This is a genomic window from Micromonospora sp. LOL_025 (genome assembly GCF_048060285.1).
Classification (GTDB): Bacteria; Actinomycetota; Actinomycetes; order Mycobacteriales; family Micromonosporaceae; genus Micromonospora.
The window spans coordinates 1-56,021 of record NZ_JBHMIR010000004.1 but is presented as its reverse complement, the minus strand read 5'-3'; the positions used below and the strand labels follow the sequence as shown (position 1 = coordinate 56,021).

The 56,021-nt window shown below is 72.7% G+C and carries 52 protein-coding genes, 3 tRNA genes and 1 pseudogene (1 of these 56 running past the window's edge); 27 read left to right on the top strand and 29 right to left on the bottom strand.

The genetic code is table 11. The annotated features are described in order from the left end of the window. A protein-coding gene (locus tag ACFHW0_RS07035; RefSeq protein WP_416606703.1) for a sugar transferase crosses the window boundary here: on the bottom strand, positions 1 to 459 show its 5' end (the start). Its footprint begins 1,113 nt before the window's first position; the window shows 459 of its 1,572 coding nt (coding positions 1-459); its start codon is at positions 457 to 459; its stop codon lies off the left edge, out of view. Positions 460 to 723: 264 nt separating this feature from the next. Beyond that, complete coding sequence (locus tag ACFHW0_RS07030; protein WP_416606258.1) at positions 724 to 1,584, bottom strand: Fpg/Nei family DNA glycosylase; 861 nt, start codon at positions 1,582 to 1,584, stop codon at positions 724 to 726. Positions 1,585 to 1,664: 80 nt separating this feature from the next. Between ACFHW0_RS07030 and ACFHW0_RS07025 the strand changes: the two genes are divergently transcribed. Further along, positions 1,665 to 2,933 carry a glycosyltransferase family 4 protein gene (locus ACFHW0_RS07025; RefSeq protein WP_416606256.1) on the top strand — a complete coding sequence of 423 codons (1,269 nt, stop codon included), beginning with the start codon at positions 1,665 to 1,667 and terminating at the stop codon, positions 2,931 to 2,933. 56 nt (positions 2,934 to 2,989) lie between these two features. On the opposite strand, the gene ACFHW0_RS07020 is transcribed toward ACFHW0_RS07025, so the two are convergent. The 5 genes from ACFHW0_RS07020 to ACFHW0_RS07000 form a co-directional block, all read right to left on the bottom strand. After that, a complete protein-coding gene (locus ACFHW0_RS07020) occupies positions 2,990 to 3,712 on the bottom strand; it encodes a CDP-alcohol phosphatidyltransferase family protein (RefSeq protein WP_416606254.1) in 723 nt (240 codons plus the stop codon). Then, complete coding sequence (locus ACFHW0_RS07015) at positions 3,687 to 4,754, bottom strand: iron-containing alcohol dehydrogenase family protein (RefSeq protein WP_416606252.1); 1,068 nt, start codon at positions 4,752 to 4,754, stop codon at positions 3,687 to 3,689. The genes ACFHW0_RS07020 and ACFHW0_RS07015 overlap by 26 nt, the downstream gene beginning before the upstream one ends. Continuing rightward, entirely contained in the window at positions 4,742 to 5,473 is a 732-nt protein-coding gene (locus tag ACFHW0_RS07010) for a sugar phosphate nucleotidyltransferase (RefSeq protein ID WP_416606250.1), read from the bottom strand. Before ACFHW0_RS07010 ends, ACFHW0_RS07015 begins: the two co-directional genes overlap by 13 nt. Before the next feature lie 79 nt (positions 5,474 to 5,552). Next, on the bottom strand, positions 5,553 to 6,323 hold the full coding sequence (locus ACFHW0_RS07005; RefSeq protein WP_416606248.1) for a hypothetical protein: 771 nt from the start codon (positions 6,321 to 6,323) through the stop codon (positions 5,553 to 5,555). Beyond that, positions 6,320 to 6,769: an NUDIX domain-containing protein gene (locus ACFHW0_RS07000; RefSeq protein ID WP_366641598.1), complete on the bottom strand. Its 450-nt coding sequence runs from the start codon at positions 6,767 to 6,769 to the stop codon at positions 6,320 to 6,322. The genes ACFHW0_RS07005 and ACFHW0_RS07000 overlap by 4 nt, the downstream gene beginning before the upstream one ends. A 115-nt stretch (positions 6,770 to 6,884) precedes the next feature. On the opposite strand from ACFHW0_RS07000, the gene ACFHW0_RS06995 reads away from it, so the two are divergent. From ACFHW0_RS06995 to corA, 4 genes are all read left to right on the top strand, one after another. Next, on the top strand, positions 6,885 to 7,277 hold the full coding sequence (locus ACFHW0_RS06995; protein WP_416606246.1) for a cyclic nucleotide-binding/CBS domain-containing protein: 393 nt from the start codon (positions 6,885 to 6,887) through the stop codon (positions 7,275 to 7,277). Between the two features lie 92 nt (positions 7,278 to 7,369). Then, positions 7,370 to 7,828 carry an ester cyclase gene (locus ACFHW0_RS06990; protein ID WP_132240536.1) on the top strand — a complete coding sequence of 153 codons (459 nt, stop codon included), beginning with the start codon at positions 7,370 to 7,372 and terminating at the stop codon, positions 7,826 to 7,828. A gap of 106 nt (positions 7,829 to 7,934) precedes the next feature. Further along, positions 7,935 to 9,029, top strand: coding sequence for a PLP-dependent aminotransferase family protein (locus ACFHW0_RS06985; RefSeq protein ID WP_416606243.1), 1,095 nt, complete (start codon positions 7,935 to 7,937; stop codon positions 9,027 to 9,029). 356 nt (positions 9,030 to 9,385) lie between these two features. Next, positions 9,386 to 10,525, top strand: coding sequence for a magnesium/cobalt transporter CorA (gene corA / locus ACFHW0_RS06980; protein WP_416606701.1), 1,140 nt, complete (start codon positions 9,386 to 9,388; stop codon positions 10,523 to 10,525). Between the two features lie 131 nt (positions 10,526 to 10,656). Here the strand turns inward: corA and ACFHW0_RS06975 are convergent, their stop codons facing one another. Further along, positions 10,657 to 11,472 carry a hypothetical protein gene (locus tag ACFHW0_RS06975; protein ID WP_416606241.1) on the bottom strand — a complete coding sequence of 272 codons (816 nt, stop codon included), beginning with the start codon at positions 11,470 to 11,472 and terminating at the stop codon, positions 10,657 to 10,659. An 84-nt stretch (positions 11,473 to 11,556) separates the two neighbouring features. Here ACFHW0_RS06975 and ACFHW0_RS06970 point away from each other — a divergent pair, with 84 nt between their 5' ends. Both ACFHW0_RS06970 and ACFHW0_RS06965 read left to right on the top strand, forming a co-directional pair. Next, on the top strand, positions 11,557 to 12,087 hold the full coding sequence (locus tag ACFHW0_RS06970) for a peptidylprolyl isomerase (RefSeq protein WP_416606239.1): 531 nt from the start codon (positions 11,557 to 11,559) through the stop codon (positions 12,085 to 12,087). A gap of 94 nt (positions 12,088 to 12,181) precedes the next feature. Beyond that, positions 12,182 to 13,096, top strand: coding sequence for a rhomboid family intramembrane serine protease (locus ACFHW0_RS06965; RefSeq protein ID WP_416606238.1), 915 nt, complete (start codon positions 12,182 to 12,184; stop codon positions 13,094 to 13,096). A 75-nt stretch (positions 13,097 to 13,171) separates the two neighbouring features. Here the strand turns inward: ACFHW0_RS06965 and ACFHW0_RS06960 are convergent, their stop codons facing one another. Further along, entirely contained in the window at positions 13,172 to 13,600 is a 429-nt protein-coding gene (locus ACFHW0_RS06960) for a PH domain-containing protein (protein ID WP_416606237.1), read from the bottom strand. 88 nt (positions 13,601 to 13,688) lie between these two features. Here ACFHW0_RS06960 and ACFHW0_RS06955 point away from each other — a divergent pair, with 88 nt between their 5' ends. The 6 genes from ACFHW0_RS06955 (at position 13,689) to ACFHW0_RS06930 (ending at position 19,379) form a co-directional block, all read left to right on the top strand. After that, positions 13,689 to 14,861, top strand: a complete 1,173-nt coding sequence (locus ACFHW0_RS06955; protein ID WP_416606235.1) for a thiolase family protein — start codon at positions 13,689 to 13,691, stop codon at positions 14,859 to 14,861. A 52-nt stretch (positions 14,862 to 14,913) separates the two neighbouring features. Further along, complete coding sequence (locus tag ACFHW0_RS06950; protein WP_416606233.1) at positions 14,914 to 15,915, top strand: phosphotransferase; 1,002 nt, start codon at positions 14,914 to 14,916, stop codon at positions 15,913 to 15,915. Positions 15,916 to 16,054: 139 nt separating this feature from the next. Beyond that, entirely contained in the window at positions 16,055 to 16,567 is a 513-nt protein-coding gene (locus ACFHW0_RS06945) for a hypothetical protein (RefSeq protein ID WP_416606231.1), read from the top strand. A 68-nt stretch (positions 16,568 to 16,635) separates the two neighbouring features. Beyond that, on the top strand, positions 16,636 to 17,328 hold the full coding sequence (locus ACFHW0_RS06940) for a response regulator (RefSeq protein ID WP_416606229.1): 693 nt from the start codon (positions 16,636 to 16,638) through the stop codon (positions 17,326 to 17,328). After that, complete coding sequence (locus tag ACFHW0_RS06935) at positions 17,321 to 18,733, top strand: sensor histidine kinase (protein WP_416606227.1); 1,413 nt, start codon at positions 17,321 to 17,323, stop codon at positions 18,731 to 18,733. The genes ACFHW0_RS06940 and ACFHW0_RS06935 overlap by 8 nt, the downstream gene beginning before the upstream one ends. Before the next feature lie 55 nt (positions 18,734 to 18,788). Next, positions 18,789 to 19,379, top strand: a complete 591-nt coding sequence (locus ACFHW0_RS06930; protein ID WP_416606225.1) for a hypothetical protein — start codon at positions 18,789 to 18,791, stop codon at positions 19,377 to 19,379. A 102-nt stretch (positions 19,380 to 19,481) separates the two neighbouring features. Here ACFHW0_RS06930 and ACFHW0_RS06925 read toward each other — a convergent pair whose 3' ends face one another. Next, positions 19,482 to 21,080 (bottom strand): ricin-type beta-trefoil lectin domain protein, encoded by a 1,599-nt coding sequence (locus ACFHW0_RS06925; RefSeq protein WP_416606223.1) that lies wholly within the window; start codon positions 21,078 to 21,080, stop codon positions 19,482 to 19,484. A gap of 154 nt (positions 21,081 to 21,234) precedes the next feature. Next, a complete protein-coding gene (locus ACFHW0_RS06920; protein ID WP_416606221.1) occupies positions 21,235 to 23,457 on the bottom strand; it encodes a hypothetical protein in 2,223 nt (740 codons plus the stop codon). A gap of 121 nt (positions 23,458 to 23,578) precedes the next feature. Between ACFHW0_RS06920 and ACFHW0_RS06915 the strand changes: the two genes are divergently transcribed. After that, positions 23,579 to 24,286, top strand: coding sequence for a glycosyltransferase family 2 protein (locus ACFHW0_RS06915; RefSeq protein ID WP_416606699.1), 708 nt, complete (start codon positions 23,579 to 23,581; stop codon positions 24,284 to 24,286). Between the two features lie 64 nt (positions 24,287 to 24,350). Here the strand turns inward: ACFHW0_RS06915 and ACFHW0_RS06910 are convergent, their stop codons facing one another. Continuing rightward, positions 24,351 to 25,253 (bottom strand): transketolase family protein, encoded by a 903-nt coding sequence (locus ACFHW0_RS06910; protein ID WP_416606219.1) that lies wholly within the window; start codon positions 25,251 to 25,253, stop codon positions 24,351 to 24,353. Between the two features lie 2 nt (positions 25,254 to 25,255). Further along, on the bottom strand, positions 25,256 to 26,023 hold the full coding sequence (locus tag ACFHW0_RS06905) for a transketolase (RefSeq protein ID WP_416606217.1): 768 nt from the start codon (positions 26,021 to 26,023) through the stop codon (positions 25,256 to 25,258). Positions 26,024 to 26,069: 46 nt separating this feature from the next. Here ACFHW0_RS06905 and soxR point away from each other — a divergent pair, with 46 nt between their 5' ends. Then, the gene (gene soxR, locus ACFHW0_RS06900) at positions 26,070 to 26,534 is read left to right on the top strand and encodes a redox-sensitive transcriptional activator SoxR (protein ID WP_416606215.1); all 465 of its coding nucleotides are present in this window, start codon (positions 26,070 to 26,072) and stop codon (positions 26,532 to 26,534) included. Between the two features lie 50 nt (positions 26,535 to 26,584). Here the strand turns inward: soxR and ACFHW0_RS06895 are convergent, their stop codons facing one another. Together ACFHW0_RS06895 and ACFHW0_RS06890 are read right to left on the bottom strand one after the other, a co-directional pair. Next, positions 26,585 to 27,562, bottom strand: coding sequence for an NAD(P)H-quinone oxidoreductase (locus tag ACFHW0_RS06895; RefSeq protein WP_416606213.1), 978 nt, complete (start codon positions 27,560 to 27,562; stop codon positions 26,585 to 26,587). Positions 27,563 to 27,571: 9 nt separating this feature from the next. Then, a complete protein-coding gene (locus tag ACFHW0_RS06890) occupies positions 27,572 to 28,123 on the bottom strand; it encodes an AAA family ATPase (RefSeq protein ID WP_416606211.1) in 552 nt (183 codons plus the stop codon). An 85-nt stretch (positions 28,124 to 28,208) separates the two neighbouring features. On the opposite strand from ACFHW0_RS06890, the gene ACFHW0_RS06885 reads away from it, so the two are divergent. Next, positions 28,209 to 28,295, top strand: a tRNA-Ser gene (locus ACFHW0_RS06885). 108 nt (positions 28,296 to 28,403) lie between these two features. Here ACFHW0_RS06885 and ACFHW0_RS06880 read toward each other — a convergent pair. The 3 genes from ACFHW0_RS06880 to ACFHW0_RS06870 all read right to left on the bottom strand — a co-directional run bounded on the left by ACFHW0_RS06880 (position 28,404) and on the right by ACFHW0_RS06870 (position 30,658). Continuing rightward, positions 28,404 to 29,114, bottom strand: coding sequence for a hypothetical protein (locus ACFHW0_RS06880; protein WP_416606209.1), 711 nt, complete (start codon positions 29,112 to 29,114; stop codon positions 28,404 to 28,406). A 159-nt stretch (positions 29,115 to 29,273) separates the two neighbouring features. After that, complete coding sequence (locus tag ACFHW0_RS06875; protein ID WP_416606207.1) at positions 29,274 to 29,795, bottom strand: hypothetical protein; 522 nt, start codon at positions 29,793 to 29,795, stop codon at positions 29,274 to 29,276. A 59-nt stretch (positions 29,796 to 29,854) separates the two neighbouring features. Further along, complete coding sequence (locus ACFHW0_RS06870) at positions 29,855 to 30,658, bottom strand: cyclase family protein (protein ID WP_416606205.1); 804 nt, start codon at positions 30,656 to 30,658, stop codon at positions 29,855 to 29,857. A 250-nt stretch (positions 30,659 to 30,908) separates the two neighbouring features. On the opposite strand from ACFHW0_RS06870, the gene ACFHW0_RS06865 reads away from it, so the two are divergent. Then, a complete protein-coding gene (locus ACFHW0_RS06865) occupies positions 30,909 to 32,354 on the top strand; it encodes a hypothetical protein (protein WP_416606204.1) in 1,446 nt (481 codons plus the stop codon). Positions 32,355 to 32,371: 17 nt separating this feature from the next. Then, positions 32,372 to 33,199, top strand: coding sequence for a PhzF family phenazine biosynthesis protein (locus ACFHW0_RS06860; protein ID WP_416606202.1), 828 nt, complete (start codon positions 32,372 to 32,374; stop codon positions 33,197 to 33,199). Here the strand turns inward: ACFHW0_RS06860 and ACFHW0_RS06855 are convergent. The 7 genes from ACFHW0_RS06855 to ACFHW0_RS06825 all read right to left on the bottom strand — a co-directional run bounded on the left by ACFHW0_RS06855 (position 33,189) and on the right by ACFHW0_RS06825 (position 41,811). Next, positions 33,189 to 34,424 (bottom strand): MFS transporter, encoded by a 1,236-nt coding sequence (locus ACFHW0_RS06855; protein WP_416606200.1) that lies wholly within the window; start codon positions 34,422 to 34,424, stop codon positions 33,189 to 33,191. The two genes, ACFHW0_RS06860 and ACFHW0_RS06855, sit on opposite strands and share 11 nt — an antisense overlap. Positions 34,425 to 34,516: 92 nt before the next feature. Continuing rightward, positions 34,517 to 35,878, bottom strand: coding sequence for a hypothetical protein (locus tag ACFHW0_RS06850; RefSeq protein ID WP_416606198.1), 1,362 nt, complete (start codon positions 35,876 to 35,878; stop codon positions 34,517 to 34,519). 75 nt (positions 35,879 to 35,953) lie between these two features. Continuing rightward, positions 35,954 to 37,219, bottom strand: a complete 1,266-nt coding sequence (locus ACFHW0_RS06845) for a hypothetical protein (protein ID WP_416606196.1) — start codon at positions 37,217 to 37,219, stop codon at positions 35,954 to 35,956. 8 nt (positions 37,220 to 37,227) lie between these two features. Beyond that, positions 37,228 to 38,073: an aspartyl/asparaginyl beta-hydroxylase domain-containing protein gene (locus ACFHW0_RS06840; protein WP_416606194.1), complete on the bottom strand. Its 846-nt coding sequence runs from the start codon at positions 38,071 to 38,073 to the stop codon at positions 37,228 to 37,230. A gap of 67 nt (positions 38,074 to 38,140) precedes the next feature. Next, complete coding sequence (locus ACFHW0_RS06835) at positions 38,141 to 39,268, bottom strand: DUF6421 family protein (protein ID WP_416606192.1); 1,128 nt, start codon at positions 39,266 to 39,268, stop codon at positions 38,141 to 38,143. 98 nt (positions 39,269 to 39,366) lie between these two features. Further along, positions 39,367 to 40,167 (bottom strand): DUF6202 family protein, encoded by an 801-nt coding sequence (locus ACFHW0_RS06830; RefSeq protein WP_416606190.1) that lies wholly within the window; start codon positions 40,165 to 40,167, stop codon positions 39,367 to 39,369. 213 nt (positions 40,168 to 40,380) lie between these two features. Next, a complete protein-coding gene (locus ACFHW0_RS06825) occupies positions 40,381 to 41,811 on the bottom strand; it encodes an FAD-dependent oxidoreductase (RefSeq protein WP_416606188.1) in 1,431 nt (476 codons plus the stop codon). A 340-nt stretch (positions 41,812 to 42,151) separates the two neighbouring features. On the opposite strand from ACFHW0_RS06825, the gene ACFHW0_RS06820 reads away from it, so the two are divergent. From ACFHW0_RS06820 to ACFHW0_RS06810, 3 genes are all read left to right on the top strand, one after another. Beyond that, entirely contained in the window at positions 42,152 to 43,549 is a 1,398-nt protein-coding gene (locus tag ACFHW0_RS06820; protein ID WP_416606186.1) for an FAD-binding oxidoreductase, read from the top strand. Positions 43,550 to 43,591: 42 nt separating this feature from the next. After that, positions 43,592 to 44,830, top strand: a complete 1,239-nt coding sequence (locus ACFHW0_RS06815) for an ATP-grasp domain-containing protein (protein ID WP_416606184.1) — start codon at positions 43,592 to 43,594, stop codon at positions 44,828 to 44,830. 155 nt (positions 44,831 to 44,985) lie between these two features. Then, positions 44,986 to 45,519, top strand: a complete 534-nt coding sequence (locus ACFHW0_RS06810; protein ID WP_416606183.1) for a YbhB/YbcL family Raf kinase inhibitor-like protein — start codon at positions 44,986 to 44,988, stop codon at positions 45,517 to 45,519. Between the two features lie 18 nt (positions 45,520 to 45,537). Here the strand turns inward: ACFHW0_RS06810 and ACFHW0_RS06805 are convergent, their stop codons facing one another. After that, positions 45,538 to 46,248, bottom strand: a complete 711-nt coding sequence (locus ACFHW0_RS06805; RefSeq protein ID WP_416606182.1) for a class I SAM-dependent methyltransferase — start codon at positions 46,246 to 46,248, stop codon at positions 45,538 to 45,540. A 212-nt stretch (positions 46,249 to 46,460) separates the two neighbouring features. Here ACFHW0_RS06805 and ACFHW0_RS06800 point away from each other — a divergent pair, with 212 nt between their 5' ends. Next, positions 46,461 to 48,281 carry a hypothetical protein gene (locus ACFHW0_RS06800; protein ID WP_416606180.1) on the top strand — a complete coding sequence of 607 codons (1,821 nt, stop codon included), beginning with the start codon at positions 46,461 to 46,463 and terminating at the stop codon, positions 48,279 to 48,281. Between the two features lie 25 nt (positions 48,282 to 48,306). On the opposite strand, the gene ACFHW0_RS06795 is transcribed toward ACFHW0_RS06800, so the two are convergent. Beyond that, complete coding sequence (locus ACFHW0_RS06795; protein WP_416606697.1) at positions 48,307 to 49,089, bottom strand: IucA/IucC family C-terminal-domain containing protein; 783 nt, start codon at positions 49,087 to 49,089, stop codon at positions 48,307 to 48,309. Positions 49,090 to 49,386: 297 nt separating this feature from the next. Here ACFHW0_RS06795 and ACFHW0_RS06790 point away from each other — a divergent pair, with 297 nt between their 5' ends. Further along, positions 49,387 to 50,904 (top strand): peptide deformylase, encoded by a 1,518-nt coding sequence (locus ACFHW0_RS06790; RefSeq protein ID WP_416606696.1) that lies wholly within the window; start codon positions 49,387 to 49,389, stop codon positions 50,902 to 50,904. Between the two features lie 167 nt (positions 50,905 to 51,071). Here ACFHW0_RS06790 and ACFHW0_RS06785 read toward each other — a convergent pair whose 3' ends face one another. After that, the gene (locus ACFHW0_RS06785) at positions 51,072 to 52,190 is read right to left on the bottom strand and encodes a globin domain-containing protein (RefSeq protein WP_416606179.1); all 1,119 of its coding nucleotides are present in this window, start codon (positions 52,188 to 52,190) and stop codon (positions 51,072 to 51,074) included. Between the two features lie 145 nt (positions 52,191 to 52,335). Between ACFHW0_RS06785 and ACFHW0_RS06780 the strand changes: the two genes are divergently transcribed. Then, positions 52,336 to 53,106, top strand: coding sequence for a CPBP family intramembrane glutamic endopeptidase (locus ACFHW0_RS06780; RefSeq protein ID WP_416606177.1), 771 nt, complete (start codon positions 52,336 to 52,338; stop codon positions 53,104 to 53,106). 180 nt (positions 53,107 to 53,286) lie between these two features. Here ACFHW0_RS06780 and ACFHW0_RS06775 read toward each other — a convergent pair whose 3' ends face one another. Further along, the gene (locus ACFHW0_RS06775) at positions 53,287 to 54,033 is read right to left on the bottom strand and encodes a hypothetical protein (protein ID WP_416606176.1); all 747 of its coding nucleotides are present in this window, start codon (positions 54,031 to 54,033) and stop codon (positions 53,287 to 53,289) included. Between the two features lie 898 nt (positions 54,034 to 54,931). Between ACFHW0_RS06775 and ACFHW0_RS06770 the strand changes: the two genes are divergently transcribed. From ACFHW0_RS06770 to ACFHW0_RS06760, 3 genes and pseudogenes are all read left to right on the top strand, one after another. Next, positions 54,932 to 55,022 (top strand) — tRNA-Ser (locus ACFHW0_RS06770). Positions 55,023 to 55,058: 36 nt separating this feature from the next. Further along, a tRNA-Arg gene (locus tag ACFHW0_RS06765) sits at positions 55,059 to 55,131 on the top strand. 660 nt (positions 55,132 to 55,791) lie between these two features. Further along, a pseudogene (locus tag ACFHW0_RS06760) lies at positions 55,792 to 56,021 on the top strand (transcriptional regulator); the annotation flags it as partial.

The following is a 56,021-nucleotide window of genomic DNA, read 5'->3' as shown; positions in this document are numbered from 1 at the left end:
GGCGAACGCGAGGAAGGACACCGTCGCGGCGACGGCGACGCCGGCCCGGATCACCCGCTTGTACTCGTCCGGGCCCAGGCCGAGGTATCGCCGGTCGTAGGCCCGGTTGGCCCAGAGGCTGACGAGCCAGCCGAGCGGCAGGAGCACGAACGCCACCGTGTGGAACCACGTCGGGTCCTGCTCGGCGTTGTAGAAGCCCGCCCGCGACTGGTCGAACGTCTCGATGGCGATCAGGCTGGCGACCGCGGCGGCTGCGAAGTCGAGCAGCAGCAGGAGGGTGATGTAGGGGCGGTGCCAGCGTGACACGCGACGGCGCGCCCGAGCCCACGCGGACCGGGGTACGCCGTTGTGGGACGGCGGTGCCGGCGGCTGGATCTCGAAGCTGTCGACGTGCCGCACGAGTTTGCTCCGGCCTGTGTTGGTTACCGGGCGCTGGAGGCTTGTCGTCACCTCACCCATGTCCTCCCGCATGACACGAGCCGCTCACTCACCGTGAGGGCCCGGTCGCCCACCGTCCCAGTCTCCCACGCGGGCGCCAACCCGTGCGCTGACCCGAGGGACAATGCGCCGGTGTGGTGCCGCCGGGCGTCTGGCCGGCTCCGCGCCATTTCAGAAGCCGGGGACCGAGCCACTATACCGATGGATGACGGGCCCGGTAGAGCCGCAACTCAGACCTTCGGCGCGGGATGGCCGATTCCGTTCCGTAGTCGGCAGTGTCGTCACTCACCGTACGAGCCGCGACAACCGCCGGTCAGCGAGCGGCTTCCCGCCGGTCTGGCAGGTCGCGCAGTACTGGAGGCTGGAATCGGCGAACGAGACCTCGCGGACGGTGTCGCCGCAGACCGGGCAGGGCTGCCCCGTCCGGGCGTGCACCTTCAGCCCCGAGCGCTTCTCGCCCTTCAGTTCGGCCGCCTTCTGCCCGACCGACCGGCGTACCGCGTCGCCGAGCACCTCCCGCGTCGCCGCGTGCAGGGTCGCCAACTGGTCGTCGGTCAGCCGGTTGGTCAGCGCGAACGGGGACAGCCTCGCCGCGTGCAGGATCTCGTCGGAGTACGCGTTGCCCACGCCGGAGAGCACCGTCTGGTCGGTGAGCACCCCCTTGACCTGGCCCTTGCGGCTGCGCATCCGCTCGGTGAAGGTGGCCGGGTCGGCGGCGAGCGCGTCGGGGCCGAGCCGGGCCACCCCGGGCACCGCCTGCGGGTCGGTGACCAGGTAGACGGCGAGGCTCTTCTGGGTGCCGGCCTCGGTCAGGTCGAAGCCCGAGCCGTCGTCGAGGCGTACCCGCAGCGCGATCGGGCCCTTGCCGGGGCGCAGCGGGGCGGCGGACGGGAACGCCTCCCGGTAGTGCAGCCAGCCCGCGCGGGCCAGGTGGACCACCAGGTGCAGGTCGCCGTCGAGCACCACGTCGAGGAACTTGCCGTGCCGGCGGGCGTCCGTCACGGTCCGCCCGGCAGCGGCGGTGGGTGCCGGGTCGTACGTCTTCAGGGCGCTGATCGCGGCGACCTCCAACCGGTCGACGCGCCGCCCCACCGCGCGCTCACGCAGGTATTCCGCGAGCGCCTCAACCTCCGGTAGTTCGGGCACCAGCCAACGGTAGCCTTCTTTCCCGTGAGCGTGAGGAATGAGCTTGCGAGTCCCGCAATCGCGAACGAAAGGCAAGCTCAGTGAGAATCGTGGTGGCGCACAACCGGTACCGGGAGGCTCAGCCCTCCGGTGAGAACACGATCGTCGACGCGGAGATCGCCCAGCTCACCGCGGCCGGGGTGGAGGTGCTGCCGTTCATCCGTAGCTCGGACGAGATCCCGTCGATGTCGAAGTCGGCCAAGGCGCTGCTGCCGATCTCGCCGATCTGGGCGCCCCGCGCGCAGGAGGACCTGAGCCGGCTCATCGCCGGGCACCGGCCGGACGTGCTGCACCTGCACAACCCGTACCCCCTGATCTCGCCCTGGATCGTGCGGACCGCGCACCGGCACGGCGTGCCGGTGGTGCAGACGGTGCACAACTACCGCCAGGTCTGTTCCTCGGGGCTCTACTTCCGGGACGGGATGATCTGCCAGGACTGCCGGGGCCGGGCCCTGGGGGTGCCGGCGATCGTGCACCGCTGCTACCGGGGCTCGCGGGCGCAGAGCGCGCTGATGGCGACCACGCTGGCCGTGCACCGGGGCACCTGGCGCTCGGTGGACCGCTTCGTCGCGCTCACCTCGGCGGTCGCCGACCATCTGCGCGACTACGGCATCCCGGCGGAACGGATCGTGGTCAAGCCGAACGGCATCCCCGACCCGGGTGCTCCCGCGCCGCTCGGCGACGGCTTCCTCTACATGGCCCGGCTCTCCCCGGAGAAGGGGCTGGACCTGCTGCTGGACGCCTGGCGGCGGCACCCGGACGGGGCGCTCGGCCCGCTGCGCATCGCCGGCGACGGCGAGCTGCGCCCGCTGGCCGAGACCGCCGCCGCCGAGCGCGCCGACGTGACCTATCTCGGGCCGCTGGACCGCACCGGGGTACGCGCCGCGATCGAGGCCAGCGCGGTGATCATCGCCGCCTCCACCTGGCACGACGTGCTGCCCACGGTGATCATCGAGGCGCTGGCCGCCGGCCGGCCGGTGCTCGGCACCGCACTCGGCGGCATCCCGTACCTGCTCGGCGCGGACGGCCCGCGCGAACCAGCCGGCACCGGCCCGGCCGCCGTCGCCTCCGCCGCGCCGGGAGAGGGCCGCGTCGCGCTGCCCGCCGGCGTGGAGGAGGGCGAGGCGGGCTGGGTGGTGGCCCCGGAGCCGGCCGCCATGGCCGCCGCCCTGCCGATGGCCCGGGCCGGCGCCGCGACGCTGGCCCCGGCCGCCCGCGTCCGCTACGAGCGCACGTTCCACCCCGACGTGGTCACCAAGCGCCTCCTCGACGTGTACGCGGGCGTGGCGCGCCGCGCCCAGCCCCGCTAGGCGAGCCCGCCCCTGCATCGTCTGCGGCTGCCAGGCTCCTTGATCGGCGTCACACCTCAGCGCAGGGAGGCGCGGGCCGAGAACGCGATGCTGGCGAGCAGGAAGCCGCCGTTGACGATCGTGAACGCGACCATCACCCAGAGGACCAGGGCGGGGGCGAAGGCCAGCACCAGGCCGGCCGCGAAGATCACGGCGCCGTAGTCGCGGACCAGCTTCACGAGGCGTACGGGCAGCGAGGTCGAGGTGACCATGCTGGCGGCGTTCGGGCCGGCCTGCATCACCGACGTGACCAGGTTGACCATCCAGGTGCCGGCGAAGATCGCGACCAGCCAGCTCGGTGTCGACGGCTCCTGCGCCACGGCCGTGGCCGCCAGGGCGGCGACCAGGGCGATCTGGGCGGCCACGTCGCAGAGCACGTCGACCCGGGCGCCGGCGGCGCTACCCTGCCCGGTCACCCGGGCGAGCTGACCGTCGGCGCAGTCCAGGGCGTACGCCACCTGCCAGCCGACCAGCGCGAGCAGCCCGACCGCCCAGGCCGGCACGTCGCCGGCGGCGACCCGCCCGGCGAGCGCGACCACGGTGACCGAGGTGGCCAGGCCGAGCACCAGGTTGGCGATGGTCAGCGCCGTCGGGCGCAGCCCGAGGCGCTGGGCGACGAGCGCGAAGACGGCGCCCAGCCACTGGCTGATCGATTCGCTGAACAGGCCGCCGCCCCGGTTCACCCGGTGGAAGTCGGCGACGGTGGGACGGGGCTCAGCCAACGTGGTCGCGGATTGCACCGGCGTAGTCTGCCAGCCGCTCCCGCGTCTCGGTAGGCGACATCGCCAGGTGTTCGAGGATCGTGTAGCGGTCCGGCCGCGTCCGGGGCGCGAACTGCACGGCATCGACGAACTGCTCGTCGGTCAGGCCCAGGTCGGCCGGCGTGGTGGCGAGACCGTGCCGGTGCAGGCAGCGGGCGAGCCGGCCGAACCGGTCGGTGTCGCCGCGCAGGAACGTGCAGAAGAGGGCGCCGAGCCCCACCTGCTCCCCGTGGGCGGCGGTGCCGGGGTGGAGCCGGTCGATCGCGTGGGAGATCTCGTGGTCGCCGCCGCTGGCGGGGCGCGTCGACCCGCACACCGAGCTGGCGATGCCGCCCATGATCAGCGCCTCGGCCAGCGTGGTGAGGAAGCTGTCGTCGGTGATCTTGCCGGGGTGGTTGAGCAGCGCCTCGGCGCCCGTCCTGGCCAGGGTCACCGCGAGCCCGTCAATGGGTTCGCCGCGTACCTCGTGGGCCAGCTCCCAGTCGGCGCAGGCGTTCAGGTTGCTCACCGCGTCGCCGATGCCGGCCTGGGTCTGCCGGTCCGGGCCGTTCTCGACGAAGTCGAGGTCGACGATGACCGCGATCGGGATGTGCACCCCGTAGGAGCCCTTGCCGCCCTCGTGGTCGAGCGAGGCGGTCGGGGAGGCGATGCCGTCGTTGGCCAGGCTGGTCGCCACCGTCACCATCGGGATCCCGTAGCGGGTGGCCGCGTACTTGGCGGTGTCGATGGTCTTGCCGCCGCCGATGCCCACCACGGCGTCGTAGTGGCGGCGGCGCAGCCGGTCACCGAGATCGTTCGCCGCGTCGATGGTGCCGCCGACGACCGTGAAGACGTCGGCCGCGCCGAGCGACGGCCGGCACAGCTCGACGATCCGCTCACCCTGCCCGGGGCCGACCACCACGGCCACGTCCCCGCCGGCCGAGATCCGCCGGTCGGCCAGCAACGGCCCGAGGTCGGCCACCGCACCCCGCCGGACCTCGATCACGAGCGGGGTGTTGACCGTACGGGCTAGTAGCGGCACGCGATCTCCCGCGCCCGGGCCAGGTCGGCGTGGTTGTCGACCTCGACCCAGAGGACGTCGCCGATCGGCGCCGCCCGCACCTCGCCGCCCCGGTCGGCGAACTCCTGGTAGCCGTCCTCGTAGTAGAGGTTCGGGTCGCGCCGCCACGTCGCCTCCAGCGCGTCGGCGAGGGCGTCGGCCACCTGCGGCTCGATCAGCGTCGCGCCGATGTACTCCCCGTACGCCTCACCCGGGTCCATCAGCTTCGTGATGCGGGTGAGCTGGCCGGCGGCGTCGAAGGTGGTCTTCATCTCCTCCTCGGCCAGCGGCTTGATGGTGTCGACGGCGAGCAGGATGCCGGGGCCGCGCTCGGCCAGCAGGGTCTTCTCCACGCTGACCGGGTGCACCGTGTCGCCGTTGACCAGCAGCACGCCCCGGGCGAAGTGCTCCCGGGCCAGCCACAGGGAGTAGGCGTTGTTCCACTCCTCGGCCTTGTCGTTGTGCACCAGGGTGAGCGTGACGCCGTACTTCTTCTCCAACTCCGCCTGGCGGGAGACGACCGCCTCGGCGGCGTAGCCGACCACGATCACGATGTCGGTGAGCCCCACCTCGGCCAGGTTGCGCAGCGAGATGTCCAGGATGGTGGTGTCGCCGTCCACCGGCACCAACGCCTTGGGCAGGGTGTCGGTGTACGGGCGCAGCCGGCGCCCCGCCCCGGCTGCCAGCACCATCCCGATCATTGAGGCGTCCTCCCTCGTACGACTCCCGGTCACCGCTGGAGGATAGCCCCGCGTGGCGGCACCGCTGCGGCCAACCGGGTCAGCCGGGCAGCGCCGCCAGGTCCGCCAGCACCTCCAGCCGCTCCTGGGCACTCAGCACGGCGTACGGGGCGGCGGCCCGCCGGTCGGTCTCCAGCTCGATGGCGAGCTGCTCCGGGCCGGGCGGCAGGGCGGCGGCGCTCGCCGCGCTGTGCCCGGCGGCGGTCCACGCGGCGGCGTGCGCGTCGGCCCGGTGGTAGCGCATCGTGCCGAGCCGGTTCAGCAGCAGCACGCCGGGCGGGGTGCCGTCCGGCTCGTACGGCGGGGCCGTCGCGGCGAACGCGGCGCCGGGCTCGGCGCCCTCCTCGTCGGCCAGCATCAGCGCGCACGTGAGCACCCGGCCGAACGCCTCCACCAGCCGCAGCACCCGGTCCTCGTGCCCCGCCCACAGTTCCTCGGTGACCTCCGCGTGCACCTGCCAGATCTCGGCGAGGAAGGCCAGTCCGCGCTCGGTGGCGGAGAGCCCGCCCTCGGGACTGCGGTGGATCATCCCGTACGCCACCTGCTTGTCCAGGGCACGCCGGCACTCGACCGGGTCCCGGTAGCGGGTGACCGCGGCGAAGCCGGCCTCGTCGACCGTCCCGCCCGGCGCCGCGAGGCGGGTGCGGAACTCCAGCAGGAAGCCGGTGGCCGCCGGCCCGCCGTACCGCTGGCTCAGCTCGGCGCCGCCGCCGTCGCGGCCGGCGAGGATGCCGGCGACGAACGCCCGGTCGACCGCCGGGGCGACCAGGCCGGCGAACCGGTGCGGCGCCAGCTCGACGGTGTCGTTCACAGACCTATCGAACGCAGGGCGGCGAAGCCTTCGTCCGCGATCCGCCGGATGAGGCCGTCGTTGACGTCGCGGTGCTCGTCGAGCAGGTCCAGCTCGTCGGCGGCGAGCCACCGGAACTCGGTGTGCTTGCCCACCTCCAGCGTCGGCCGGGTCAGGTCGCCGTCGACCCGGACCAGCCAGTCGCGCTCGACCCGGGCCAGGCCGTCGTCGGCGACGTAGTGGTGTTCCCCGACCTGGCCGAGCACGTGCGACACCGTCCAGCCGGTCTCCTCGGTCACCTCCCGGCGCAGCGCGTCCATCCAGTCCTCGCCCGGTTCCAGATGACCGCCGACGATGTCCCAGCAGTTGGGAAAGATGCGCCGGTGGGGAGACCGTCGCTGGATGAAGAGTCGACCGTCGTCGTCGACGATCAGCGCGCCGGCGCAGCGCAGAGGCTCGGTGGACACGCCACGACAGTAGCGAGCGGTGGCGCGTTCCGGCGACGTCCGGTCTTGTCCGCGGCGGCGCCCGGGCGCACCATGTCCCCTACCGGGTGCCACCGTCCCACAGGGGTGATGCGTGATGCAGGTTCGGGAAGCGATGTCCAGCGAGGTTCTCGTGGTCGGCCCGGAGCACACGCTCCGCCAGGCGGCCCGGATGATGTCGGCCCGCGGTGTCGGGTCGGCGGTCGTGATCGACCCGGACTCCGAGGGGGTCGGCATCATGACCGAACGCGACGTGCTCAGGGCCATCGGGGCCGACCTCGACTGCGACGTCGAGCGGACGGCCGCCCACCTGACCTGGGACGTGGTCTACGCCGGGCCGGAGTGGACGGTGGAGGAGGCGGCCGCGGCCATGGCCCGGGGCGGCTTCCGGCACCTCGTGGTGCTCGACGGGCGCGAGGTGGCCGGGGTGATCTCCGTCCGGGACATCATGCGGGTCTGGGCGGAGAGCCGGATGGCCGGGTCGACCTGAGCCGCCGCCCGGCGGAGGGTGTGGCGGGCCGATCGACGGGTAAGGATTCCCGTGCGGGCGCGGACGGGCCGTGACCCGCGACGGAGGTCCTCATGCGTGGCGCGGATCGGCTGGTCGAGCAGCAGTACGCGATGCTCCTGCGGCGGGACGTGGCCCGGCTGCCGGACCTCTACGCGGCCGACGCCTTCTACTCGATGCCCGGCGTCACGGTGCGCCCGATCGAGTTGCCCGCCCTGCTGCGCACCTGGACCGGTGCCTTCCCGGACCTGTCCGTCGACCCGCTCGGGTCGGTGCAGACGGCCGGTGGCGCGGCCGTCGAGCAGCGGCTGACCGGCACCCACACCGGGGTGCTGCACACCCCGTTCGGCACCGTCGCGCCGACCGGCCGGCTGGTGAGCTGGGACGTGGTGGACGTCGTCCGGGTCCGGCGTGGCCGGATCGCGGCCTGGCGGTCCTACTTCGACTGGGGGCAGCTGATCGCGGCGCTCGGCCTGCACGTGGACGGGCTCTCCCGGGAGGCGCAGCACGACCCGCTCGGCCTTCCGGTCTGACCTGTCGCCGACCCGTCGACGCCGGTCACCCGTCCCGGTGGCTCAGGATGCGGACATCGCCGTGCCTTCCGCGCGCACCCCGTCGCCTTCCGTACGCTGAACAGCCATGACCGCCGAGCAGCTGATCTCCTTCGCCCGTGGCGCGCCCTCGCTGGACATCGTCGATGTCGAGGGGCTCAAGGCCGCCGCCGTCCGCGCGTTCGACGCCGACCCCGCCGGGGTGACCGCGTACGGCACCTCCGTCGGCTACCTTCCGCTGCGGAAGTGGATCGCCGAGAAGCACGGGGTCTCCGCCGACCAGGTGCTGATCACCAACGGGTCGTTGCAGGCGGACGCCTTCCTCTTCGACCACCTGGTCCGCCCCGGTGACGCGGTGGTGGTGGAGCGCCCGACGTACGACCGGACCCTGCTCAACCTCCAGCGGATGGGCAGCGAGCTGCACGGCGTCTCCATCCAGCCGGACGGGCTCGACACCGCCGAGCTGCGCAAGCTGCTGGAGTCCGGGGTGCGTCCCCGGCTGGCGCACGTCATCCCGAACTACCAGAACCCGGCCGGTGTGACCCTCAGCCTGGAAAAGCGCCGGGAGCTGCTCGACCTCGCGGCCGAGTACGAGTTCACGATCTTCGAGGACGACCCGTACGCCGACGTCCGGTTCCGGGGCGAGGCGCTGCCGTCGATGCTCTCGCTGGACACCCGGGGCGTCGTGGTGCACGCCTCCAGCTTCACCAAGACGGTCTGCCCGGGCGTACGGGTCGGCTACCTGGTCGGTCCGGCGGACCTGATCGGCGACATCGCGAAGAAGGCGACCAGCCTCTACATCTCGCCGGGCATGGTCTCCGAGGCGATCGTGCACCAGTTCTGCGTCTCCGGCGACATCGAGCGCTCCATCGAGACCGTGCGCGCCGCGCTCGGCGAGCGGGCCCGGGTGCTGGCCGAGTCCCTGCGCCGGCACATCCCGGAGGCCCGCTTCGTGGAGCCGGACGGCGGCTACTTCCTCTGGGTCGAGCTGCCCGAGGACGTGGAGGTCGACAGGCTCGCGCCGGCGGCCGCCGAGCGCGGGGTCGCCGTGGTCAAGGGCAGCGACTTCGTCGTCGACGGCGGGCGGCACGCCCTGCGGCTGGCGTACTCGGCGGTGACCGCCGACCGTATCGAGGAGGGCGTGCGGCGGCTGGCGGAGGCCATGGCGGCCGTACGGAGCTGAATTTCTGTCAGATTTCTGACAGTTGGACGATCGTGGCCGTCCCGGGACTCCCGCCGGGGCGGCCGGCGGCCCACAATGCTGCGAGCGTCACTCACCACGTGTAGCGGAACTCACCGCCCGGTGCCGGCCCCGCCGCGCCCGGCGACGAGCCCGGGCCGGCCCGGCCGGCGGCACGTGGGGCGGCGCGACCAGCACAACCCCCGCCCCCAAAAGGGCGCCGGGTGGGCCGTGTCGTCCCCTCACCCCCCTGATGCGACCCGGCCCACCCGGCGCCACCATCCCGGCGATCGTCACCCGCGGTGATCATCCGCGGCGGCGTACTGTTCACCGGCGGCGGCGCGTGGGGAGGGGGCGTGATGACGGACCGGGAGCGGACGACCGCGTCGAACGGCGGACGGGTGCTCAGGCCCCGGGACTGGGTGGCGCCGGTGCGGGCGATGACCCGCCGGCTCAATTCCGACAACCCCCAGCAGACGTCCCCGCCGGCCGGCCCGCAGCGCAGCGCGGTGGTCGACTGCGCCCTCTACGTGGACGGCCGCCGGCAGCCCGGCGACTGGCGGTACGCCGAGGCGCTCGCCGCGGCCCGCCGCGAGGAGCACGGCTTCGTCTGGCTCGGCCTGCACGAGCCGGAGCTGGCCGAGATGACCGCCATCGCCGCCACGTACGGGCTGCACGAACTGGCCGTCGAGGACGCGGTGAAGGCGCAGCAGCGCCCCAAGCTGGAGCAGTTCGGCGAGGTCAGCTTCCTGGTGCTGCGGACCGCCCGGTACTGCGAGCACGCCGAGCTGACCGAGCACTCCGAGGTCGTCGAGACCGGCCAGGTGATGCTCTTCATCGGCCCGAACTTCCTGATCAGCGTGCGGCACGGGGACGCCTGCCGGCTGGCCCCCGTCCGCGCCGACCTGGAGACGAAGCAGGACCTGCTGCTCCAGGGGCCCTGGGCGGTGGCGTACGCGGTCACCGACCGGGTGGTGGACATCTACCTGGAGGTCGCCGACCGGCTGGAGGACGACCTCGACACGCTGGAGGCCGACGTGTTCGACCGCCAGTCCACCGGCCGGATCCAGCGGATCTACCAGATGAAGCGGGAACTGGTGGAGTTCAAGCGGGCGGTGATGCCGTTGCAGCGCCCGCTGCTGACCCTCACCGCGCAGATGAACCGTGACGTGCCGAAGGAGATCCGCCGCTACTTCCGCGACGTGCAGGACCACCTGAGCCGCACCGTCGAGCAGGTCAACTCCTACGACGACCTGCTCAACTCCATCCTCCAGGCGCGGCTGGCCCAGGTCACGGTCGACCAGAACGACGACATGCGCAAGATCGCGGCGTGGGCCGCCATCGCCGCCGTGTGGACCGCCATCGCCGGCATCTACGGGATGAACTTCGACGTCATGCCGGAGCTGCGGATGACGTACGGCTATCCCGTCGTGCTCGCCCTGATGCTCGCGATCTCGCTGGCCCTCTACCGCTGGTTCCGCCGCAACGGCTGGCTCTGACCGCCGAGCCTGACGTACGGCCCTCCCGCCGGACGCGGCGCCGCCTGGCCCCGCAGCTTCCGCCGGACGCGGAAGCGCCGGCGGGGCGGCGGGAGCCGCTTCGCCGGCGCTTTCCGTGACCGACAGAGGGGTCAGCGGCGGCCGTTGGTCTTGGCGGTGCCCTTGCCGAGCGCCTCGGTCAGGTCGTCCGCCGGACGGCCCGAGGTGTCCTTGGCGCCCTCGGCCACCGACGGGACCTTGTCCGTCGCGTGGACCGTCGGCTGCTTACCGGGGGTGGTGGTGGAGGCGCTGTCGCCGCCGGCCACCGCCGAGCTGCCGGCGCCGGTCGGGCCGCCCGCCACGCCCGAACCGCTCGACATCGTCGAGGCGTCGGTCACCGGGGTGCGGATCTCCATGGTCTCCACCTCGTCCTTCATCGGCTCCAGCGTGCGGGTCGGGTCGTACTCGGCCCACTCCTGCTGCTCCCGGCGCCGCCGCATCGCCACCGCGGCGACCCCGGCCACCGCGCCGGCCGCGAGTAGGCCGGTCATCATGGACCCGCCCCGCCGGGAGTTCTTCTTCCGGGAAGCCTTCATGTTCTTCGCCTTCACCTTCCTGCCGGCCGCGACCTGCTTGGCTGCCAGGGACTTCCGGCCGGTGACCGCCTTGCCCGCCGCCTCGGCCTGCGCCTTGCGAACGGCCAGGGCCAGCGGCGCGAGCGCGGCGACCGTGGACGCGAGGCCGCTGGACGCGCGGTCGCGCACGATGACGGCCGTCGGCGCGACCGCGCCCCGGGCCGCCTGGACCCGCGGGGCGACGGTGGCGCCGGCACCCTTCGCGGCGTACGTCGCGGCCTGCCTCAGGTGACCGAGGCCCTGGTTCAGCTCCACCTTGGCCAGCTGCCCCTGGGTCTTACGCCGCCCGATTCCAAACACGGTCCCACCTCCTGGGAGTTGTTCCTTCGTCATCCTCCACCTTCGGATGCCTCCGCACTGCCAGATCGGGCACATGGGAGGATCCGCATGGAACTGACCAACGAGTGAGGAGTACCCGTGGCCGAGGCTGTCTACGCCACCTTGCACACCAACGCTGGCCCGATCCGGCTGGAGCTCTTCCAGAACCACGCCCCGAAGACCGTCAAGAACTTCGTCGACCTGGCGGAGGGCAACCGCGAATACACCGACCCGCGTACGGGTCAGCCGGGCAGCGGGCCGTACTACGACGGCACCATCTCGCACCGGGTGATCAGCGGCTTCATGATCCAGATGGGCGACCCGACCGGCACCGGTCGCGGTGGCCCGGGTTACAAGTTCGGTGACGAGTTTCACCCGGAGCTGCGCTTCGACCAGCCGTACCTGCTGGCGATGGCGAACGCCGGGCCGGGCACCAACGGCTCGCAGTTCTTCATCACCGTCTCGCCGACGCCGCACCTGAACAACCGGCACACCATCTTCGGGAAGGTGGCCGACGAGCAGTCCGCGAAGATCGTCGACACGATCGCCAACACCCCGACCGGTCCGAACGACCGGCCGTTGCAGGACGTCGTCATCGAGCGGGTCGAGATCGAGCGGACCAAGGCCTGAGTGGTCCGCGAGGTACCTTTGCCGGCATGACTGAGCGCTCCGAGGGCCGGGACCGGTTGGTGGGCCGCGCGATCCGCGACGGCGAGCGTGTGCGGTGAGCGAGTCGCCACCCACCACCCCGGTCTGCTACCGGCACCCCGGCCGGGAGACGTACGTGCGGTGCACCCGCTGCGACCGGCCGATCTGCCCGGACTGCATGCGGGAGGCGTCGGTCGGGTTCCAGTGCCCGGAGTGCGTGGCGGAGGGACGTCGTAGCGTGCGGCCGGCGCGTACCGCCTTCGGTGGTGGTGCCGCCGGCCGGCACGGCTACGTCACCAAGGCGCTGATCGCGCTCAACGTGCTGATGATGCTGCTCTCCATCGCCTCGGACCGGGGCGGGGACGCGGCGGTCGGCGGCTCCGGCTTCGGCGGCCTGATGGGCGGCAGCACGCCGCTGACCGACTGGGGCTCCGTGCTCGGCGGCGCGATCTTCCCGGACGGCACGGTCGGCGGCATCGCCGAGGGCGAGTGGTACCGCCTGGTCACCGCGATGTTCCTGCACTACGGCGTGGTCCACCTGCTGCTGAACATGTGGGCGCTGTGGGTGCTCGGGCGGTCGCTGGAGGCCAGCCTCGGGCCGCTGCGTTTCCTGGCGCTCTACCTGGTCGCCGGGCTGGGCGGGAACGTCGCCGCCTACCTGTTCAGCGCGGAGAACCAGCTCACCGCAGGCGCCTCCACGTCGATCTTCGGCCTGTTCGCCGCGCTGGTGGTCATCGAACGGAAGATGGGCCGCGACATCTCCCAGGTGCTCCCCGTCCTGGTGATCAACCTGGTCTTCACGTTCACCGTGCCGGGCATCTCGATCCCCGGGCACCTGGGCGGCCTGGTCGTCGGCGCGCTGCTGGCGCTCGTGTTCGCGTACGCCCCGAGGTCGCGCCGGTCGCTGGTGCAGCTCGCGGGCGTCGCGGTGATCGTGGCGGCGCTGATCGGTCTGGCCCTGGTCCGCACCGCGGCCATCGTCGGCGGCTGACCTCCCGGCCGGTCCCCGCCCTTCCGGGCGCGGGCCGGCCGGGGCCACCCGCCGCGACCCGGTGGGCGGCGCCGCCTAGTGCGGGCGGGCCTCGTGCAGGGCCTCGGCCACCTCGGCGGGATCCGCGCCGAGGTCGTGGCGGCCGAAGAGGTGCAGCGACTCCCCCGCGTCGATCTCCAGCAGCTCGCTGGTCAGGCCCCGCCGCGCGCGGCGGTCCACGGTCACCTTCTCGACGGCCGACCAGGGCAGCCGCCGGTGCCCGGCGAAGCCCCGGACGACGGTGATCCCGTCCGGGTCGACGGCGAGCCGGACGGGCACGATCAGGTCCCGCGCGGCCCAGCCGGCGAGCGCGGCGGCGGTGAGCACGGCCAGCGCCAACCGGACCGGGTCGCCCCCGTCGAGGAGCAGGGCCAGCGCGGGCAGCGCGACCGCGCCGGTCAGCTTGAGCGCCGGCAGGGTGGGCGGCACCCGCCACTGCCGGGCCGGGGCCGGGTCGGGAGACATCCGTTCAGCATGCCAGGGCACCGGGGGAGGACGCCCGGCCCGCCGACGACGTAGGATCGGGGCCGGCCCAAGTTACCGGGGAGTAGTCATGAGTGACGCAGTCATCGTCGGCGCGGTACGCACCCCGGTGGGGCGGCGCAAGGGCAGCCTGGCCGCCGTGCACCCGGTCGATCTCTCGGCGCACGTGCTGCGCGCCCTCGCCGAGCGCACCGGCATCGACCCGGCGCAGGTCGACGACGTGGTCTGGGGCTGCGTCTCCCAGGTCGGCGACCAGTCGTGGAACGTCGCCCGCAACGGCGTGCTCGCCGCCGGCTGGCCCGAGTCGGTGCCCGGCACCACGCTCGACCGGCAGTGCGGCTCCAGCCAGCAGGCCCTGCACTTCGCCGCCGCCACCGTCCTCTCCGGCCAGGCCGACCTGGTCGTCGCCGGTGGCGTCGAGTCGATGACCCGGGTCGCGATGGGCTCCAGTGTGGCCGGCGGGTCGCCCTTCAGCGACCAGCTGCGCGACCGCTACCGCGGCGTCGAGGGCTTCGCCGACGACGCGCCGCTGCCGTTCAACCAGGGCGTCGGGGCGGAGCTGATCGCCGAGCGCTGGCGCCTGTCCCGCACGCAGCTCGACGAGTTCGCCCTCGCCAGCCACGAGAAGGCCGCCGCCGCGCAGGACGCCGGCGCCTTCGACGCCGAGATCGCCCCGGTCGCCCTGGCCGACGGCGGCAAGTTCGCCGCCGACGAGGGCATCCGGCGGGACACCTCGCTGGAGAAGCTCGGCGAGCTGGCCACCCCGTTCCGCGCCGACGGGGTCGTCACCGCCGGCTCCGCGTCGCAGATCTCCGACGGCGCGGCGGCGCTCGCCGTCACCACCAGCGAGTGGGCCAGCCGGCACGGCCTGCGCCCGCTGGCCCGCGTGCACACCGCCGTCGTCGCCGCCGACGACCCCGTCACCATGCTCACCGCGCCCATCCCGGCCACCGCGAAGGCGCTGCGCCGCGCGGGGCTGGGCATCGAGGAGATCGGGGTGTACGAGGTGAACGAGGCGTTCGCGCCGGTGCCGCTGGCCTGGCTGGCGGAGACCGAGGCGGACCCGGAGCGGCTCAACCCGCGCGGTGGCGCGATCGCCCTCGGCCACCCGCTCGGCGGGTCCGGCGCCCGGATCATGACCACCATGCTCGCCCACATGCGGGACAACGACATCCGCTACGGCCTCCAGACGATGTGCGAGGGCGGCGGCATGGCCAACGCGACCATCGTCGAGCTGCTGTAGCGGGCGGGAAAACTCCTGGCCCCGTGGCGGGGCGGCGGCTAGGTTGCCGGGCGTGACCGACGCCGCCGCCCCCCGCACCGACTGGGCCGACCCGCACTGGCGGGAGTCCGCCCTCGACTGGGTCGGCGAGCGGCTCGGTCGGCACGGCCGCCGGATCGTCGGGCCGGTCGAGCCACGGCTCCGGCCCTGGTCGCTGGTCTGGCGGGTGCCGACCGACGCCGGGGACGTCTGGTTCAAGGCGAACAACCCCGGCACCCGGCACGAGGCCGCGCTGCTGGCCGCGTTGGCCCGGCTCGCCCCCGACCGGGTGCTCGATCCGGTCGCCGTGGACGCCGAGCGCGGCTGGTCCCTGCTGCCCGACGGCGGCCGGACGCTGCGCGACGCGCTGGGCGGCGACCGGAGCCTGCTGAGCCGCTGGGAACGGGTCCTGCCCGAGTACGCCCAGCTCCAGCGCGCGGTCACGCCCCGGGCCGGCGACCTGCTCGCCCTCGGCGTGCCCGACCACCGACCGGAGGTGCTGCCGGAGCTGTTCGGGGCGCTGCTGGACGACGAGGAGTCGCTGCTGCTCGGGGCGGAGGACGGGCTCACCGCCGAGGCGTACGGGCGGCTGCGCGCCCACCGGTCCGCCTTCGCCGAGGACTGCCGGCGGCTGGCCGCGTCGGGCCTCGCGCCGACCGTCCAGCACGACGACCTGCACGACGGCAACGTGTTCGTGGCCGGCGACGGGCACCGCTTCTTCGACTGGGGCGACGCCTCGGTGGCCCACCCGTTCGGCACCCTGCTGGTGACGCTCAACTCGGTCGCGGACGCGTTCGGGCTGCCCGACGGCGATCCGGCGCTGGCGCGGCTGCGCGACGCGTACCTGGAGCCGTGGTCGGACGGGCACGACCGGGCGACGCTGCGCGAGGCGGCCCGCCTGGCCGTCCGCGTCACCCGGGTCAGCCGGGCGCTCTCGTGGCGCCGCGCCCTCCCGGCCGCCGACCCGACCAGCACGGAGTACGCCGCCGCGGTCCCCGGCTGGTTGCAGGAACTGTTCGCGCCGGATCCGGTCTGAGCCGACGCGGCGACGCCGGTCGACCGGCCCTCCGGCGGCCGGCGCCGAAGCCGGACACGCGGTGCGACGCGCGCGCGTGGAAGTTCCAAAATTCCCGCGTGACCCACGTCACCCCAGGTCGCGCCTCGTTGGGCAGGGCATGGACGTCTTCTCCCGAACGTTCCTCCCGGCCGCCTCCGAGGCCGGGCTGGCGGTGCAGACCGTCACCCGGCACATGCCGGTCTTCCGACGCTGCGTCGGTTCCGGCGACGCCACCATCCTCGTCACCCGGTGCGCCCGGCCGGACCGCCCGATGGCCGGCGAGTACCTGCTCCTGCTGACCCACCGACGGCTGGTCGTCACCCAGCAGACCCGCGTGCTGCACCGGCTGCGCCTGCACCTCAACACGGAGCTGCGGGAGCTCAGCAACGTCACCTGGAGCCCCGACCCGCGCCTGCAGTCGGTCGAGATGGCGGCCACCGCGATCGACGGGATCCGCGAGCGGTTCCTCATCCGCACCCGCCAGCCGAAGCAGGTGTGGCAGCTCGACGCCCTGCTCAACCACGCCTTCCGGACCCGGCTGCGGACGCCCCGGGAGCGGCTCGTCGCCACCATCGGCGAGGCCCCGCCGGTCGCGCGGCCCGTCGCCTTCCGCCCCGCCGTGGTGCGCTGACCGTCTTCTTACCGAACCCGAACATCCGCTGACCGTCGCGGCGGCACCGGGTCGGCAATCATGGGCCGGTGACCGTCGACGCCGCGCCCCGCGGGCTCGTCCTCGTGGTGGAGGACGAGCCGGCCATCGCCGACCTGGTCCGGCTCTACCTGATCCGGGACGGCTTCGGCGTACACCTGGAACGGGACGGGGCGGCCGGGCTGGCCGCCGCCCGCCGCCTGCGCCCGGTGGCCTGCGTCCTCGACATCGCGCTGCCCGCCCTGAATGGCACCGAGGTCTGCCGGCGCCTGCGCGAGGCCGGCGACTGGACGCCGGTCATCTTCCTCACTGCCCGCGACGACGAGGTGGACCGCGTCGTCGGGCTGGAACTGGGGGCGGACGACTACGTCACCAAGCCGTTCAGCCCCCGCGAACTGGTCGCCCGGGTGCGGGCGGTGCTGCGGCGCACCGCCGGGACGCCCGAGGGCACGGGCCTGCCCCGGGTCGTCGGCGCGGTGGCCCTCGACCCGACCCGCCGGACGGTGACCGCCGCGGGCACCCCGGTCCAGCTCACCTCCACCGAGTTCGACCTGCTGGCGCACCTGATGGCCCGACCGGGCCGGGTCTTCACCAGGGAGGAGCTGCTCGCCGGGGTCTGGGGGTACGCGGCGCACGCCGGCACCCGGACCGTCGACGTGCACGTCGCACAGGTCCGGGCGAAGCTGGGCGCGGCCGGCGTGATCCGCACCCACCGGGGCGTCGGGTACTCCGCCGATGGCTGAGCCGACCGTCGCGCCACCGCGGCACCGTCCCGGCCGGACGCTGACGTCCCGCGCGGTGCTGGTCACCTGCGCGGTCGCCCTGGTCTCGGTGCTGGTCACCGCGATCGTCGCGGTGCCCCTGGCGGTACGCGTCGTGGAACGACGCGACCAGGAGGCGCTGGCGGCCCAGGCCCGGCTGGCGGCCGAGGTGCTGCGCCCCAGGCTGGAGACCGGGCGGACCGCCGACGAGGAGCGGATCGTCCGGCAGTTGAACGCCCAGGGCGTCGACGCGTACCTCGTCCGGGGCGGGGTGGCCGAGCGCCCCGGCCTGCCGCCGAGGGTGGTGCGGCGCGTCGCCGAGGGGCGCAACGTGTCGACCCGCCGTCCGCTCGACGGGCGGCGCACGCTGATCGAGGGACGTGCCCTGCCCGGCGGCAACGGGGTGGTGCTGACCCGCTCCCGGCCCACCGCGCCGTGGCGGCAGGTGGTGCCCAGCCTCTGGCTGCCGCTGCTGGCCGGGCTCGCCGCAGGGGTGGTCGCCGGGCTGCTGCTCGCCCGCCGGCTGGCCCGACCGATCCGGCGCGCCGCCGACGCCGCCGCCCGGCTGCGCGCCGGGGACCGGGCGGTACGCGTGCCGGTGGAGCCGCCCGACGAGGTGGCCGACCTGGCGTACGCGCTGAACGGGCTGGCCGCCGCGCTGGCCACGAGCGAGGGCCGGCAGCGGGAGTTCCTGCTCTCCGTCTCGCACGAGCTGCGCACCCCGTTGACCGCGATCCGGGGCTACGCCGAGGCCCTGGCCGACGGGGTGATCGGGCCGGCGGACGCGCCCGGCGCGGGTCGTACCGTGCTCGCGGAGGCGCAGCACCTGGACCGGCTGGTCAGCGACCTGCTGGCGTTGGCCCGGCTGGAGGCGGCCGACTTCCCGCTCGAACCGGTGCCGGTGGACCTCGCCCGGCTGGCCGCCGACGCGGGCCGGACCTGGGCCGACCGGTGCGCGAAGGTGGGGGTGCCGTTCCGCGCGGAGGTCCCGGACGCGCCGGTGCCGGCGCACACCGATCCGGGGCGCATCCGGCAGGTGGTGGACGGGCTGCTGGAGAACGCGCTGCGGGTCGTACCGCCGGGGGCGCCGATCGTGCTCGCGGTCCGGTCGGCCGGCGCGGACCCGTTGGCGGGCGGCGTCGTCGAGGTCCGCGACGGCGGGCCGGGCTTCACCGACGACGACCTGGCGGTCGCCTTCGAACGCGGCGCCCTGCACCAGCGCTACCGGGGGGTGCGCAAGGTCGGCAGCGGGTTGGGGCTGGCGCTCGCCGCCGGCCTGGTCCGCCGGCTCGGCGGGGAGATCGCGGCCGGGCACGCGCCGGAGGGCGGCGCCGCGTTCACCGTCCGGCTGCCCCCGGATCCTTACCTGACCCGAACATCGGTCTGACCCTCCGCTCGCCGGTCGGCGGGAGGCTGGGGCTCCACGGACGAGAGGGAGACTCATGGCACGTTGGGGATTCGCCACCACCACGCTGCTCGCGGCGGTCGCGCTCGGCGTCGGCGGATGCGGCGCCGCCGGGCCCGCCGGTCAGCCGGCCCGGGAGACCGCCGTCGAGGTCGCCGCGGCGCTGGGCGCGGAGGGTCAGGCGCTGGCCGCGCTGGGCTTCGACGCCGGCGACCTGGACGTCGGGCCGCTGGCCGCACCCGCCTCGCCGGAGGCGTCGCCGGGCGCGGCCGGGGAGAAGCGGCGGGAGCGCGCGGAGGAGCGCCGCGAGCGCCGGCAGGCCCGGGTGCTGCTGCGTCGGGACGCCCTGCACGGCGAGGCCGTGGTGCGGACGAAGGACGGCGGTACGCGGACCGTCGCCGTGCAGCGGGGTGAGGTGACCGCCGTCGACGGCGACTCGATGACCGTGAGGTCCGCCGACGGCTTCACCATGACCTGGACCTTCGGCGACAAGCTGCGCGTCGTGGAGCGTCGCACGACGATCCGGTCCGCCGACGTCAAGGTCGGCACGACCGTCGGCGTGGCCGGTGCCAAGGAGGGCGACGGCGGGGTCGCCCGCCTGATCGTCGTACCGGCCCGGCAGAAGTAGGCGGGGGGTGGCCCGTCGGCGACGGCGGGCCGCACCCCGCCGGTCGGTGTGAGCGGTGCCGCCCCGGGGGAGGCGGCACCGCACACGCGGGGAGGGTCGAACTCAGTAGACGCGGGAGCCGATGAAGTCGTCGTGCCCGTAGCCCACGGGGTTGGCGAAGCTGCGGGACTCGAAGGACCACTGCTGGCGGGCGCTGGTGGAGCAGGCGGCCAGGCGCAGCCGGGGGGTGCCCAGCAGCGGGTTGTCGAACGCCAGGCAGAGGTTGGCGTTGCCGGCCGTCCTGATCTGGTTGCCGGCCAGGACGAACTTCTGGTTGGCGCCGCCGTGGCAGTCGTGGATGTTCACCGCCGTACCGGCGCTCAGCGAACCGCCCGAGACGTCCAGGCAGCGGTCGTGGGAGAGCTCCGAGTGCAGCGACTGGCGGGTCGGGTCGTACCAGAAGCCCTGGTTGCGCCCGCCGTGACAGCCGTACGACTGCTGGGGGGTGCCGTTGCGCGAGTCGTAGCCCTTGCCGTCGACGCAGGTGCCGGTGGCGGCGTTGCGCAGCTGCTTGAACTCGAAGAGCCCGTCGTAGAGCACGCCGTTGCCGGTGCTGGCCGGGTCCACGCAGGTCGCCCGCTGCCGACCGGAGTCGACGAACTGGGTGACGCACTGGGCGAACATGCCGTGCCCCCGCTTGTTCGGGTGGAACGACTGCCGGGCCGCGTTCTCGTCCCAGATGCCCAGCTCGATGTGGAGCCCGCGTACCGAGGTGTTGTCCGTGCAGACCTCGTGGCCGTGGAAGAGTCGGCTGGCGTCCAGGTAGCGGGTGCCCGTGTTGGTCGCCGCCGCCCGCAGCGCCGACTCGAACATCGGCACCGCCTTGTTCCGGGCGAACGCGGCGTCGGCCAGATAGAGCAGGCAGCCGCCGGCGTACCAGCCGGGGAAGTTCGGGTTGTCCTCGACGTCCGGGCTGCCCGGGCTCGGGTACGACATCAGCACCAGTTCGTAGTCCGAGCGCAGGTAGCCGGCGCCGGTCATCGTCTGCCGGATGTCTTCGAGGGCGTCCTCGACGGCCTGCCGGCTGCCGTCGGTGCGGACGCTCCACTGGTCGGTGTAGGTGGGGTAGCAGGGGCCCTGGAGGAGAACCCGGCGGACGGTGCAGTCGGTGGCGACCGGGCCGAACTGGATCGTGCCGTCGCCGTTGGCGCCGACCACCACCCAGATCAGCTTGATGTGCGTGTTGCGCGCCTTGATGGCGAGGTGGTCGCCCTGGTTCAGCTCGTTGTGCTGGGTCGGCCCGCCCCGGATCAGGTTCCACGGGGTCGCGCCGGAGCAGGCGATGTTGTACTTCTCGTCGGCGGCGATGCCGGTGCGGAACACCGCCTGGTCGTACGAGCGGTCGCACCAGTTGCCGGGCTCGTGGGTGCCGGGCACGTAGTTGCCCACCCCCTCGCCCGAGATCTCGCTGTCGCCCATGGTGATCAGGGCGGTGCGGCGCTGCTCGATGGGGCGGACGGCGGGCGTGCCGTAGAGCGCGGTGGCCTCGGCGGCGCGGATCGTCTCCAGGTTGGCGGGGAGCGGCTGGACGGCGGGACGGTCGGCCGCGGTGGCGGGGGTGGCCGTTCCGGCGAGCATCGGCAGGACGAGAGCGGCGGCGGCGACGACGGTGAGGGCCCGTCGTCGGGTCGCGCGTTCGCGCCTGGCGGAGGAACCAAGCATCGACGCACTCCTTTCGGCTCGATCGCGGGACGTCGATCGAGTTACCAGAAGGTAGCGTCGGCTTCGAGGTATGTGAATGCGTCTCGTAATCGTTGCCGCAGAGTGCAGAACCGGGCGATCCGGTCGAATCGTGCACCGGCCGGCTTCCTGGCGGTCAGCTCCCCGGCGGCAGGGCGTAGCCCACGTAGCTCCGGAACTGCACGCGCCAGCCCACGGGCACCAGCGCCGTGCACGCCGGCCGGCTGCCCGTGCAGACGATGGCGTCCACCGAGGCCGGATCGGCCGGCGGGCGCTCGGGCAGCACCGACTGGAGCGCCACCAGCTCCGGCGGGCGGCCGTCCGCGTCGCGCAGCAGCAGCCACCAGGGGTACTCCCAGTTGTCGTTCTGCTGCACCAGGCCGATCCGGCGGGCGCCCGTCTCGCGTACCGCCTCGGCGGCCCAGCGGAACTCCTCCGCCCACTGGGGACGCCGCAGGAACCGGGTGTCCCATTCGGAGGTGGTGAAGACCGAGCCCGCCCCGACCAGCCGGCGCGGGAAACCGTACGACACCGCCAGCACCCCGGCCAGCGCGCAGGTGGCCAGCACGCTCACCGCGAGCCCGGCCGCCACCGGCCGCCGTCCGTCCGCTCCGCCGGCCCGGCGCCGGAACAGCGCGTCCAGCCAGAGCCCCGCCAGCGGTACGGCCAGCGCCAGCGCGTAGAGCAGCAGGCGGTTCCCCCACGGCTGCCACTTGATCATGGCGGTGTGCAGCAGCACGGCCGCCACCACGACCACCGCGTACGCGCGCAGCGGACCCGCATGCGTCGGGCTGATCCGGCCGGGCCGGGCCAGCGCGTACGCCGCCCCGATCACCGCCAGCGCCCCGGCCAGCGGGAAGGCCACCCGGTCCTCGTCCGGATACCAGGACGGCACCGGGAACCGCTCCCGCCCGAAGGTGGTGGCCCGGTCCTGCGGGTCCACCCCGATCGCCCCGGCCCCGCCGATGATCGCCTCGGCGCCCGCCCGGCGCAGCGGCGCGAGCGGCGTGTCGAACGCGGTGTGCGCGATCCGCAGCGCGTTGACCAGCAGTGATGGCGGGTCGTGCCGCTCCATCGGGATGGACTCGCGCAGCCGGGGCGGCCCGAGCGGATGCCCGAACTCGGCGGTCACCCGGGCCAGGAACGGCCCGACCACCACCACCGCCACCAGCAGGATCAGCGCCGACCCGGCGACCGTCCGGCGCACCTGCCGCCGCGCCCGGACACCACCGGTCCGGGACGCGCCGGTGCCCCGGCCGGGCGGTCCGGCGCGCTCCGACGCGGGGCCGGTCCGGGCCAGCCGGAGCTGGGCCAGCCCCCAGAGCAGCAGCAGTGGCCCGACCGCCACGAGGCCGCTGGTCTTGGTCAACGCGGTCAGCCCGGTGGCCGCCCCCAGCGCCAGCATCGCCCCGATCCCGGCGCGTCGGCGCAGCCCGTCCAGCGCCACCGTGGCGGCGCAGGCCACCCAGGCGGCGCAGACCAGATCCGTCTGGGTGCTGGTTGCCTGGAGCGCCACCATCGGCGTGGTGGCGAGCACGAACGCGGTCAGCAGCTGGGCCCGCCGTCCCCCGCCGAGCTGCGCGGCGATCCGGGTGGCCGCCAGCAGTACGCCGACGCCGGCCGCCCACTGCACCAGGTGGTGCAGCGCGTCCCCGCCGGTGAACAGGCGCAGGTGCAGCAGCAGGTACTCGGCGCCGGGCGGGATGGTCACCTGCCGGTGGATGGCGGTGGGCCAGAAGTCCAGGCCGCCCTGGGCCACCCAGTGCTCCACCTTGGGCAGGTGGTAGGTCTGCGAGTCGAAGTTGTTCGGCTCGGCCAGCAGGGCGATCAGCAACTCGACCAGCAGCAGTCCGCCGACCGTGCCGGCGAGCAGCCGCTCGCCCCGGCCCGCCGTACGCCAGGCGGAGGCCAGTCGGGTCCACCAGCCGGCGCGGTGGGATGCGACGCGGCGTGCGGCGGCCGGCGGCGCCGGCGGAGGGGGCGGGACGCCGACGGCCGGGCCGGCCGTCGCGCCGACCAGCGCGTGCTCCGGCGCGGCGGCGACCTCGACCGCGCGGTGCGCGGCGGCGACCACGGCCGTGCCGCGCGCGGCGTCCCGGCGGCGTCGCCAGCCGACGGCGGCGACCGCGCCGGCGAGGAGCGACAGCCAGGCGACGGCGAACGCCGGCAGGGTGAGCAGCCGCAGCGCGCCCAGCAGTTCCACCGTGAGCACCGCGAACGCGCCGGTGACCAGAGCCGCCCGGACCAGCGCGAGGCGCCGCCCCGCCACGGTCCCGGCCGCGACCGGACGGAGCGCGACGGCGAGCAGTCCGATCGCGGCGACCGGCGCCAGGGCGAGCGGGTAGCCGACTGCCGACATGGCGGCAGTAAACACCATGAACCTGAGGTCGCCGCGCCCGATGCCCGCAGTGCTGAGCACCGCGTCGTCAACCGCCAGGCTAGGCTAGGGCCGACATATCGTCGCCACCGTGGAGATTCCCGTGAAGCTCTCGATCCTCATGCCGGTCTACAACGAGGAAGAACGCATCGCGGATGCCCTCAAGCAGGCATTGGCGGTCGACTACCCGTGTGAGATCGAGCTGGTCGTGGTCGACGACGGCAGCCGGGACGGCACCGGTGAGATTCTCGGTCGGGCCGACGACGCGCGCCTGCGGGTCATCACCCACCAGCGCAACGCCGGCAAGGGCGCCGCCATCAAGACGGCGGTCGACAACGCCGAGGGCGACTACATGGTCATTCTCGACGCCGACCTCGAGTACGACCCGATGGACATCCCGAAGCTGCTCGACCCGGTGCTCGACGGGCGGGCCGAGGTGGTCTACGGCAACCGCACCTTCGGCAGCCACAGCGCCTACAGCTTCTGGTACGTGATGGGCAACAAGGGCGTCACGATGGCGGCGAACGTCCTGTTCAACTCCTACATCGGCGACCTGGAGACCTGCTTCAAGCTGATGCCGGTCGCGCTCTACCGCTCGCTCGACGTCCGCTCGCGGGGCTTCGGCATGGAGGCAGAGGTCACCGGCAAGCTGCTGCGCCGGCGCATCCGCCCCTACGAGGTCCCGATCAGCTACCGGGCGCGGGGCCGCGAAGAGGGCAAGAAGATCACCTGGAAGGACGGCGTCGAGGCGATCTGGATCCTCGGCCGCGAGCGCACCCGCCGCCGCCCCCTCGGCGCCCCGACCCGCTGACCCCTCCCGCCCTCCCGCGCCGCCCGCCGTCGGCGGTGCACGCCCCGCCGACGTCCGGCGTGACTCAGCGGCCGGCCGGCACCGGCGCCGCGTCCAGGAACCCGGCGACCGAGCGGCGCAGCCCGGCGGCGTCCAGCCCGTGCCAGCGGGTGTGGTCCTCGGCCGAGCCGTAGCGGCGCAACTCCTCCCGTCCCACGCCGAGCGCCAGCAGCCGGTGCGGCCGGTCGGCCAGGGCCGCCGACACCACCCGGGCCGACGTGCCGGCCAGGTAGGGCTCCACCAGGATCACCGCGTCGCCGGCCAGCGCCCGCAGCCCCGCCGTGTCGAACGGCCGTGGCCGGTGGGTGTAGGCCACGGTCACGCCCAGGTCGGCCACCGCCGCCACCGCCGCGTCCAGCACCGGCCCCACCGCGACCAGCAGCGGTGCGCCCGGCCCCGCGTCGCGGACCAACCGCAGCGCGCCGTCGCCGCCGTACGGCCGGGCGTTGTGCAGCGTGGACAGTCGCAGGTACGCCGAACCGTCGGCGGCCACCGCGTCCCGCAGCAGCGCCGGCACCTCGTCGCGGTGGCCGGGGACGTGCACGGTCCAGCCGTGCAGGGTGTCGATCAGCGAGACGTCGGCCGGGGACAGGTGGGTTCGTCCCGACTCCGCCCGGTCGTACGACGCGCCGATGCTGATCAGCACCGCGTCCACGCCCTGGTGGTCCAGGTCGAGCTTGATCTGCTCGTACGCCCGCTCGACGAGGAACGGGGCGTAGCTGTGCACGATCGGCCGGAGCCCGGTCAGGGCGAGCCCGCCGGCCACGCCCACCATCAGTTGTTCCCGGATCCCGACGTTGAGCACCCGGTCCGGGTGCCGGTGCGCGGCCGGGTCGAACGCGTCGGCGGAGATGTCCGCCAGCACCAGGGCCGTACGCGGATCCTCCGCCAGCAGCGCGGTGGTGGTCTCGATGAAGCGCTCGCGCACGGTCACTCCCCCTGGTCGACGACCGCGACGACGACGTGCGGCCGGTGGTTGTCGTGCCCGGTCAGGGCGGTGTGCAGGGCCTCGTGGTCGTGCCCGTCGACGGTGGCGGCGGTCCAGCCGTTGACGGTGAACCGGGCCGCGGCGCCGCCCGCCCAGCCGTGCGTGGCGGAGCCGTTGTCGACCACGATCGCGGTCAGGCCGCCGAGCCCGGTCGCCCCCGCGTACGCGATGGCCTCGTGGTTGGAGCCCTCGTCCAGTTCCGCGTCGCCGAGCAGCACGTACACCCGGGGCGTCAGCAGGCCCTGGGCGCGCAGCCCGAGCGCGGTGCCGACGCCGAGCCCGAGCCCGTGGCCCAGCGATCCGGAGCCGATCTCCACCCCGGGCACCAGTACCCGGTCGGGGTGGTCGCCGAGCCGGCTCCCGGGCCCGCCCTGGTCGTCGAGCCAGTCGGCGGGCACGAACCCCTTCGCGGCGAGTACGGCGTAGTAGCCGGCCACGGCGTGGCCCTTGGAGAGCAGGAACCGGTCCCGCCCGGGGTCCTCGGCGGTCTCCGGGGCGACCCGGAGGACCCGGTCGTAGAGCACCCAGAGCACGTCGACGGTGGAGCGGACGTTCGTGCCGAACTCCCGGCCCGCGCGGACCCGCTCGTACAGCGGCGCGACGGGTCCCGGCAGCGGCGGGGCGGTCGGGTGGCGGGGTGGCGCGGTGGCCGGATCGCGGCGTGGCGCGGCGGCCGGGGCCGGGCCCGCGCTGGCGGTGGTCGTGGTCATGCCGCTAGCCTGCAAGTTGAAGTCCACTTCAACTCAAGGCGACGTGATGCACGAGTCTCTGACCATCGGCCAGCTCTCCACCCGCAGCGGCGTCGCGCCCTCGGCGTTGCGCTACTACGAGCGGCTCGGGCTGATCCGGGCGGAGCGGACGGGCGGCAACCAGCGCCGCTACGCCCGCACCGAGCTGCGCCGGGTGGCGTTCGTCCGGATCTCCCAGCAGGTCGGCATCTCGCTGGAGGAGATCCGGGAGGCGCTGGACTCCCTGCCGGCCTCCCGCACACCCACCGCGGAGGACTGGGCGCGGCTCTCCGCGACCTGGCGGGAGCGGCTGAACGAGAAGATCCGGCTGATGACGAAGCTCCGCGACGACCTCGACGGCTGCATCGGCTGCGGCTGCCTGTCCCTGCAACGCTGCACGCTCAACAACCCCGGCGACTCACTCGCCGGCGAGGGCCCCGGCGCCCGCCTCGTGCTCCCCCGCGAGGTCGGGGAGACGACGCCGACACCCTGACCGCCGACCGGCTGCCCCGCCCGGCCCCTCGCGTTGGCGCGGACCGCGCGTCAGCCGGTGGTGAGCAGCACCTTGCCGACGTGGTCGTTCGACTCGACCAGCCGGTGCGCCCGCGCCGCCTCGGTCATCGGCACCCGCCGGTCCACGACCGGCCGGACCGCCCCCGACTCGACCAGCGGCCACACCTCCTCGCGGACGCCGCGCACGATCTCCGCCTTCTCCGCCAGCGGCCGGGACCGCAGCGCGGTGGCCGCGATCGTGCCCCGCTTGGCCAGCAGCGCTCCGAGATCCAGCTCGCCCCTGCGGCCGCCCTGCATGCCGATCACCACCAGCCGGCCGCCCGTGGCCAGCGCCGCCACGTTCCGGGGCAGGTAGGCGGCGCCCATGATGTCGAGGATGACGTCCGCGCCCCGGCCGCCGGTGACCCGCCGGACCTCCTCGACGAAGTCCTGCTCGCGGTAGTCGATCGTGTGCGCCGCGCCCAGCTCACGCAGCCGGTCGTGCTTGCCGGCCCGGGCGGTGACCGCCACGGTGGCGCCGAGCGCGACCGCGAGCTGGATCGCGAAGGTGCCGATCCCGCTGCCGCCGCCGTGCAGCAGCAGCGTCTCGCCCCTGGCGAGCCGGGCCACCTGCACCACGTTCGACCAGACCGTGCAGGCGACCTCGGGCAGCGCCGCCGCGTCGACCACGTCGACGCCGGCCGGCACCGGCAGGAGCTGCCCGGCCGGCACCGCGACCCGCTCCGCGTAGCCGCCGCCGGCCAGCAGCGCGCAGACCTCCCGGCCCACCTCCCAGCCGGCCACGTCGGGGCCGATCGCGCTGATCACCCCGGAGCACTCCAGCCCTGGGTACGCGGGCGCGCCCGGCGGCGGCGGGTAGTGCCCCTGCCGTTGCAGCAGGTCGGCCCGGTTGACCGCGCTGGCGCGCACGTCGACGACCACCTCACCCGGGCCGGGCTCGGGATCGGGGACCTCGCTCCAGACCAGTGCGTCGGGTCCGCCGGGTTCCGGGATCGTGATCGCGCGCATGTTCCGTGTCTACCCCACCCGTCCGTCGGTCCACGCCCGGGCCAGGATCTCGTCCACCGTCCGCGCCGGGGTGAGCGCGGAGGTGTCCAGCCAGAGCCCGATCCGGGGCGTCTCCGCCCGGAACCGCGCGTCCAGGTCGGCGACGGGCCAGTCCCCGTACCCCTTCTTCTCCCGCGCGTCCTCGCGGGCGGCGACGGCCTCGCGGCTCGGCGCGAGCACCACCACCGCCAGCGGCCGGTGCCGGATCCGGTCGACCATCGCCGGCAGCTCCGCCCCGAGGACCACGTCCTGGAGCACCACGGTGAAGCCGGCGGCGGCGTACCGGTCCGCCGCCGATGCGGCGAGGTCGTAGCGCAGTCGCAGCTGCCGCCACGCCTCCGGCGACGGCTCGGCGGTCATCTCGGCCCGCCCGCTGACCACCATCCGCCGGAAGACGTCGCCGCGCAGGTGCACGGCGCGGGGCATCCGCCGGGCCAGCGCCTCGGCCACAGTGGACTTTCCGGCTGCCATGATTCCGCTGATCAGCACCACCGACGGGTTCTCCCACACGCCGTCGATCATGCCAGCGCGGGTGCGGTGCCCGCTCGCCCGCGGCGGGTCCGTGGCAGACTAGGCACGTCGCGCACCCCACGGGGAGCGCGGCCCGGGAGGGTTCGCCTAGTGGCCGATGGCGCTGGTCTTGAAAACCGGTAAGGCAGCGATGTCTTCGTGGGTTCGAATCCCACACCCTCCGCCGACACACAGCAAACACGTCCCTGACCAGCGTGAGCGCCGGCCAGGGACGTGTCTGTGGGTGGTGGATCACTATCAAGTTCGAAGCGGTGCTACGTGATGCGCGCTCTCAGGGCTTGAGTTCCCACACAACCGCACGAAACTCCAGGTCGGCATTCTCGTAGTTGTCGAGCGGGCCCCTCTTCGTGAGGTACATCCACGCGATGCGCCCTTCGTCCGTCACCACGCAGAACGCTGTCCTGCCCGGCCTTGCGTCAGCCGCCTCGATCACATCCACCGCTGATTTGCCGGCATCCCGCTCGCAGTTCTCGGCGCTGGGCTGCCGTAAGGGCCCTGTTCCGAAGTTCTCAGCGTGATAATTCGCGAGCCCGCCGCCGTTCTCGCAGTCGGAGTACAGCAGGTCCGTACCGTCAGGGACACTGTCGCTCGAAGACTTGGATGAGAACCGGTCGAGGTCGACCCTGGTCGATTTGCAGGACAACCCCGGTTTGGGTACCCGCAGCTCATCCAGCGGATGGACAACGACGTACCCGGACGGCGAGGACTGTGTCGGCCCTACCGGCGTGGGCGCCGCACCGTCGCTGCCACCCGACGCGGTGCTGCTGACCGGCGGGGAACCGGCACTCGGCACGGTGCCACCGGCGGGCGAGGTGCTCACCGGGTTGGGTGGGGCCGGCTCATTCTTGCCGAGCCATCCGATGTCGACCCCGGCAGAGACGCCGGCGAAGAGAACCCCTATGACCGTCGCCAGCCCGACCACCAGCGCTATGCGCTTCCGCTGTGGATCCTGCTGCGAGGACTGCGATGCCTGCGTGCTCAATGATCACCTCTCATCACCGTCAATGAGAGAGTACTGAAAACCTCCAAAAGATCGCCGCCCTGCGGGCACGCATTCCCGCGGCTCGCATTTCCCTTAGAGACCCGTGGTAGAGCTTCCGCCCGCTCGCTCGGCTTGCCGAGTGCGTGTGCGCAGGCGCCGTCAGCAGCGGAGGTAGGTGCCGCACAGCGGCGGCGCGTCGACGCGGCAGACCTTCCAGCCGCCACCGAGGCCCTTCTCCTCCGTGGTGTGGAAGCACCACCGGTGGGTGGCGCCGGTGAAGGTGACGTTCCCCGAGGGGTCGACCTCCGTGTACCGGAGGTCGACCATCGCGGAGACGGTGCCGTCCGAGTCGTCGGTCTGCCAGTTGGTCGTCTCGACCCGTACGCCGAACGTGACCTGCGACTCGACCTGTTTGCGCAGGTCGCGAGCCTGCCGGAACAGCTCGTCGCGATTGCCGCCGCACAGGCACCGGTTGATGTCGGGGTTCTCGTTCGGCTGGAAGACCGCCAGGAGGTACGCCTCGGCCGCCGCAGCAGGCGTCTTCTCGCCCCGCCCCGCCTCGATCGCCCCCGTCACCGCCTGCCGGACGGGCGCACCGATGCAGGCAATCGCGAAGGCGACGGCGGCGGCGACCGTCGCGCGGCGACGCCACTGCCGAGCGGTGAGCGGCATCTCGAGCACCGGGCGAGACTACGTGCCCGAGCGACGACGGGCGGGGGCGCGAGGCGGTCGGGCGCGTGTCACACGACGGCCAGCGGCCGTACGGGCGAGCCCGTGCCGCCGACGATCGGCAGCGGGGCGAGGACGAACAGGAACTCGCTCACGCCGGCCTCGGCCAGCGAGTCCAGCCGCAGGTGCTCGACGATGTAGATGCCCGCCTCCACCAGCAGCAGGCGGTGGACCGGCAGCGTCCGGAGCCCGGCGCCGGGAGGGATCTGCTCGTAGGCGGTGGTGTCCGCGCCCGTCAGGGCGACCCCGTGCTCCGCGAGCCAGGCCGCGCCGGAGGGGTCGACGCCGGGCACGCCCGTGTCGAGACCGAGGTAGGCCGCCGGATCCGACCAGTGCCGGGCCCAGCCGGTACGCACCAGCGCCACGTCGCCCGCGCCCAGCCGCACGCCGGTACGCCGCAGGCACCCTTCGAGGTCGTCGGCGGTCACGCCGTACCCGCCGGGAAGCACGTCGACCCTGTGGGCCGAGGCGACGTCCAGCAGCACCCCGCGCCGGACGAGAGGCGGAATCGTCTCGGTGCCGTGTACGCGGAACCGGCCACCCGACTGCGCCTCGGCGGCGTCGTGGCCGCCGTGCAGCAGCCCGTCCTGCGAGATGTGCGACAGCGCGTCGACGTGGGTGCCGACGTGCCCGCCGGTGACGATCAGCTCGCCGGCCGACGAGCCCCCGTCGGCCCGCACCACGTCGCCGTGCCGGCGGAGCAGGGCCAGGCGGAATCCCGGGTGGTTCGGCGCGCAGGGCATCCCCTCCTCGAACGGCTGGCTGAGGTCGTGGATGGTGACGCCCGCGGCGACGGCGTCCAAAAGTGCGGTCATGACGGTGATCCTGTCTCTGCGGGGATGAAGGATGCGTACCGGGCCGATTCTGGGCGTGGTCCCGCGGCTGATTCCGGTAATGGTTCCGACGCGGTTCGTGTTCGGCATGCGGGGCACGCGACGAAATCGAGATTGCGTCGGCCGATGACGCCGTCGACCGGCCGCCGGCCGGCACTGTACTCGGCGATCCCGCGCCGGTCGACCCCTGAAATGTTCGACACTTACCGTATCCGCATTCAATACCGCGAGTTTGCCCCTGCCCGCCGGGCCGCTCGTGTCGTACACTCGCATCCGATTCAATAACGAGGCGGGCGAAGGGGTGCGGTTAACGGTGCGGCATGACAACTCGGACTGCAATTTCGCGGAATTGAACGCGCCCCTGGTGGCCGCGCTGCAGGCCGAGCCGGCGCGGTCCGCGTTCGCTGCGGCCGCGCCGTCGGTACGGCGTTTCATGGACGACCTCGGTGCCACCCGGATGCGGTTCATCCCCTATCCGCTCGTCATCGACCGGGACGAGTTCGACCGGATGGCCGAGGCGGCCTGCGCCCTGCTGGAGGCGCAGACGGCGATGATTCGCGAGTTCCTCCGGTCGGGGCCTCCCGAGCGGCTGTTGGCGGAATTCGGCCTGCCCGCCGCGATCGCGCCATTCGTCAATTGGGAACAATTGGATTCCGTCGAGCAGGTCTTCGCCCGCGTCGACGTGCTGCCGACCCCGTCCGGATACCAGTTCTGTGAATTCAACATCGACTCGTCCATTTCCGGATTCGAGTTCCACGACTGCTATCAGGTGATGGGCGAGGCGCTCGACATCCCGTGGCTCGCCGACACGCCCCGGCCCGAGGAACAGATCGCGGACGTCGTCGTCAAGGCCTTCCACCAGGGCAGTTTCGACCGGGTGGTGGTGTGTGACTGGTCGAGCCGCATCGGGGTCGGCTACTTCGGCTTCGAGTTGCTGACCGAGACGCTGCGCCGGCGACTGCCCGACGTGCCGGTCGAACTGGTCTACCACGCCGACTATCCGCAGCGGTGGCTCGATCCGTCGGCCGGCAAGCGCACCCTGGTCTATCGCGGCTTCATGCACGAGGACATGGACGACGACTACGACTTCATCACCCGGCTGGTCGGCAGCGGCGCCTCCGTGATCAACCTCTTCGAGGCCGAGATCCGTACGCACAAGCGCTGGATGGCGATGTTCTGGGAGGAGCGTTTCGCCAGCCTGCTGCCCGCCGGCGTGCGCGACATGGTCACCCGCTACGTGCCCCACACCGTCTCGGTGACCCCCGAGAACCGTGACCGCCTGCTGGCGGACCGGGCCGGGTACGTGTTCAAGTTCGGGCACTCGTCCGGCGGGCACGACGTCATGCTCGGGGCCGACCACGACGCGGACACGATCGCCGCCCGGCTGGCCGAGCGTGGCCCCGACGGCTGGCTCGCCCAGCGTCGCGTGCAGCTCGCCGAGTGCCGGTTCGCCCCCGAGGCCGGTGCCGAGCCGGTGCCCCACCACATGGTGCTCGGGCTCTACGTGCTCGGGGGCGAGTGCTCCGGCATGAACATCCGCGCCGACCGGGGCTCGGCCGTGGTCAACATCCACCAGTCGGCGGCCAGCGGTTGGGCCATCCCCATGGACGCCGACGAACGGCGACGGCTGATCGAGCGCGTGCGGGCGATCGGGCCGACGGCCCGCGAACGACACTGACACCAGTTGGAGGCACGATGGAAATTCCCCTGTACCAGGTCGACGCGTTCACCGACCGGGTGTTCTTCGGCAATCCGGCCGCGGTCTGCCCCCTGGACGAGTGGCTCAGCGACGAGGTGATGCAGGCGATCGGCCTGGAGAACAACCTCGCGGAGACCGCGTTCATCATCGACCGGGGCGACAGCTTCGCGCTGCGCTGGTTCACCCCGTCGATGGAGGTCGACCTGTGCGGGCACGCCACGCTCGCCGCGGCCCACGTGGTGCTGAACCACCTGCGGCCCGAGTGGGACGAGGTCACCTTTCACTCCAACACGGGTCCCCTCATCGTCAGCCGTACCCCGGAGGGACAGTTCGTGATGTCCTTCCCCGCGTTGCCGCGCGAGCGGGTCGACCCGCCGGAGGCCCTGCTCGCCGGTCTGTCGATCGCGCCCACCGCGGTGTACGGGGGCATGGACTACATGGCGGTCTACGACAACGAGGAGGACCTGCGCGCGATCGAACCCGACCAGCGGATGCTCGGGACCCTCGACCGCCGCGCGGTGGTCGTGACGGCCCCCGGCATCTCCTCCGACTTCGTCGCCCGCTTCTTCGGCCCCAAGCAGTCGATCCCGGAGGATCAGTTCACCGGGTCGGCCCACTGCATGCTGGTCCCCTACTGGGCGGACGTGCTGGGCAGGACCAGCCTGACGTCCCGTCAGTTCTCTCCCCGGCTCGGCAAGACGCTGACCATCCACGCCAACTGCGAGCTGCGCGGCGACCGGGTCATCCTGGGCGGGTCGACGCGCCAGTACCTCGCCGGCGTCATCACGCTGGACGACGACGAGGTCGCTCGACTCAGTCGCTGAGCTGCCGTGCCTCGGGCCGCGCCCCGTCGCCCGCCGCCCGTTCGGGCTGCGGCTCCGGGGCCGGCTCGGCCTCAGGCTCGGTGGGCATCTCGACCACCCGACGCAGCGGCGAGAAGTACAGCGGGACGATGGAGACGAGTTCGCCGGCGACCGCGAGCGCGAGGGTCTGGCGGACGCCGATGACGTTCGCGACCAGCCCCGCGACCGACGCGCCCAACGGGATCACGCCCCAGACCAGGAACCGCATCGTCGCACTCAACCGGGCCTGCATGCCCGGCGCGCACAGCGCCTGCCGGACCGACAGTTGCAGGATGTTGGAGACGACGATGCATCCCGAGGCGATGCCGTAGCCGATGGCGGCGACGATCAGCCAGGTACCGCTGCGCGCGAAGGGCAGCGGAATCGAGGCGATCCCCGCCAGCACGCACGCGCCGAGGACCGTCGGCCCGACGCCGAAGCGCCGGGACAGCCGCACCGCGAGGAGGGCGCCGAGGGTCGCGCCGGCACCGGCGCCGGAGAAGATGATCCCGATGTACGCCGACGGCAGCCGCAGCACCGACGCCAGCAGCAGCAGGAACATGGTGGTGGTCGCGATGTTGCAGAAGTTGTACGTCGAGCTGCGGATGGCCATCACCCGGAACATCGGCACCCGCAGCACGTAGCTGATGCCGTCGCGCACGTCCTTGAACAGCGTGGTGGTGCGTGGCGGCGGGGTCGCCGCCGCCCCGGTCACCCGGATCCGGCTGAGCAGCAGCGTGGCGATGCCGAAGCAGACGGCCGAGGCGCCGAGGACGTACGACGACGTGGCCAGCGCGAGCAGGAAGCCGGCGATGGCCGGGCCGGTGATCTCCGCCAGCGAGAGGGTGAACTCCACCCGCGAGTTGGCACCGGGCAGCAGTTGCCGGTCCACGATCCGCGGCAGGACGCTCTGGTAGGAGATCCCCAGGAAGACCGTGCAGAGGCTCCCCGCGAACATCAAGGCGTACAGCGGTTGGATGGAGAGACCGCCGCTCAGCGCCAGCGCCGCGATGGTCCCGAACACGGCCGTACGGCCCAGGCTGGCGAAGACCAGGACCCGCTCGACGCGCCGTCGGTCGATCCACGCCCCGGCCGGCAGCCCGATGAGCAGGAAGCCCAGGAACTCGCAGGTCACCAGGAACCCGACCTGCGCCGGTGTGGCGTTCAGGGTCTTCACGGCGAACAGCGGGATGACGACCGTCGCCACCTCGAAGCCGAACTGGCTGACGGTCTCCGCCGTCCAGAGCAGGCGGAAGTTCTTCTTCAGGGTGATCTCCTACCCGTGACCGGCGGCGATGTTCAGGCCCCCGGGTGCAGCAGCACCGGTGCCAGCAGGACGTTGGTGATGCCACGGACCACGGCCCCCGGCACGGTGGTCAGGCGGCAGGAGAAGCCGGTGCACCCACCGGGCCCGTAGTGCATCCCCCACACCGCGTACCAGTCCCGTTCCGTGACGCCGTCGGTGTCGAAGCCCGGCTCCGCCCGCTGGACGACCCTCCGTTGCAGGATGTGGCGACCGTTCTCGGCCGCCGAGGCGAGCGCAGCCTGCCACGTCTCGTCGTCGACCGTCCAGCCGGCCACCGTGCCCTCACCACGGGCCAGGGTGGTGGGTTTCAGGATGGTGACCGCCCGGTCGCGGACGAAACCGGTCAGGTCGGTGGCCGCGTCGACGTGGGTCGTCTCGGGAAGGATGCGCCGCAACGCGGCACGTTCGCCGTCGGTCAGCGCGTCCTGCACCTCGGGGAGCCACACCAGGGCGAGGCACGCCTTGCTGTTGTACATGTCGTGCACCGGCGAGGTGACCATCGGCGGCAGGGCGGAGCCCGGCGCCGGATGCAGCCGCTGCCAGGCCGCCACGGGATCCGGCTCTTCCGCGAGTTCCGTCAGGTTGAACAACCGCAGGAGGTGGGTCGCCCCGGCGACGTGGTCGGCGACGCTGCCGTCCGGCTCGTGCAGGTCCGCGACCTCCGCCAGGCGGGTCCGCAGCGGACGATCGGAGTACGCCTCCAGGCAGTCGCCCAGGGGACGCCAGTCGCCGGCCCACTCTTCGAGCGCGCCGGTCGCCTCGACCATGAGCACCTCCGCCGGCCCGGGCGCCTCGGCGTCGTGCCCCGGGCCCGTGGTCTCCACGGTGCGCAGCACGTCGAGCAGGGCGGTGATGGGGTCGGGGTGTCGCAGCCCGTGCCGCTCGGCGAAGGGCCGGAAGGCCGGCTCCTCCATGACGGCGGGGAGCCAGGTGGTGCGTTCGGCACCGCCGACGGCGGGGCTCAGGCCCAGCTCCAGGACCTTGAAGCCGGTCCCGTCGTGGATCAGGTCGGCGCGGCCGTACGGCACCAGGGCGGGCAGGTCGGTCCCGGCCAACAGCGGGCGCAGCACCGCCGGCACGTCGGTCAGCGCGCCGAACGCCGAGGTGCTGCCACCCGCCAGCAGGTGGGGCAGCCGTCCCACGACGTCGAGCAGCACCGTGAAGTCGGCGTAGAACGACGCGAGCTCCCGCTCGTCGACGAACATCACCCGGTGGAAGCTCTGTGCCTCGATGTCGGGCCCGAGCACCCGGCCGGCCGTGCGGGCCGGCAGATCCGGTGGCAGCTCACCGTCGCGTACCGCCCGGAGGTAGTCGGTTGCCGGGTCCTGCGAGACCGACCGTTGCGGCGCGCTCATGCGGCTGACCCCCGCGTGGCCGCCCGCCGGCGCGGGCGTGCGGTGCCGCCGGTGGGCCGCCGTGGCGTGCACCGTTCAGGCCGACAGGAACAAGGCACCGGCTGCCTCCAGATCGCGTAGCTTGCGGTAGTCATCCGAGATCGTCTCCGGGCTCTCGTGGACGAGGAAGACCAGGCCCGGGGTCGTGTACGAGTTGACGGTGACCTGCAACGCATCGCCGGCCTCGAGATACGTGTCGACCGCGTGGAAGGACGGCAGCGCGCGGAGCAGGCCGAGGTCGTAGCCGGCGAGGGTACCCGAGTGGCGCGACAGCAACTGCACCATGGCGGCGTGCCGGCGGAGAGCGGGACGCCAGTCCTCGCGGACCCGGGCGGCGAAACGGTCCGGGGCCACGATCGTCTCGGCCACCAGCTGCACCGCGTTGGTGCCCGTCGCCTCGGTCACCTGCGAGATGTCGATCGAGCCCATGAACCGGGCGCCGGTCTCGACGAGCACCGGCTCACCGGCGATCATCATGACCTCCGTGTGCGCCGTGCCCTCGCGGATGTCCAGGGCGTCGAGCACGCGCCCGACGAAACCGTGCAACTTCTCGAAGACGGCATCGCCCGGATCGACGAGCCGCTCCAGGTCGTAGAGCGCCGTACCGCCCTCGTGGCGCTTCTTCGTGTGCCAGATGTCCGAGACGACGTACTCGCCCCCGGCCGAGACGGTGTTGACGGCGTACTCGTCGCCGGTCATGAAGGGCTGGACGAGGAGTTCCCCGATCGGGGAACCGAACACGTCGGGTGCGCCCAGCCAGCCCTTGAACGCGGTGTCGAGGTCCGCCTCGGAGCGGCATCGCAGGAAGCCGAAGCTGCCGGAACTCGCCCGGGGCTTGACGACGGCGTCGCCCAGCCAACCCCCCGCGCGCAGCCACTCCGCCGCGTCGTCGCGGGAGGAGGTGCTCAGGTGCGGGATGACCGCGACGCCCTTGGCCGCCGCGGCCCGTGCCATGTGGTGCTTGTCGCGACGGCACCGGGTCGTCGCCGGGTCGTTGCCGGGTACGCCGAGCGCTCTGGCCAGCTGGTCACCCAGCTCGACACCGGTCTCGGCGCCGGCCACCACGCTGCGTGGCCGCAGTCCCGCCCGGTCGAGCCGGTCGACGATGGTGTTGACGTCGCCGTCGTGCAGGTAGGTGTCGAGATAGGCGTGGTCGACGCCGGTACGCAGGAGGAACTGCGGCAGGTCCGGGTCGCTCTGCACGTGCACCGCGCCGAAGCCGTAACCGGCGAGGGCCGGCGCGAGCGCGTTGGCCGTCGAGTACCCGTCCACGACGACACAGACTTCGCTGGCGTGTCGCATGATCCGCCTCAGGACTCTCGGGCCAGCAGGAAGTACCTCCGCATCGGAGGGATCATGTCGAGCCGCGCGGCGGCGGGCGAGTGCCGGGCCGCCCCCTCCAGCAGGTCGAACACGCCGTCCGGGGTGATGTCCCGGGTGAACATCGTCTTGATGGCGATCTTCAGGAAGTCCCGGTAGTTGGTGGTGTCCATGAGCACCCCGGCGCGCTCGAACGCCGCGAGTTCCTCCCGGTCGACCGGTTGCCGCGCGACCTGGTGTGTGCTCGGGATGCTGGGCGACTGGACCTCGCCGGTGAAGCAGGCGGCGAGCGAGTCGGCCTGGAAGTCGAGCACCAGGTGGGTGCGGTCCTTCGTCCAGTTGGAGACCGCGCTGTGGGCCTGGGTGGCGTCGAGGAACCAGATCTCACCGACGTTCATGTGGTAGAGCGTCGTGTTGTGCGAGCTGACGCAGGACTCGTCGGTCTCCAGCGGAAGGTGGATCCGGATCAGGTTCGTGTCGAGTTCGAGGTAGTCCCGGTGCGGCACGAGTGCGCTGCCGGGGGTCAGCCGGGCGAGCCGGCCGTACTTGAGGCGGGACAGGTCGAACAGCTCACCCACCAGATGCCGCACGTACGGCAGGCGCTGGCCCAGATCGGTGACGACGGCCGGGCCCTCGTAGGAGTCGAGTCCCGCGTCGAGGCCCTGGCCCGTGCCGTTCCACACCGCGCAGCTCTTCCAGGCGCCGCAGACGAAGTCGCTGTACTTGTCCGTGTAGGGGAACGACGCCATGGTGTCGAGGTCCGTGGCGAGGCCGTCGGCGTCGATGCCGCAGGTGCCGAGGATGCCGGTCTCGGTCGAGTTCATAACGGTGGTCATGGTCGGTACCTTCCAGCGGGGAAAGGGCGGAGCCGCACGTCGTTCGGGAGGGGGCGGCCGGCGTGGCTCACACGCCGAGTCGCTCCTTGAGCTCGGCGAAGAAGGGCACGTGGAGGAACTCCCGCTTCTCCGCGTCGTACCGGGTGTACCGGCGGGTGAAGTCGATCAGTCCGGCGCGGGCGGCCTCGACCCCCTCGGTCAGGACGACGTCCTCCAGCTCGGTGATCTCGGTGACGAGCGTGCTCAGCGCCCCGGGCAGGCTCGGCAGGAGCCGGATCCGCCCCTCGTCGATCGTCAGGCCCCCCTGCTCGCGCAGGTAGTTGAAGAGCAGTTGCGAGGCGATCGCGTCGTAGTTCGGCTTCGGGATCCCCTCGACCGAGTAACGCAGCAGCCGCTCGGCCAGGACGAACTCGAAGGACAGCGCCGCGAGGTCACGATCGATGTCCTCGTCGTCGAGGCAGACCAGCATCGACTTGACGTCGACCCGCATCTCCTCCAGGCCGGCCAGCGGCTTGTAGCTCTTCGCGGACAGGAACTGCGGGATCGGCATGCTGCCCGTGCGGTGGTGGAACTCGTGCAGCCGCACCCAGGAACCGGCGGCCCGCTCGACGCCCGCGTCGTCGACGCCGGACAGCAGCGGGAACGAGCCCGGGACCATGGCGGCGTCGATGAGTCGGCGGGTGAGGCGGTGCCGGGCGACGAACTTGTCGATGAAGTAGAAGATCAGGTCGTCCGGATCCTGGCGGCCGTCGATGTGGTTCTCCGGGAAGAGCGCCACGACGACCCGACTGTCGAAACCCGCGCTGTGCCGGAGCAGGTTGACCGGCATCGTCGGGCTCGGGTAGCGGCTCACCAGCACGGGGTCGGACGGGATGGGCTCGTACTCCAGGTAGTCCAGCCCGAGGCTCGGGAAGTACGCGGCCGAGAACACGGACAGGAGCGTGTTGTCGACCCGCGAGTTGATGTGCCGCTTCGTGGCCTTGAGCTGCGGCGTGTCGTGTGCGCCGGACAGATCCTCGACGAGAGCCCGGGCCGCGGGCCGGTCACCGAGCGCGGCCGAGTCGGCGATCCAACCGGCCAGCCGGCGCAGCGCCTCCGGCGATCCGGGCTCGGTCTCGCGCTGGTAGCGGGCGCGCAGCTCGTTCACTTCGTTGACGACGGCGTCTGTCTCCACTGCTGGGAGGGACGATCGCATGGCAGCTCCTTTCCTCGAAACCGGATGACTCCGGCGGTTGCCGCCACGGGCCCGGGGCGTCGTCGATGGCGGCCGTCAGTGCCGACCCCGGTCGGTCGCTACGACAGGTCCCGGGCGAAGTCGTCGAGCAGGTCCGCCCACGCCGGGACGTACGACTCCGCGAGCGCGACGAAGTGCCGTGCCTCGGCCGGGGTGGAGATCAGGTGGCTCATGCCGGCCTCGTCGTCGCTGACGGACGCGGCGTGCCCCGTCTCCGCCCTGATGTGCGAGTCGATCCAGGCGTAGTCGCGCTGCTCGGGAAGGACCTGCCGACCGTCCACGGTGACCTTGGCGTACAGGCGCCGGAACGCGACCGCGATGTCGAGGGCGATGGTCTCCACGACGCGGAGCTGGACCGCACCACCCAGTTCCTCGGCCGCCATGGAGTCCATGACGTCGAGGATGCGGGCCAGCGCGGCGGACTCGGCGGGCGCGTCGGCGCTGCCCAGGGCCGAACGCAGCGGCGCGCAGATCGTGTCCGCCCACCACAGGTAGTGGATACCGTCCACACCCTCCGGTGCGACCTCCGCGAACGCCGCCGCGCGATTGTCCAGATCGTCCCCGATGACGCGGTAGGCCATCTGATACGCTCCGAGCACCTCTCGACTCACTGAGTAGTCGCGAGCCAGGCGCCGCCCGTGGGCACCGAGGCTGGAGATGGTGGTGAACATGAACGACTGAGTGGTCCGCTGCCACTTCTCCGCGATCCGCAGCGCGCCGGCGGGGCTCACGGAGGTGGCCTCCTTCGCGCCGGCGAAGAACCGGTTGTTGCGCCGGGTGAGGCCGGCCTCGTCGATCAGCCGGTCGATGGTGGTGTCGGCCTGTAGACGGAGGTCGGTCAGGTCGAGTGTGGTGGTCATCGTGCCCTCCTCGCTTGTGGGACCGGGCGGAGCGCTCCCTGAAGCCCGCCAGGACAGGCCTTCGCCGACGAGGGGCATCCAGTCGACGCGGGCCTATGATCATCGAATACCGTGTATCGCGCAACGGGAAGACGACCGAACCCCTGTGCCTCCCCCTATACGGGTGCCAGCTCCTCGTTCAGGTGCCTCAGGCGCCGAAACCCTCGACCAACGTCAACTCGACGCGAGCGACGGTACGGTGCGGGCCAGTCCGTCGTCCGGCTCACCGGCGTCCACGAACGGCACCGCCAGCCTCTCCGGCACCCCCATGTTGCGGGCGAACACCTGGAGCCGCCGCTGCCAGGCGGCCATGTCGGCCGGCGGCGCGATCGGCACGGTGGCGCGGGCGACCAGATCTGCGTACTCGTCGCGATCCGCGTTGCCGGTGGCGATCGAGTGCCGGAGGGCCGCCTCCAGGTCGCGCTGCGCGTTGACGACGCACATCGTCCACTTGAGCAGGACCGTCGCGGTGCAACCAGGTGCGACGTCGAGCACCCCGGCGTTGCGTCGGAGCCGCGACGAGTCGGTGGTGTTGATCGCCACCTTGAGGTGGGCGGACACCACCTCGGCGCCCCGCACCTCCGGATACCACTGGCTGAGCTGGCGGAGCGCCAGTTCGGCGCGCTCCTTCGCCTCGGGGTGGCCGTTGCGCAGGTAGTGACGGAAGTCGTCGGGCAGCGCATAGGTCGTCGGGTCGACGCGATGCACCGCGATGTGGGCCGCCGGGGGGTAGTAGACGAGCGCGGTGTCCCGACTGAACGGGCTCAGCATGCCGCCGTACTCGTCTTCGAGCTTCAGGCACGTGTAGTCCCTCGTGGTGCCGTCGGGCAGGTTCACGAAGAGGATCTGACGCAGCGCCATGTAGATGGACGGCAACGCGAGCGACGGGTTGAGGCGGCGAGCCATCGCCGGGGTCTCGGTGGCGGCGCAGAGACTCACCTGGTCACCGACGACCGTCTTCCGGAGACCGTCCTCGACGTACTCCACCTGGTAGGTGCCGTCGGAGCGGCGGCTCACCTCGGTGACCTCGGCGCCGCCGCGTACCTCGACGCCGCAGCGGCGCAGCTCCTGGTCGAGGAGCGCGGTGACGACGACCGGGTTGATGCCCCGCTGCGGGGTGACGAAGGTGGCGCCGACGTCGGAGATCCCCTCCGGAGCCGGGATCTCGCGGCAGACCTGCTCCGGTGCGCCGAACAGCGCGTTGGCCGGGTCCTCGGCGCACCGCTGCGCGTAACGGTCCTGGATGACCCGCATGTTGTCCCGGCACTGGCCGATGATGTCCGTGCCGCTGTCCTGCATGGCCCGGGAGGCGATGACCCGGCTGTGGTCCTTGCCACCGAAGACGAGGTCGGGGAAGAAGCGTTCGTTGACCAGTCGCCCGTCGAAGCAGTCCCGGGCGCTCTGCGGATCGAACGGGTACTCGGCACCGCTGTGGTTCTCGCTGACGATGTTGCTGGCCCCCGTGCAGATCGGGTGGGCCTCGGGGGACCGGGCCTCGGCCCGCTCCAGCAGAAGGACCCGGTATCCCGCGCGTCTGCGCATGATCGCGGCCAGGCAGCCCGCGATACCTCCGCCGATCACGATGTGCAGCTCGGTTCGCTTCACTCTGTCAATCCCTCTGTCATGGGCAACGATCCTTTGCCGCGGCACGAGCCGAACCAGTTCTCGGGTTCGACACCGTGCCGGCCGGACGGCGCGTCCTGCGGCGGATCTTGGGGTGGGAGAGCGGTGATGTGGCAGGCCGGGGACGTTGGCCGGAGGAGGGGCGCCCTCGTTGGCGGTAGACGGTAACAAACTTCGATCAACCCCGGAAGGATCTTCCGATAGGACAGGGGTTCGAGCGAGCGGGGCTGCTCACACCGCTCTCACCAGCACCGTTGCCGGATCGGGGGCGCCCACGTTTCGCGCTCCGGAGCGGATGAAGTCGATCTGTACCCTCTCTGCCATGTCTGGTTCCCCCCTCGTCGAAGACCTGCGTGCGGCGCTCGGCGACGCCGTACTGACCGACCCCGACCTGCTGCGGTTGCACCGCAAGGACGAGGCCGACCTCTGCGAGGCCGGCACGCCGCTGGTGGTCGTCCGTCCTCGTAGTACGTCCGACGTGGTCGAGGCGGTGACGATCGCCGGACGGTACGGGGTGCCGGTGGTGCCGCAGGGAGCGCGTACGGGGTTGGCGGGCGCGGCGAACGCGGTCGACGGCGCGGTGGTGATCAGCATGGTCGCGATGAACGCGGTGCTGGAGATCGACCCGGTCAGCCGGATCGCCGTGGTGCAGCCCGGCGTGGTGAACGCGGCCCTGTCGGCGGCCGTGGCGAAACAGGGGTTGTGGTATCCGCCGGATCCTGGATCGTGGGAGATGTCGACGATCGGTGGGAACGTCTCCACCAACGCGGGTGGCATGTGCTGCGTCAAGTACGGCGTGACCACGGAGTACGTGCTGGGTCTGGAGGTGGTGTTGGCTTCCGGAGAGGTGTTGCGTACCGGTCGGCGTACCGCCAAGGGCGTGGCGGGGTACGACCTCACCCGGCTCTTCGTGGGTTCCGAGGGCACCCTCGGTGTGATCACCGAGGTGACCGTGGCGCTGCGGCCCGCTCCGCCGGAGTCGCTGACCATGGTGGCGGTCTTCCCCACCACCGCCGCCGCCGGCCGGGCGGTCGCCCGGATCGCCGAGGAGGGGCTCACCCCCAGCCTGCTGGAACTGATCGACCGCACGTACCTGCGGGCTATCGAGGCGTACCGGCCGATGGGCCTGCGTACCGACGTCGAGGCGCTGCTGCTGGCGTCGGCGGACACCGGCTCCCAGGCCGCCGGAGACCTGGCGCGGCTCGCCGAGCTGTGTGAGGCGGCCGGCGCCGACGAGGTCTACGCGGCCACCGACGCCGTGGAGGCGGCGGCCCTGCTACAGGCCCGCCGACTGGGGCACGCGGCGATGGAGAAGTTCGCCAGGGAGTCGTTCCCCGCCGGCAACGGCGGGATGGTGATCGACGACGTGGCGGTGCCCCGGGCCGCGTTGGCGGCACTGCTCGACGGGGTGGCCCGGATCGCGGCGGAGTGCGACGTGACGATCGGCGTGGTCGGCCACGCCGGGGACGGCAACATGCACCCGAACATCGTGGTGGACCGGGCCGACCCGGCGAGCCTCGAACGCGGCCGGCGCGCGTTCGACGAGATCATCCGCCTCGGCCTGGAGCTGGGCGGCACCTGCACGGGCGAGCACGGCGTGGGCCTGCTCAAGCGCGACTGGCTGGCCCGCGAGATCGGCCCGGTGGGCATGCGGGTGCACCAGGCGATCAAGGCCGCCCTGGACCCGGCCGGCCTGCTCAATCCCGGCAAGGTCTTCTGATGTCCGCCGCCCTCCGGCGGGCCGCACGGAGATGAGGAGAGCGTGCCGACCATAGCCATCGTCGACGGGTACTCCGCAGGCAGCGCGCTCAGCCGGGCGCTGGCCGAGCGAGGGGTGACCTGCGTCCACGTACGCAGCGCCGAGTCCCTCTACGACTACTACCTGAAGACGTTCCGCCCCGGCGACTACGCGGTCGATCTCGGCTTCGTCCCCGACGCGGACAGCCTCGTCGACCGGCTGCGGGCGCTCGGCACCGACCGGGTCGTCGCGGGCACCGAGCCGGGGGTGATCCTCGCCGACACGCTCAACCACCTGCTCGGTACGCCCGGCAACGACATCGCCACGGTCACCGCGCGGCGCGACAAGTCGGCCATGGCGGCGACCGTGGCCGCCGCCGGTCTCGCCGTGCCCGCCGGCCGGTGCTTCGAGTCCGTGGACGAGGCGGTCGCCTGGTACGCGGCCAGCCTGGCCGGCCCGGCCGTCGTCAAGCCCGTGGACGGCGTGGGCACCGACAACGTGCGGTTCTGCGAGAATCTCGACGAGGTGCACCTCGCCTGCGCGACGGTCCTGGCCTCGTCCAACCTGTACGGCGTCCCCAATCGACGCGTGCTGGTGCAGGAGCGGCTCGTCGGGACCGAGTTCTACGTCAACACGGTCTCGTACGCGGGGACCCACCGGGTCGCCGAGATCTGGCGGTACACGAAACGGCCGGGTCCGGGCGGCGGTCCCATCTACGACTACGAGGAGCCGGTCGACCGGGGCTCGGCCCTGGCCCGGCAGCTCCGTGAGTTCGTCTTCGGGGTGCTCGACGCGCTCGGTATCCGGTCCTCGGCGGCACACACCGAGCTCATGCTCACCGATCGGGGGCCGGTGCTGATCGAGACCGGGGCCCGCCTCGGCGGAGCGACCCTGCCCGACGTCGTGGCGAAGTTCTGCGGCGTGTCGCAGACCTTCCTGCAGGCCCAGCACCTCGTCGATCCGACGTCGCTCGGGCGGTTCGACGACCGTACGTCGGGCTGCGCCGCCGCCGTCCGGAACGTGTCGCTGATCAACCCGGCTCCCGTCGCCGCGCAGGCGGGGGACTGGTGCTCCCGGCTGTCGGAGCTGCCGGCGGTCGTGGCGGTCGCCGCGAGTTGCGCCCCCGGGGCCGAACTGCCGCAGACCGTCGACCTGTTCAGCTCGCCCGGCTACCTGTACCTCGCCGCGGAGGACCCGGCCGAGGTCGAGCGGGACTACCAGACGTTGCGCCGATGGGAACGGCACGGCCTGTACGGCAGCTGACCTGGCGCGGCGGAGGCCGGGGCGGCGCGCGGTCCCGGGATGCCGGGTGGGTGCGTGCGGCCGGGACGGGACGCTCGGCGCTTCCGGTTCGATCGCGGGCGTCGACGGGGTAAGAAGGGGCGGAGGAACAACCGCTCACCGGAAGGACCGCCCCGATGACCCTGGAACGACCGATCGCCCCGGACCCGTACGAGCTGCTGCCGACCGTTGCGTCGTTCACGCTGACCAGTGACGACGTGCAGAACGGCGAGCCGATGGACGCCGCGTACGCCCACGGCAGCGTCGGGGGCGAGAACGTCTCGCCGCAGCTCGCCTGGTCCGGCTTCCCGGCCGAGACCAGGGGCTTCGTGGTGACCTGCTTCGACCCGGACGCGCCGACGGGCAGCGGGTTCTGGCACTGGGTCCTGGTCAACCTGCCGGCCGACGTGACGCGGCTGCCGCGCGGCGCGGCCGGGGACGACCTCCACGGCGCCTTCACGGTCCGCAACGACTACGGCGAGCAGGGCTACGGCGGCGCCGCCCCGCCCGCCGGCGACCGGCCGCACCGCTACGTCTTCGCGGTGCACGCCCTGGACGTGGAGCGGCTCGACGTCACGCCCGACGCGACTCCCGCCTACGTGGGCTTCAACCTGGCCTTCCACACCCTGGCCCGGGCCGTGATCCGACCCACCTACCAGATCAAGGAGTAACCCGGGCCCGCCCCGACCTCAGGAGGGGACGCGGGCCACCGCGAAGACCGACTGGCCGAACGGGGGGAGGACGCGCTGTTCCGCCGCCTTGGTGGCGGGAAGCACGAGGGTGTCGTAGACCTTGACCATCGGGCCCTCCTTTGGCATCAGCCGGAAGACCTTGGTCGCCATGAAGTAGCCGATCAGGCCGAGCGCGTTCGCGTAGTGGATCTTCTCCACCGTCAGGCCGGCGTCGGTCATCGCGGCGGCCAGGGTCTTCTTCGTGTAGCGGCGTACGTGGCCGGTGGCGATGTCCGCCGGGCTCATCGCGAACTGGAACGCGGGCACGATGATGATGACGTTGCCACCCGGCCGGACCAGGTCGCGCATGCTGCACAGCGCGCCCACGTGGTCCTCGATGTGCTCCAGCACGTTGTACGACACGGCGGCGCTGTAGTCGCCCCGGTCGTGGTGCGGCAGCAGCATCTGCCGGACCTCGATGTGGGGCTGGTCGGCCAGCCGCTCCTTGAGCAGGACGAGCCGGTCCGGGTCGGCCTCGGTGGCGGTGAAGCGCGGCAGGTGCTCCGCCCACTCCAGCGCGTAGTCGCCGAGCCCGCTGCCGATCTCGATCGGGTTGTCACCGAGGTGCGGCAGGGCCAGCTCGACGAACCAGCGACGGTGGTTGACCGCCGTCGCGAGGCCCTCCAGGACCTCGGACTGCACGCGCTGATCCCCAGTGATTTCTGCCATGCGTCGATTCCTCACGATATGAACTCGACCCGCGCCTGGACCGACAGAGTGAATCATCCGCACTGGCGGTAGAAAAATCGGGGCACCCGTGGTGGCCGAAATGCGGTCGGGGGTGGGCACGTGATCGGCGGTCGGCGAACCCGGCACATGGTACGCCAGTACCCCGAAACATGTCACGGCGGCGTCATGGCCTGACTACTCTACGAATCGTCATGACTACTCCTGAATCGGGTCTTCCCGCCGGCGGGTCAGGGCCCGGGGCGGCGGCGGGCGGGCCCGACCGGGGCGTACGGCCCTGGAAGGGGTGGTGGACGGACGTCGCCGCGGTGGCGAGTTTCGTCGCGCTGGGCTTCTGGGTGACCGCGCGGCTCTGGCTGCGCCCGTCTCACGGCATCCGGGACAACCGCACCGACCAGTCGCAGTTCGAGTGGATGATGGCGCACGGCGCGCGCGTGCTGACCGATTTTGTTGATCCATTCACGTCGGACCGGATGAACGTGCCGGAGACCGTCAATCTCATGGCGAATACGTCCGTATTATCCGTTTCTCTGCCAATGACGCCCGTCACGCTCCTGCTCGGTACCCGCGCGTCGTTTCTGCTCTTTCTCACGCTGGGCATGATCGCCACGGCGACGGCCTGGTACTTCCTGCTGTCCCGGGTGGTCGTCGGCGCCCGCGGGCCGGCCTGGCTCGGCGCCGCGTTCTGCGCGTACGCCCCGGCGATGGTGTCGCACGCCAACGCGCACCCCAACATCGTCTCGCAGTACGTGGTGCCCCTGATCGTCTGGCGCACCCTGCGGCTCGCCGAGCCGGGCCGCTGGCTGCGCAACGGGCTGCTGCTCGCGGCGGTCATCGTGTGGCAGGCATTCCTCAACCTCGAGGTGCTGCTGATGACCGCCATCGGGCTGGGCGTGGTGGTCGGGGCGCTCGCCCTCGGCCGGCCCGAGCTGCGCCGGCGGGCCCGGCCGTTCCTCGCGGGCCTGGCGGTGGCCGCCGCCGTGGCGCTGGTGGTGCTCGCGTACCCGCTTCACGTCCAGTTCTTCGGCCCGGGGGCGTACCACGGGCTGTCCTGGCTGATCCGGGGCTACTCGACGGACCTCGCGTCGTTCGTGGCGTACTCGCGGGAGTCCCTGGCCGGCGACGCCCGCAGCGCGCAGGGGCTGGCGAACAATCCCACCGAGGAGAACGCCTTCTTCGGCTGGCCGCTGGTGGTGCTCGTCGTCGCCCTGGTCTGGTGGCTGCGCCGGCACGTCGTGGTACGCGGCCTCGCCGTCCTCGCGCTCTTCTTCGGCCTGCTCTCCCTCGGGCGGGAGGTGCAGCTGGGCGGCAGGGGGACCGGGATACCCGGCCCCTGGGCGGCGTTGGAGAACCTGCCCGTCCTGCACTCGGTGGTGCCGACCCGGTGGGCGCTGGCGATCACCCCGATCGTCGGGGTGCTGCTCGCCTACGGGGCGGACCACGTGCGCGCCCTGGCCGCCCGGCACCCGCGGGCACGCCCGCAGATCCGCTTCGCCACCGTCACGGTGCTGGCCATGGCCCTGCTGCCGATCCTGCCGACCCCGCTGCCCACCACCCGGCTCGACCCCGTGCCCGCCTTCGTCACGTCGGGCGCCTGGCGGCCGTACGCGGACGGCGGGCGGAGCATCGTGACCCTCCCGCTGCCTGACACCCACTACGCCGATCCGCTGCGCTGGTCGGCGCGGACCGGGCTGGACATGCCCATCGCCCGCGGCTACTTCCTCGGCCCGGACACCCGCCCCGGTCGGGACCGGGTCGCCCTCTTCTCCGCGCCGCCCCGCCCCACCAGCGAGTTCTTCGCCGAGATCCGGCGGACCGGCGCGGTGCCGCCGATCACCCCGCAGGCGCGGGTCGACGCGGTCGGGGACCTGCGGTACTGGCGGGCGGGCGCGGTCGTCCTCGGGCCGCACCGGCAGGCCGACGCGCTGCGCCGGGGCATGACCGAGCTGACCGGCGTCCGCCCCACGTACACCGGTGGGGTCTGGCTCTGGGACGTCCGCCCGTTCACCGACTGACGCCGGGCGGCCCGGAGGCGGCCGGTCAGGCCTGACGGACGCAGCAGCCCTGGCAGATCTTGGGCTTGGGGAGGGTGAACGCGAGGCAGCAGGTGCGCCGCTGCACGGTCGGCTCGCCGTTGGGGCCCGGGACCAGCTCCACGAGGTCGGCGAGGTCGAGCGCGCCGAACAGCGTCTCGATCGCCTCGACCGACGAGCCGGGCAGGCCGTCGGCGGCCCGGAGGATGCCGTGGGCGATGCCGGAGGCCACCGACCCGAGCAGGGTACGCGCGCCGATCCGGACCTCGGCCTGGATCGCGGCGACCATCGGGGCCAGGTGGGCGTCGAGCAGCGAGGCCCGGAGCGCCTGGAGCAGTTCCGCCTCGTCCGCGACGACCCGCACCTCGGGCAGCCCGGCGAGCGCCAGCGGGTCACTCGGCAGCACCGCGACCGTGGTCGAGCGGCGCAGGCCCATGGTGAGCAGCGGTCGGTGGTCCTCGAAGTGGATCAGCACGTCGGCCGGGTCGAGCAGCGGCACCCGTCGGGCCGAGGCCCAGCCGAGCGCCACCGGCAGCGCCGTCCAGTAGCTGTAGGACTTCCAGGCCAGCGCGGCGCACGCGTGCGGGGTGCCACCCCAGCGCGAGCTGGCCGAGCGCAGGAACTCCGGCAGGAGGGTGCCGTCGACCAGGGTGGTCGCCGGGCTCCAGCCGAACTCGTCGTGCACCAGCAGGCCGGGCGCGAGACCGGGCACGTGGTCGGTGCCGAACATCGCGCGCATGGCGGCGGTGACCGGCGCCAGCGGCGCGGCGGCGGTGTCCCGCTCCGGCATCACCGCTGTCACTGGACTCACCACCCCGTCGTCGCCGTCGGCGGGCAAGCCGCCCGTCGCTCAGCTAAGGCTAGCCTAACCACACTTTCCTGGATAAGGGAAGGCTTGCCTGCGTCGGATCCGGAAGGGGCCGGTTCGCTGCGCCCGCGTCCGGCGTACTACCCGGTCAACAGGGCGGAAAACGTCGCCCCAGTATCGACAAGCATCGCTTTCTGTCAAGGTTCGTGTCGGCAAGGTGCCAGTTCCGTGTGTGCGTCGCCACAGAACGTGAAACTGATACTCCCGGCCACGAGGAAGCTGATGACCTCACCGCTCGATCGGGCTGCCGACTCCTTCGCCGCCGAGATCGCCCGGCACCGCACGGGGCGGGGGCTGTCCAAGAAACAGCTCGCCACCCTGATGGGCTTCGACCCGTCGTACGTCAGCCACGTCGAGGGGCGGCGGCACCGCCCCACCGAGGACTTCGCGCGCCGCGCGGAGGCCGTGCTGGAGGCCGGCGGCGCGATCTGGCAGCGCTTCAAGGAGTACGACGAGCTGCGGCACGCCCGGGCCGAGCGGGCGCACCGGGACCCACCCGTACCCGGGCAGTGGATGCCACCCGGCACCGGGCTGATCGTCGAGCGGGAACTCGCCACCCTCACCCATCTCGGCGACGCCTACCGCTGCGTCATCCGGCGCGAGCTCTACAACGCCGGCACCGAGCCGGTCACCCGCTACCTGGTGCGGATCGCCGTCGACCGCTACCCCAACGACCCGGGCCGCTCGAACCTGCACCACCGGGAACACCCGCTGACCTTCGCCGAACTGCGGCTACGGGCGTACCGGGAGGACGGGGACGAGCGGGAGGCGATGCACTGGCGGGCCAAGCACGACCGCGACGCCTTCAAGGAGCTGTGGCTGCTCTTCGAGAACGCCGACCGGCGCTTCCCGCTCTATCCCGGAGACCGGGCCACCATCGAGTACGCGTACTGCGTCGGGCACGACAAGTGGGGCCCCTGGTTCCAGCGGGCGGTCCGGCTGCCCACCCGGCAGATGGCCGTACGCCTGGACCTCCCGGCGGCCGTCGACCCGCAGGTGTGGGGCGCGGAGACCTCGCTCTCGGCGGAGGAGGGCCCGCTGCGCACGCCCGTGATTAGGCGCGAGGACGCCGACCGGGTGATCTTCGACTGGGCGACCGAGGACCCGCCGCTCAACGCGCGGTACCGGTTGCAGTGGCGGTTCCGCGGCCGACCGGACGCCGAGCCCGAGGAGGCCGGGCGGGTCCGGCCCAGCGACCGGATGCGCGGCATCGGCATCGTGCAGCGCGGCGCCGACCTGCTCCGCCAGCCGGCGCGCCCGTTCGACCTGCCCCGCGAGGAGCGGGAGGCCCGGGACGTGGCCGACCGCCTCGCGGCGACCCTGGTCCGCCTCGACGAGCTGCACCCGTTCCGCAAGGGGGTGGGCATCGCCGCCCCGCAGCTCGGCCTCGGCCGGGCGGTGGCGGTGGTCCGGCCCCCCGACCGGTCGGCCGACCCCGTCGTGCTGCTCAACCCCCGCGTCGTCGACGCCTCCCCCGACAGCGACGAGCAGTACGAGGGATGCCTCTCCTTCTTCGACCACCGGGGCCTGGTGCCCCGGCCGCTCCGGCTCGACGTGGAGCACGCCCAGTACGACGGCAGCCGGATCATCACCTCGTTCGAGTTCGGCATGGCCCGGCTCGTCGCCCACGAGATCGACCACCTGGAGGGGCGGCTCTACGTCGACCGGATGACGCCGGGGGTGCCGCTGGTGCCGGTCGAGGAGTACCGCGAGACCGGCCGGCCCTGGCGCTACTGACCCGCCCGCACGCGCGCGTACCGGCGGCACGACCACGTCCGCACGGGTGGGAAGGACGGCCGGGCGGACGTGGTCGTGCGGGGCGGTGCCGGTCCGCCCGTTGGGGGACCGGGGCGCGTGCCCCAGGGGGCAGGGGCACGCGCCCCGGTATGGGGGGAGGAACGCTTCTAGAGGTTGCCGAAGGTGTCGTAGCGGGTGTTCTCCGGCGGGACGCCGTCCTCGGCGAGGACCCGGAGGGTGGCCCGGACCATGCGGGCGGACCCCGAGACGTAGCAGTCGTGCGCCGTCCACGGGCCGTACCGGCTGACCACGTCGGAGACGTCACCCAGCTCGCCGTCGAAGTCGGGATCCTCGCTGCACGCCGGAGTGACCGACAGCCACGGGTGCGCGGCCACCAGCTCCTGGAGCCCGGCCAGGCCGTACAGGTCCGCCGCCGTACGGGCGCCGTAGAAGACGTGCACCCAGCGGGTCCGGTTGTAGCCGGCCAGCTCCTCCACCAGCGCCTTGATCGGAGCCAGCCCGACGCCACCCGCCACGCAGAGGATGTCCCGCTCCGAGGAACGGTCCAGCGTCATCGACCCCATCGGAGCCGCCACCCGGAGCAGGTCGCCGGGCTTGACCCGGCGGACCAGCGCCCCGGACACCCAGCCGGCGCCCGCCGGCGTACGGACGTGGAACTCCAGCAGGTTGTCGTCGTTCGGGGCGTTCGCCACCGAGTAGGTGCGCCACACCCGGGGCAGGTGGCGGGGCACCTCCAGGCTGACGTACTGGCCGGCCTTCCACGACAGCGGATGCTGCAACGCCCGGCAGGTCAGCACCGCCGTGTCCCTGCCGTACCGCTCGTGGGTCAGCACCTCCGCGTGCCAGAACGGCGGATTGTCGTCGGCCGCCGCGCCGGCCAGCATCTTCTCCGAGATCGCCGCGTACGCGTCCCGCCACGCCTGGTCGTACTCCAGGTTCCAACCGTCGCCGGCGATGCTGCGCAGCGCGTCCAGCAGCGCCACGCCCATGGTCTCGTAGTGCGCCGCGTCGACGTGGTACTTGCGGTGGTCCCGGCCCAGCGCACGCAGGTACTCGTCGAAGCTCTCCGGATCGCCGACCGTCTGGGCGGCGGTGACGATCGCCTCCAGGATCCGGTCGCCCTGCCCGGTCATCTCCACCGGGAAGAGCTTGCGCAGCTCGGGGTCGAGAAGGAAGAGCCGGGCGTAGAAGTGACCGCTCAGCCGCTCCCGGTGCTCCTCGACCAGGGTCCAGCTCTCCTTCAGCAGCCTTGCGAAGTCGTCCACGGGGCGCGCTCCTTCTCCTGACGGCGGATCGGGCACCCATAGAATGTCCACGGAGCGTGCCGACCGGTCGCACAGAATGTGCGATCGGCTCGTGAGGCTCGTTCGGGCGGTGCCGCCGGCCGTCGGCGTCGGGCAGAGTGGTGCGGTGACCGTTGAGCTGGAACGCCCGGCGACCCGCCGGCTGCTCGGCACCGAGACGCTGCTCGTGCTCGGCCTCTCGCTCGGCCAGTCCGCCGTCTACGCGACGGTGTCGATCGTCGCGAAGCTGACCGCCGACGGGCCGCTGTCGAAGCAGACCGCCGCGCTCAACACCTCGGTGTCGCCCCGGCCGTGGCTGGACCTGACGTACCAACTGCTCGGGATCGTCTTCGCGCTGCTGCCGGTGCTGCTCGCCGTACACCTGCTGGCGCGGGACCCCGGCGATCCGGCACGGACGCTCGGCCTGGACGCCAGGCGGCCCGGTCAGGACCTGGCCCGCGGCGCCGGTCTGGCCGCGCTGATCGGCCTGCCCGGCCTGGCGCTCTTCTGGGCGGCGGCCCAGCTCGGCGTCAACGCCACGCTGGTGCCGGCCGCCCTGCCCGAACTCTGGTGGACGGTGCCGGTGCTGATCCTCGCCGCCGTGCAGAACTCGGTGCTGGAGGAGGTGATCGTGGTCGGCTACCTGGTCACCCGGCTGCGCCAGCTCCAGTGGCGGATCGGCGCGATCGTGGTCACGAGCGCCCTGCTGCGCGGCTCGTACCACCTCTACCAGGGCTTCGGCGCGTTCCTCGGCAACGTGGTGATGGGCGTCGTGTTCAGCCTCTTCTACCTGCGCACCCGCCGGGTCATGCCGCTGGTCGTCGCGCACACGCTGCTCGACGTCGTCGCCTTCGTCGGCTACGCCCTGCTGCCGAGGGAGTGGTTCGACTGGCTCTGACGCCACCCAACCGTTCCGCCCCCGCCCGGCTCCGGTTCTGCTGGTAGATCTTGGCGAGTTCAGGCCCCCACAGGAACCGTTTCCTGCCAAGATCTCCGGCGATCCGCACCTTTCCCGGCGTGCTTCGCTCAGCCGGGCGGGCGCCGGTGCCACGCTGGGCGTCTGGGTGGCCGGCGCGGGTCAGCGGGGCGCGGGCCGCCGGTAGGCGTTGAACGCGCGGGCGGCGAGCCGCTCGGCCGCCGCCGTGTCGCCGGCCGCCGCCGCCAGCACCGACGCGCCGGGCAGCAACCGGGACGCCAGCCGCAGCGCCAGCCACCCGCCCGCCTGGGCGACCAGCGGCGCCGCCAGCCGCCACGCGGCCTCCGCCGCCCGCGGCCAGCCCGCCGGCTCGGGCGCCTCCGCCGCCCGGGCCGCCGCCAACGCGGCGCGCGCGCTCTCCGCGTCCGGGTGCACGCGGGTCAGCACCAGCAGCTCCACCGCCCGGTCCGGATCGGCCGGGTCCAGGCCGTACGCCGCCGCCAGGTGCAGCACCAGGTTGGCCTGCGCCCACAGTACCGCCGCCAGCTCGGCCACCGGCGCGAAGAGCCCTGCCAGCGCGGCGGTCGCCCCGCCCACCCCGGCCTGCCGGACGAACCGCCGGGTAGCGAGCCGCGCCAAGCCGTCCGCTTCCGCGTCGGGGTACGCGTCGCGGAGCCGCTGCGCCCAGTCGCGGGCGCGCGGCCCGACCGCCTCGACGGCGGCCAGGGCCAGCAGCTCCGGCGCGAAGGCGGGATGCTCCAGCACCCGCGCGGCGGCCAACCGAAGGACCGTTTCCGGCGTACGCCCCGGCGGTGTGCCCGCCGCTCCGGCGCTGGTCTGCCGCTCGACCACCTGCGGGGGCTCGGCGGCGTCGGGCGCGGCGGCCGGGGCCTGGACCGCGACCGGCACCGGGGCGGGCGTCGCCGGGACGGCCTTCTTCGCGGGCGTCGCTCTCCGAGCGGGCTCGGTCCCCGCGGCGGGTGCGGCCTTTTTCGCGGGCGTGGCCTTTTTCGCGGGCGTCGCTTTCTTCGCCGGCGTGGCCTTCCGGGCGGTGGTGGTCTTCCGGGCGGGTGTGCCTCTCGTCGCAGCCGGGGGCGCCGCGCCTTCCGCCGTCGCCGGCTCTGCGGCCTCCATCGCCGTCGGCGTCCCGGCCTGGTCTGTCGCCTTCACTGGCGTCGTCGGTCCTGTCGGTGCGGCCTTCTTCGCGGCCGCCCTCTTCCCGGGCACCTTGTGCGCGGGGGTGGCGTTCCCGTCGGAGGTCTGCGTGTCCGGGGCGGGCGGGCCCGCAGCGGTGGCGGATGCCGGCTGGTCCCCGGCAGCGGCGGACGCGCCACCACCGGTGTGTGCGACGTCACTCCCACTGGTCTCGTCCGCCCGGTCGGGCCGCTCCCGTGGGGCCGGTTCGGTCGCGCGGCCGGCCTGGCGGGGCAGCGGCGGATCGGCCGAGGGGGGCTGAAAGAGCACCGCAGGCGCCGGCTTCGCCCGCCGGGGGCGCTTCCCGGACTCCTTCGGCTCGGCCGGCTCCGGCGGCGCGGGGGGCGGACTGAAGGTCGCCTTCGGGGAGCGTCGGCGCGCTCCCTCAGCAGGCTCTCGGCGGGTCGGCTCGCGCGGCGGCTGCTCCTGCATATCGATGGAGCGTAGTCCCGATCACGCCCGCCCACAGCAGAGAAAGACAAGGCCGGGGCGAGTCCCGGCCTCGTCCGGCGACAGCCCGGCGCACAGGTGGAGGGACGGACCGGGGAAGTCGCTTTGCTCCCGATGGGTGAGGCCCTGTATCCTCGGGCGCGGTGGTCTGCAGGGCCACCAGGGAGACTTCGCCTAGTCTGGTCTATGGCGCCGCACTGCTAATGCGGTTGGGGTCTTAAAGCCCCTCCCGGGTTCGAATCCCGGAGTCTCCGCGCGAAAGCCGGGTGTGTAGACTGGCCAAGCACCGAGCGCCCGTAGCTCAACGGATAGAGCATCTGACTACGGATCAGAAGGTTAGGGGTTCGAGTCCCTTCGGGCGCACAAACGATCAAGGCCGTGACCTGCGGAAACAAGGGTCATGGCCTTTTTCTATCCCATTTTCCCGACCGTGTTTCCCAAACTTCGGGACGTTGGTGCTCCTCTGTTTCGGCGGGGGTGTGTGCTGGTCTGTGCCGCAACTGTCGGTGACGGTGTGATTTGGTCGTATGGGTTCAGACGGACCGGAGAGCGACGTGGGCCGCAGGTTCGGGGAGGTGCGGTCCGCCGCTTCCGATTAGTGGTGTCGATGTCGCTGCCTCGACCGCTGGTGATCGGATCCATCGGACCCGGCACAGGGCCGGCGTTCCACCCCTGGACGCCGGCCCCGCTGCGCGTTGTCGACGGAGTGCAGTAGAGCAGGCACTTGGCCGTCGACGGCGCGACCCCTCGAGGTGGTTACCGATCGAGGCTGTCATTGGTGACGGGATCGTCGAGGGCACGTACAGGCTGGGTGGGTAGCGTCAAGAGCATTCCGAGACTGTCCTTCGCTGAGCACGGCAGGCAGAATCAGGTGAGCCCGATGTGCCGGTGCTTCCACGCCCGCGTCGGTCGGCGAGGACTTCAACGGTGAGAGGTTGTCGTGCGCGCTCGGCGTTGGGGGCTGTCGTGATCGCTGACGGCGTTGAGCGTGTCGCGTCGTCGCCGCCGGGTGTGCGGTTGCGGGTGCTGTTGGTCGAGGACGACGAAGGCGACGCCTTCCTTGTCGGTGAGTTGCTCGCCGAGACGAACTCGATGATCGACCTGGTGGTGGCGACCAGCCTCAGCGCCGCCAGGGCGCGGGTGACGGGCGTCGACTGTGTCCTGCTCGACCTCGGCCTGCCGGACGCGCAGGGCCTCGACGGGCTGCGTCAGGTGCTGGAGATGGCCAGCGGCGCCGCCGTCTGCGTGCTGAC

What these genes read in the sequence shown, in the direction of transcription:
- ACFHW0_RS07010 (WP_416606250.1), bottom strand. Translation starts at nt 5,473, where the DNA reads ATGATCGGGATGGTGCTGGCAGCCGGGGCGGGGCGCCGGCTGCGCCCG.
- ACFHW0_RS06975 (WP_416606241.1), bottom strand. Translation starts at nt 11,472, where the DNA reads ATGACGAAGGAACAACTCCCAGGAGGTGGGACCGTGTTTGGAATCGGG.
- ACFHW0_RS06800 (WP_416606180.1), top strand. Translation starts at nt 46,461, where the DNA reads ATGACTACTCCTGAATCGGGTCTTCCCGCCGGCGGGTCAGGGCCCGGG.
- ACFHW0_RS06960 (WP_416606237.1), bottom strand. Translation starts at nt 13,600, where the DNA reads ATGTCTCCCGACCCGGCCCCGGCCCGGCAGTGGCGGGTGCCGCCCACC.
- soxR (WP_416606215.1), top strand. Translation starts at nt 26,070, where the DNA reads ATGCACGAGTCTCTGACCATCGGCCAGCTCTCCACCCGCAGCGGCGTC.
- ACFHW0_RS06995 (WP_416606246.1), top strand. Translation starts at nt 6,885, where the DNA reads ATGCAGGTTCGGGAAGCGATGTCCAGCGAGGTTCTCGTGGTCGGCCCG.
- ACFHW0_RS06895 (WP_416606213.1), bottom strand. Translation starts at nt 27,562, where the DNA reads ATGCGCGCGATCACGATCCCGGAACCCGGCGGACCCGACGCACTGGTC.
- ACFHW0_RS06820 (WP_416606186.1), top strand. Translation starts at nt 42,152, where the DNA reads ATGTCTGGTTCCCCCCTCGTCGAAGACCTGCGTGCGGCGCTCGGCGAC.
- ACFHW0_RS06930 (WP_416606225.1), top strand. Translation starts at nt 18,789, where the DNA reads ATGGCACGTTGGGGATTCGCCACCACCACGCTGCTCGCGGCGGTCGCG.
- ACFHW0_RS06845 (WP_416606196.1), bottom strand. Translation starts at nt 37,219, where the DNA reads ATGCGACACGCCAGCGAAGTCTGTGTCGTCGTGGACGGGTACTCGACG.
- ACFHW0_RS06870 (WP_416606205.1), bottom strand. Translation starts at nt 30,658, where the DNA reads ATGACCGCACTTTTGGACGCCGTCGCCGCGGGCGTCACCATCCACGAC.
- ACFHW0_RS06860 (WP_416606202.1), top strand. Translation starts at nt 32,372, where the DNA reads ATGGAAATTCCCCTGTACCAGGTCGACGCGTTCACCGACCGGGTGTTC.
- ACFHW0_RS06795 (WP_416606697.1), bottom strand. Translation starts at nt 49,089, where the DNA reads ATGCCGGAGCGGGACACCGCCGCCGCGCCGCTGGCGCCGGTCACCGCC.
- ACFHW0_RS06830 (WP_416606190.1), bottom strand. Translation starts at nt 40,167, where the DNA reads ATGACCACCACACTCGACCTGACCGACCTCCGTCTACAGGCCGACACC.
- corA (WP_416606701.1), top strand. Translation starts at nt 9,386, where the DNA reads ATGACGGACCGGGAGCGGACGACCGCGTCGAACGGCGGACGGGTGCTC.
- ACFHW0_RS06990 (WP_132240536.1), top strand. Translation starts at nt 7,370, where the DNA reads ATGCGTGGCGCGGATCGGCTGGTCGAGCAGCAGTACGCGATGCTCCTG.
- ACFHW0_RS06945 (WP_416606231.1), top strand. Translation starts at nt 16,055, where the DNA reads ATGGACGTCTTCTCCCGAACGTTCCTCCCGGCCGCCTCCGAGGCCGGG.
- ACFHW0_RS06850 (WP_416606198.1), bottom strand. Translation starts at nt 35,878, where the DNA reads ATGAGCGCGCCGCAACGGTCGGTCTCGCAGGACCCGGCAACCGACTAC.
- ACFHW0_RS06890 (WP_416606211.1), bottom strand. Translation starts at nt 28,123, where the DNA reads ATGATCGACGGCGTGTGGGAGAACCCGTCGGTGGTGCTGATCAGCGGA.
- ACFHW0_RS06935 (WP_416606227.1), top strand. Translation starts at nt 17,321, where the DNA reads ATGGCTGAGCCGACCGTCGCGCCACCGCGGCACCGTCCCGGCCGGACG.
- ACFHW0_RS06985 (WP_416606243.1), top strand. Translation starts at nt 7,935, where the DNA reads ATGACCGCCGAGCAGCTGATCTCCTTCGCCCGTGGCGCGCCCTCGCTG.
- ACFHW0_RS06925 (WP_416606223.1), bottom strand. Translation starts at nt 21,080, where the DNA reads ATGCTTGGTTCCTCCGCCAGGCGCGAACGCGCGACCCGACGACGGGCC.
- ACFHW0_RS06840 (WP_416606194.1), bottom strand. Translation starts at nt 38,073, where the DNA reads ATGACCACCGTTATGAACTCGACCGAGACCGGCATCCTCGGCACCTGC.
- ACFHW0_RS06835 (WP_416606192.1), bottom strand. Translation starts at nt 39,268, where the DNA reads ATGCGATCGTCCCTCCCAGCAGTGGAGACAGACGCCGTCGTCAACGAA.
- ACFHW0_RS06805 (WP_416606182.1), bottom strand. Translation starts at nt 46,248, where the DNA reads ATGGCAGAAATCACTGGGGATCAGCGCGTGCAGTCCGAGGTCCTGGAG.
- ACFHW0_RS06810 (WP_416606183.1), top strand. Translation starts at nt 44,986, where the DNA reads ATGACCCTGGAACGACCGATCGCCCCGGACCCGTACGAGCTGCTGCCG.
- ACFHW0_RS06905 (WP_416606217.1), bottom strand. Translation starts at nt 26,023, where the DNA reads ATGACCACGACCACCGCCAGCGCGGGCCCGGCCCCGGCCGCCGCGCCA.
- ACFHW0_RS06955 (WP_416606235.1), top strand. Translation starts at nt 13,689, where the DNA reads ATGAGTGACGCAGTCATCGTCGGCGCGGTACGCACCCCGGTGGGGCGG.
- ACFHW0_RS06920 (WP_416606221.1), bottom strand. Translation starts at nt 23,457, where the DNA reads ATGTCGGCAGTCGGCTACCCGCTCGCCCTGGCGCCGGTCGCCGCGATC.